43 protein-coding genes (2 of these 43 cut by a window edge) are annotated in these 57,671 nt (G+C 52.2%); 14 read left to right on the top strand and 29 right to left on the bottom strand.

What is annotated here, in order from left to right; genetic code table 11:
- The 8 genes in view from gspL to gspE are tightly spaced (at most 36 nt apart) and all read right to left on the bottom strand, a layout consistent with a single transcriptional unit that may run on beyond the window.
- Positions 1–908, bottom strand: partial view of a type II secretion system protein GspL gene (gene gspL / locus KO508_RS09510; RefSeq protein WP_216008089.1) — the 5' portion only. 397 nt of this gene lie to the left of the window's left edge; the window shows 908 of its 1,305 coding nt (coding positions 1–908); the start codon lies at positions 906–908; its stop codon lies off the left edge, out of view.
- Between the two features lie 2 nt (positions 909–910).
- On the bottom strand, positions 911–1,921 hold the full coding sequence (gspK, locus tag KO508_RS09505; protein WP_252738032.1) for a type II secretion system minor pseudopilin GspK: 1,011 nt from the start codon (positions 1,919–1,921) through the stop codon (positions 911–913).
- Positions 1,922–1,927: 6 nt separating this feature from the next.
- Complete coding sequence (gspJ, locus tag KO508_RS09500; protein WP_354668020.1) at positions 1,928–2,659, bottom strand: type II secretion system minor pseudopilin GspJ; 732 nt, start codon at positions 2,657–2,659, stop codon at positions 1,928–1,930.
- A gap of 5 nt (positions 2,660–2,664) precedes the next feature.
- Positions 2,665–3,066 carry a type II secretion system minor pseudopilin GspI gene (gspI, locus tag KO508_RS09495; protein WP_354668019.1) on the bottom strand — a complete coding sequence of 134 codons (402 nt, stop codon included), beginning with the start codon at positions 3,064–3,066 and terminating at the stop codon, positions 2,665–2,667.
- Positions 3,063–3,599: a type II secretion system minor pseudopilin GspH gene (gspH, locus tag KO508_RS09490; protein ID WP_216008087.1), complete on the bottom strand. Its 537-nt coding sequence runs from the start codon at positions 3,597–3,599 to the stop codon at positions 3,063–3,065. Before gspH ends, gspI begins: the two co-directional genes overlap by 4 nt.
- A gap of 3 nt (positions 3,600–3,602) precedes the next feature.
- Positions 3,603–4,055 carry a type II secretion system major pseudopilin GspG gene (gene gspG, locus KO508_RS09485; RefSeq protein ID WP_216008086.1) on the bottom strand — a complete coding sequence of 151 codons (453 nt, stop codon included), beginning with the start codon at positions 4,053–4,055 and terminating at the stop codon, positions 3,603–3,605.
- A gap of 36 nt (positions 4,056–4,091) precedes the next feature.
- Positions 4,092–5,303 (bottom strand): type II secretion system inner membrane protein GspF, encoded by a 1,212-nt coding sequence (gene gspF / locus KO508_RS09480; RefSeq protein WP_216008085.1) that lies wholly within the window; start codon positions 5,301–5,303, stop codon positions 4,092–4,094.
- A gap of 3 nt (positions 5,304–5,306) precedes the next feature.
- Positions 5,307–6,815, bottom strand: a complete 1,509-nt coding sequence (gene gspE, locus KO508_RS09475; protein ID WP_216008084.1) for a type II secretion system ATPase GspE — start codon at positions 6,813–6,815, stop codon at positions 5,307–5,309.
- 231 nt (positions 6,816–7,046) lie between these two features.
- On the opposite strand from gspE, the gene KO508_RS09470 reads away from it, so the two are divergent.
- The 4 genes from KO508_RS09470 to KO508_RS09455 all read left to right on the top strand — a co-directional run bounded on the left by KO508_RS09470 (position 7,047) and on the right by KO508_RS09455 (position 12,608).
- The gene (locus KO508_RS09470) at positions 7,047–7,703 is read left to right on the top strand and encodes a type II secretion system protein N (RefSeq protein WP_216008083.1); all 657 of its coding nucleotides are present in this window, start codon (positions 7,047–7,049) and stop codon (positions 7,701–7,703) included.
- 99 nt (positions 7,704–7,802) lie between these two features.
- Positions 7,803–9,419 (top strand): FAD-binding oxidoreductase, encoded by a 1,617-nt coding sequence (locus KO508_RS09465; RefSeq protein ID WP_216008082.1) that lies wholly within the window; start codon positions 7,803–7,805, stop codon positions 9,417–9,419.
- Between the two features lie 14 nt (positions 9,420–9,433).
- Positions 9,434–11,059, top strand: coding sequence for a glycerol-3-phosphate dehydrogenase/oxidase (locus KO508_RS09460; RefSeq protein WP_216008081.1), 1,626 nt, complete (start codon positions 9,434–9,436; stop codon positions 11,057–11,059).
- Positions 11,049–12,608 carry an FGGY-family carbohydrate kinase gene (locus tag KO508_RS09455; protein WP_216008080.1) on the top strand — a complete coding sequence of 520 codons (1,560 nt, stop codon included), beginning with the start codon at positions 11,049–11,051 and terminating at the stop codon, positions 12,606–12,608. The genes KO508_RS09460 and KO508_RS09455 overlap by 11 nt, the downstream gene beginning before the upstream one ends.
- 45 nt (positions 12,609–12,653) lie before the next feature.
- Here the strand turns inward: KO508_RS09455 and KO508_RS09450 are convergent, their stop codons facing one another.
- A complete protein-coding gene (locus KO508_RS09450) occupies positions 12,654–14,219 on the bottom strand; it encodes a DUF4139 domain-containing protein (protein ID WP_216008079.1) in 1,566 nt (521 codons plus the stop codon).
- An 18-nt stretch (positions 14,220–14,237) separates the two neighbouring features.
- Positions 14,238–15,323, bottom strand: coding sequence for an endonuclease/exonuclease/phosphatase family protein (locus tag KO508_RS09445; RefSeq protein ID WP_216008078.1), 1,086 nt, complete (start codon positions 15,321–15,323; stop codon positions 14,238–14,240).
- Positions 15,324–15,527: 204 nt separating this feature from the next.
- Between KO508_RS09445 and KO508_RS09440 the strand changes: the two genes are divergently transcribed.
- The 6 genes from KO508_RS09440 (at position 15,528) to KO508_RS09415 (ending at position 23,348) form a co-directional block, all read left to right on the top strand.
- Complete coding sequence (locus KO508_RS09440) at positions 15,528–16,169, top strand: c-type cytochrome (RefSeq protein ID WP_216008077.1); 642 nt, start codon at positions 15,528–15,530, stop codon at positions 16,167–16,169.
- Between the two features lie 15 nt (positions 16,170–16,184).
- The gene (locus KO508_RS09435; RefSeq protein WP_216008076.1) at positions 16,185–17,198 is read left to right on the top strand and encodes a c-type cytochrome; all 1,014 of its coding nucleotides are present in this window, start codon (positions 16,185–16,187) and stop codon (positions 17,196–17,198) included.
- A 214-nt stretch (positions 17,199–17,412) separates the two neighbouring features.
- A complete protein-coding gene (locus KO508_RS09430; RefSeq protein ID WP_216008075.1) occupies positions 17,413–19,590 on the top strand; it encodes a TonB-dependent receptor in 2,178 nt (725 codons plus the stop codon).
- Between the two features lie 4 nt (positions 19,591–19,594).
- Positions 19,595–20,530, top strand: a complete 936-nt coding sequence (locus KO508_RS09425) for an iron-siderophore ABC transporter substrate-binding protein (RefSeq protein WP_216008074.1) — start codon at positions 19,595–19,597, stop codon at positions 20,528–20,530.
- On the top strand, positions 20,527–22,530 hold the full coding sequence (gene fhuB / locus KO508_RS09420; protein WP_216008073.1) for a Fe(3+)-hydroxamate ABC transporter permease FhuB: 2,004 nt from the start codon (positions 20,527–20,529) through the stop codon (positions 22,528–22,530). Before KO508_RS09425 ends, fhuB begins: the two co-directional genes overlap by 4 nt.
- A 50-nt stretch (positions 22,531–22,580) precedes the next feature.
- Positions 22,581–23,348, top strand: coding sequence for an ABC transporter ATP-binding protein (locus KO508_RS09415; RefSeq protein ID WP_216008072.1), 768 nt, complete (start codon positions 22,581–22,583; stop codon positions 23,346–23,348).
- Positions 23,349–23,360: 12 nt separating this feature from the next.
- On the opposite strand, the gene fhuF is transcribed toward KO508_RS09415, so the two are convergent.
- On the bottom strand, positions 23,361–24,122 hold the full coding sequence (gene fhuF / locus KO508_RS09410) for a siderophore-iron reductase FhuF (RefSeq protein ID WP_252738031.1): 762 nt from the start codon (positions 24,120–24,122) through the stop codon (positions 23,361–23,363).
- A gap of 231 nt (positions 24,123–24,353) precedes the next feature.
- Here fhuF and KO508_RS09405 point away from each other — a divergent pair, with 231 nt between their 5' ends.
- Positions 24,354–26,306, top strand: coding sequence for an autotransporter domain-containing protein (locus KO508_RS09405; protein ID WP_216008071.1), 1,953 nt, complete (start codon positions 24,354–24,356; stop codon positions 26,304–26,306).
- 47 nt (positions 26,307–26,353) lie between these two features.
- On the opposite strand, the gene KO508_RS09400 is transcribed toward KO508_RS09405, so the two are convergent.
- From KO508_RS09400 to KO508_RS09350, 11 genes are all read right to left on the bottom strand, one after another.
- A complete protein-coding gene (locus tag KO508_RS09400) occupies positions 26,354–27,397 on the bottom strand; it encodes an FHA domain-containing protein (protein WP_216008070.1) in 1,044 nt (347 codons plus the stop codon).
- A 45-nt stretch (positions 27,398–27,442) separates the two neighbouring features.
- Positions 27,443–28,291 carry a PP2C family protein-serine/threonine phosphatase gene (locus KO508_RS09395; protein WP_216008069.1) on the bottom strand — a complete coding sequence of 283 codons (849 nt, stop codon included), beginning with the start codon at positions 28,289–28,291 and terminating at the stop codon, positions 27,443–27,445.
- 43 nt (positions 28,292–28,334) lie between these two features.
- Positions 28,335–29,618: a cytochrome c family protein gene (locus KO508_RS09390; RefSeq protein WP_216008068.1), complete on the bottom strand. Its 1,284-nt coding sequence runs from the start codon at positions 29,616–29,618 to the stop codon at positions 28,335–28,337.
- Between the two features lie 85 nt (positions 29,619–29,703).
- The gene (locus KO508_RS09385; RefSeq protein WP_216008067.1) at positions 29,704–33,453 is read right to left on the bottom strand and encodes a multiheme c-type cytochrome; all 3,750 of its coding nucleotides are present in this window, start codon (positions 33,451–33,453) and stop codon (positions 29,704–29,706) included.
- A gap of 29 nt (positions 33,454–33,482) precedes the next feature.
- A complete protein-coding gene (locus tag KO508_RS09380; RefSeq protein ID WP_216008066.1) occupies positions 33,483–35,330 on the bottom strand; it encodes a hypothetical protein in 1,848 nt (615 codons plus the stop codon).
- Between the two features lie 2 nt (positions 35,331–35,332).
- The gene (locus tag KO508_RS09375; protein WP_216008065.1) at positions 35,333–37,399 is read right to left on the bottom strand and encodes a heme-binding protein; all 2,067 of its coding nucleotides are present in this window, start codon (positions 37,397–37,399) and stop codon (positions 35,333–35,335) included.
- Positions 37,386–39,155, bottom strand: a complete 1,770-nt coding sequence (locus KO508_RS09370) for a cytochrome c3 family protein (RefSeq protein WP_216008064.1) — start codon at positions 39,153–39,155, stop codon at positions 37,386–37,388. Before KO508_RS09370 ends, KO508_RS09375 begins: the two co-directional genes overlap by 14 nt.
- 4 nt (positions 39,156–39,159) lie before the next feature.
- The gene (locus KO508_RS09365) at positions 39,160–40,053 is read right to left on the bottom strand and encodes a hypothetical protein (RefSeq protein ID WP_216008063.1); all 894 of its coding nucleotides are present in this window, start codon (positions 40,051–40,053) and stop codon (positions 39,160–39,162) included.
- Positions 40,050–42,596 carry a cyclic nucleotide-binding domain-containing protein gene (locus KO508_RS09360; protein ID WP_216008062.1) on the bottom strand — a complete coding sequence of 849 codons (2,547 nt, stop codon included), beginning with the start codon at positions 42,594–42,596 and terminating at the stop codon, positions 40,050–40,052. Before KO508_RS09360 ends, KO508_RS09365 begins: the two co-directional genes overlap by 4 nt.
- Positions 42,597–42,610: 14 nt before the next feature.
- Positions 42,611–44,041, bottom strand: coding sequence for a serine/threonine protein kinase (locus KO508_RS09355; protein ID WP_216008061.1), 1,431 nt, complete (start codon positions 44,039–44,041; stop codon positions 42,611–42,613).
- A gap of 14 nt (positions 44,042–44,055) precedes the next feature.
- Positions 44,056–46,062: a caspase family protein gene (locus KO508_RS09350; RefSeq protein WP_216008060.1), complete on the bottom strand. Its 2,007-nt coding sequence runs from the start codon at positions 46,060–46,062 to the stop codon at positions 44,056–44,058.
- Between the two features lie 451 nt (positions 46,063–46,513).
- Between KO508_RS09350 and KO508_RS09345 the strand changes: the two genes are divergently transcribed.
- Positions 46,514–47,065 carry a hypothetical protein gene (locus KO508_RS09345; RefSeq protein ID WP_216008059.1) on the top strand — a complete coding sequence of 184 codons (552 nt, stop codon included), beginning with the start codon at positions 46,514–46,516 and terminating at the stop codon, positions 47,063–47,065.
- Here the strand turns inward: KO508_RS09345 and KO508_RS09340 are convergent.
- From KO508_RS09340 to pedF, 7 genes are all read right to left on the bottom strand, one after another.
- Positions 47,062–47,952, bottom strand: a complete 891-nt coding sequence (locus tag KO508_RS09340; RefSeq protein WP_216008058.1) for a DMT family transporter — start codon at positions 47,950–47,952, stop codon at positions 47,062–47,064. The two genes, KO508_RS09345 and KO508_RS09340, sit on opposite strands and share 4 nt — an antisense overlap.
- A 26-nt stretch (positions 47,953–47,978) precedes the next feature.
- Positions 47,979–49,736 (bottom strand): PAS domain-containing hybrid sensor histidine kinase/response regulator, encoded by a 1,758-nt coding sequence (locus KO508_RS09335; RefSeq protein WP_216008057.1) that lies wholly within the window; start codon positions 49,734–49,736, stop codon positions 47,979–47,981.
- Positions 49,720–50,883, bottom strand: coding sequence for an alcohol dehydrogenase-like regulatory protein ErcA (gene ercA, locus KO508_RS09330; protein WP_216008056.1), 1,164 nt, complete (start codon positions 50,881–50,883; stop codon positions 49,720–49,722). Before ercA ends, KO508_RS09335 begins: the two co-directional genes overlap by 17 nt.
- A 245-nt stretch (positions 50,884–51,128) precedes the next feature.
- Complete coding sequence (gene exaC / locus KO508_RS09325) at positions 51,129–52,649, bottom strand: acetaldehyde dehydrogenase ExaC (RefSeq protein ID WP_216008055.1); 1,521 nt, start codon at positions 52,647–52,649, stop codon at positions 51,129–51,131.
- A 123-nt stretch (positions 52,650–52,772) separates the two neighbouring features.
- Positions 52,773–53,678, bottom strand: coding sequence for a quinoprotein relay system zinc metallohydrolase 1 (locus tag KO508_RS09320; protein ID WP_436836618.1), 906 nt, complete (start codon positions 53,676–53,678; stop codon positions 52,773–52,775).
- Positions 53,679–53,725: 47 nt separating this feature from the next.
- Complete coding sequence (locus KO508_RS09315; RefSeq protein ID WP_216008053.1) at positions 53,726–54,496, bottom strand: quinoprotein dehydrogenase-associated SoxYZ-like carrier; 771 nt, start codon at positions 54,494–54,496, stop codon at positions 53,726–53,728.
- Positions 54,497–54,540: 44 nt separating this feature from the next.
- A complete protein-coding gene (gene pedF / locus KO508_RS09310; RefSeq protein ID WP_216008052.1) occupies positions 54,541–54,966 on the bottom strand; it encodes a cytochrome c-550 PedF in 426 nt (141 codons plus the stop codon).
- 369 nt (positions 54,967–55,335) lie between these two features.
- Here pedF and KO508_RS09305 point away from each other — a divergent pair, with 369 nt between their 5' ends.
- Complete coding sequence (locus tag KO508_RS09305) at positions 55,336–57,186, top strand: methanol/ethanol family PQQ-dependent dehydrogenase (RefSeq protein ID WP_216008051.1); 1,851 nt, start codon at positions 55,336–55,338, stop codon at positions 57,184–57,186.
- Positions 57,187–57,258: 72 nt separating this feature from the next.
- Positions 57,259–57,671: the 5' portion of a pentapeptide repeat-containing protein gene (locus KO508_RS09300; protein WP_216008050.1), read on the top strand. 238 nt of this gene lie beyond the right edge of the window; 413 of the gene's 651 nt are visible here — the first part of the coding sequence; the start codon lies at positions 57,259–57,261; the stop codon falls past the right edge of the window.

Here is a 57,671-nt window from a genome sequence, read left to right as displayed (position 1 = left end):
TAATAAAAGCCCATTCCAGCTTCTAGCGCCACCTGTACCACAAACCAAACTGCGGCTACGGCGATTAACGGCTTCCAAGGCTTTAGCGGACTTTCCTTACCTCCTTTGATGGAAAAATCCCGTTGGCAAAGATTGATGGGCCGACATAAGTGGTGGTGATGGGCATGTGCCAGCAATTCAAGCGGCATTAACTCCAGCGACTCCCGGCGCACGGAAAGTCGTCCCGGCGCCATGAGTTCACCTAACACGGCTTGTTGCTCTTCAAATTCGGCTTCAGTGCCGTAGATCACCACAGGGACTTCCGCTACGACATCTTCGGATGGTGGCATCGCCAAGGTATGTGCAAACATACCGAGGTTGGCAGACTGCATACTAAGCCATTCGCCACGGTCGCTCGCCATCATCGCAGATTCGCCATCCAAACAAATAGACCAGCCGCCATCTGTGAGCGGGAGCAATGCGGCATCCGGATATATGGCTTCCAGTCTTGCATGAGACCAACCACTAAACAGCTCTAGCCATTGAGCCATGCGATCACGATCAACGGCAGCTACGCGAAATCCCTCTTGAGTATGAAGGCCAAGCGCTAGATGAACACTGTCAATATCTTGGGCTATTTGCTCTTCAACAGCATAAGGCAAAGCCTGATTGATGAACCGGCTTTGCTTTGCCGGAATATCGGCCACACAAAACATGGCTTCATCACCCGGGATCAGGCCCGCTAGAAGAACATCATCAAGCCCGTTTTGGCTTAGTGTCTGTTCAATTGTATTGCGAAAATCGCTGCTACCCTGAGCCTGAGCGTCTCCGCCCGCATCATAAAGCACCCAGTTAAACAGCCGATCCTCCGAGTTTTCTCCGAGGTCCGTAAAAGGTGGCAAGGGTCGCACGTAAAGGCGATATGACATGGTTATCCTTCCGAAATTGTATAGGGCTCTTTGGTAATGCGATTCTTTTGCCCGGTATCCCTGTGAACCGTCCGGACACTACCGTCCTGATCGCGAAAAACCGTGCTCACCATGTTTACAACACGGTTATCGTAGGTAATCCGCGAAACAACCTCAAAAAAACGAGTCTGCAACAGTAGGCCTGCTTCCCTTGGGCCGGCAGAGCGAAATTCAGGGAGGTTTATAAACGCCTGAAGATTTTCAAACCGTTCCTGAGCACGCTTTTCAATAATAGACTCAGCTTGAGCCGCGGTCAGTTCTTCATTTAGCGACATCAATACTTCAGCCGTTGCTGTATTTACATTGATGCCTAGGCCACTGACAGGCAAGGTGGACACGTGAGGCCGCAGCGCTACGTATACTTCCTCAGTCATGCCTTCAATCAACCTAAGCTCAGACACGCTGACAAACGGTTGATTTGCTGCTCGAAAACCGGGTTCTGCCATAAGGTATTGGCCATCTTCCGCTCCGTAGGCACTGACTGTTTGATCATCCGGATCAATCCAATCGACCAAGGCGTCAACTGATATTTCGGTAATGCCCAAAGCCATCAGCAAGCGTGCTACACGTTCTTTGGTCATGGGATCTACCTGACCGTTGACTGTTACTAAATCATTCAGGTTTATCCGCCCGCCAAGATCATCTATCTGAACCTCGGCGACGCCGTTATCGTCCAAAGGCAGAATAGCTGCGCGCATTGCCCAGAACTCGTCCAAGCTATCAATCATTTGGCCGTTTTCTTTATCGTCTTCGAAGTCTTTTATAAGGATTTGACGGGCAAAGGCCTCTGCACCGAGTGCGATACTCTGGCCTTGTTGCTGGGCCAAATAATGTCCGGCTTTGAAGACCCTTATATTTTGTTGCTGGGTCATACCCGACGCCAGCATAACAACCAGAGCCATGGCGAGTAGAACCATGATCAATGCAACACCCTGCTGTGTTCTTGGGCCAGTTTCTGGGGGGCGTGTCATCATAATGTCTTAACTTCCCTGCCCCTGAACACCAGCGTTTGCAGATTCCTCGTCATCGTCTTCATCCGCTTTTTCGCGGGCTTCATTTAGCTGGGTCAGCAAGCCCTGCGCGCTTACGGCGTCAAAGTCTGGCAATACAAAAGTTCGGACAATCTCGCCGAAACGTTCGTGCTCCAGCGTAATTTCTACCGCCAAGGGAAAAGGTACTTCCGGCCGACTGTTAGGCGTTAACGCCGACATGGCTTCGTCAGTCGGCCATTGCTGCTGCCAGGTATTCTGGTCATCCAAAAACCGTAGGTCGAAGGCCATGACACCTTCAAGTAACAAAAGGTCCTGACTGTTATCCTCTTGGCCCTGATCAACCGTTGGCCAATACCTGCGCCTAAGTTCGCTACCGGTATACTCCCAGCCGACCCGCTGTAGGCTGCTGCGGCGAATACCGAGCGGGTTGCGCCAGCCTTGGCGGGTTAGCAACAACGTAAAGTCATCCTCGCGGCTGGTGAACGCTGGCTTGAAATCGCCGTAAAGATCTCTGGCTGGCCGGTTGACTATCTGGGTGATGTCTCGTTCAAGAAGCAACATGGCGCGTTGCAAACCATCAAAGCGTTCTGCAAGTTCATCCACACGGTCGCGGGAGAGAATGACACCGCTCAAAACTTGCCACACCCCAATGCCGATAACCGCAGTGATGGTGATAGCAACTAGAACTTCCAGAAGCGTGAAGCCTCGTTGGAGATTCACGTCCCTCATTTCTCACCTATAAAGGCGGAAAGCGTGTGTACTGAGTAAGGATCTGATCGGCCATCCGGGTAACGGGCAACCTCAACCTCCACCCGCCGCATTTTGGGTTCGGGGGTGGCAATAATTTTTGTTGTCACCTGCCAGTTGTAAGTGCCGTACTCTTTGTCTTCCGAGTTTTCAGAGATACCGGGAAGGCTTTGCTCCAACCGGATTTCATTAATGCGATTGTCGGCAAGCCAGGCCGCAAGCGTTTTGTCGCGAATTCGTTCATAGCTGGAAATGTATTGGCTGCCTACTTCCGCTGAGGCGGTTGCTATCAGGCCAAATACCAGCAGGGCTATCATCACTTCTATAAGCGTGAAGCCTCTGACGGATTTCGAGAGCTTTGCGGGTTTCTGAGGCCTCACCAGTTGTCTTCCTCAACGCCGGGACGGCGCCATTCGATGGGAGAGATTCCGTCGGATGTCAGAATGTGGGTGTAATCTGTCTCGCTGCCGACGGTAAACTCCAACTCAAAGGGTGTGGTCTCGCCACTGGAGAAAAACACCACATCCGGCCTTAGTTTGTCTTCCGCCGACGCTAATCGAGGCGCATCGCTTTCAACGAACCGCGTAGCTACTAACCAATCCGGGAAATTTCTGGCTCGAAATATGCGTTCTCCAGAAGCTTTCCAGTCACCGGTTTCGTCTTCGTAGGTAACAAACTGGTAGCCGTTTTCTTCAAACAGCAAACCAAGTTCCCGGTTATTGAGCACTGCTTGATCTGATGCGGTCTGCATTAACAGGTACAGCTCCCGCACCTCGTTCTGTAGTTCTCGCTGCTGCGAGTTTCCACCCATTGTAAAAACTGCCAGAGCTGCAAGCAGCCCCACTAGAACCAGGACAACCATTATCTCAATGAGCGTAAAGCCGCTGTTGTTTCCAGGTTCCACATACCGCATGAATTAGCCGCCGATGTTCCAGATACTGATATCAGCAGCGTCACCTTCACCACCTTCCTGGCCATCGGAGCCAAAGGAGTATAGATCGTATGCGCCTTCACGCCCGGGGCTTACGTACTGGAAATCATTGCCCCAGGGGTCTTGCGGGATACTTTTCATGTAACCGTCGGGGTTCCAGTTTTTAGGCTCTGGGCTGCCGCTTGGTCGTGATTTTAGAGCTTCTAGGCCCTGCTGAGTTGAAGGGTAATGGCTGTTATCTAATCGATAAATATCCAGTGCTTTAGAAATATTGGTGAGCTGGGTTTCTGCGACGGTGACCTTCGCCTGATCACTCCGGCCCATAATGTTTGGTGCTACTACGGCGACCAAAAGGCCAAGGATTACCATCACAACCATGATTTCGATAAGGGTAAAACCCCGGTTGGACTGCGGCATGCTTACATTTTTCATCGTCATTAGATCACTCGTTGTTGGCTTGAAATGTTAAAAATACTAACCGACCAGATTACTCATGTTCAGTATGGGGAGCATGATAGCCATCACAATAATCAGAACAACCACCCCCATTATCAACAGCATCATGGGCTCAAATAGGCCAACAATGGCAGCTATCTTGGATTGCAGTGTGTTCTCCTGCATGTTGGCGGTGCGTTCTAGCATGCTATCCAACTCCCCGCTGGCCTCCCCGCTGGCAATCATGTGCAACATCATGGGCGGGAAGTAGCCAGACTGATCCAGTGCTCGGTGCAGAGACCCTCCCTCACTCACTTTACGTGCGGCATCCCGAAGTTCCTGACGCAAGTAGTCGTTGGACAGCACCTCTCCGGCGATTCGCATAGCGTCAACCAAGGGCACGCCACTGGTTGTCAATATACTAAGGGTACTGGCATAACGTGCGGTATTAACGCCCCGAACCATCCCGGCAAACAAAGGTAAATGCAGCAGGCGCTTGTGAAAGCGCATGCGAAAGGCCGGTTTCGTGAGTGCATAGCGAAACGCCATAAAGGCCGCAGCCAATAAAATTAAGAGGTAGACACCGAAACTGGAAAGAAATTCCGACATGGCCAGCATAGCTTGGGTCAACGCTGGTAGTTCCTGCCCCTGCTTAAGGAAAACATCAATAATGTCCGGTACCACATAAGTCAGCAAGAACACCACAATGGCTATGGCTACAAAGCTCAGAATAATGGGATAAATAGCTGCTAGCTGGATTTTCTGGCGCGCTTCCTGCCGATTCTCTGTGTAATCAGCTAGCCGATTCAGAACCAAGTCTAGGTGCCCAGCGTGCTCGCCCGCAGCAACTGTTGATCGGTATAAGCGTGGAAAGGCTTTGGGAAATTCGCCAAGGCTATCCGCCAGCGTATAACCTTCCATCACTTTGGCACGAATGGCGATCAGCATGCTTCTGATACGTGGCTTGGCTGTTTGCTGGGCCGTTGCAGATAGTGCTTGCTCAATCGGAATGCCCGACTGGATCAAGGTTGCCAGTTGGCGAGTTACCAGCGCAAGGTCAGCCGCAGCCAGAGAGCCTCCGCTGCTCAGAGGGTTACTGGGTGTGCGCTTCTGAACCGCCGGTTCAACCGTCAGTGGCGTGAGACCTTTTTCCCTGAGCTGTTGGCGCACTGCGCGGGGAGCATCAGCTTCAACTACGCCCTGCTTCTGTTTTCCCCGGGCATCTAAGGCCTTGTATTCGTAGGCTGGCATAGTTTACTGGCCTCGGTGCGTTACGCGGAGCACCTCTTCCACCGTGGTAACACCCTCTAGTATCTTGCGAACACCGTCTGAGTGGATGCTCGGGCCTTTCAGCCGCGCTTCTTTCTCTAATTCCAACTCACCTGCACGCTTGTGAATCAATGCACTGATGTCTTCTGTTACCTCAACCACTTCATAAATACCTATTCGACCTCGGTAACCCAGCTGGTTGCAGTGCTCACAGCCTTTTGCCCGATAAATAGTTGGCGGCGTTGCAAAGTCCTGCTGCAGAAATTCACAGTGTTCTTCTGTGGGCGTATAAGGTTCACGGCATTCTTTGCACAACACTCTCACAAGTCGCTGGGCAACAATGCCGACCAGACTTGATGAGATGAGGAAGGGCTCGATGCCCATATCCATAAGCCGGGTGATGGCGCCAACGGCAGTATTGGTGTGCAGTGTGGAGAGAACAAGGTGGCCCGTGAGACTGGCCTGAACGGCAATTTCTGCGGTTTCTAGGTCCCGAATTTCACCAATCATCACCACGTCAGGGTCTTGACGCAGTATGGCACGCAAGCCCCTCGCAAAGGTCATCTCAACCTTCGGGTTAACTTGAGTCTGGCCAATACCCGGCAGGTTGTACTCGATAGGATCTTCGACCGTGAGGATGTTGCGGGTACGATCGTTTATTTCCTGAAGTGAGGCGTACAGAGTTGTGGATTTACCAGAGCCGGTCGGCCCGGTTACGAGCAAGATGCCGTATGGGCGATGTATTAGCCGACGCAATATTTTTAGGTCGTCTGGCGCCATGCCCAGTGATTCCAGACGTATAGCTCCGGCCTGCTTGTCCAGCAATCGCAGTACAACGCGCTCGCCACTGGATGACGGCATGGTGGACACCCGGATATCCACTTCACGTCCCGCTACTCTTAGTGCAATCCGGCCATCCTGAGGTACCCGTTTTTCCGCGATATCGAGCTTTGCCATAACCTTTATCCGCGAAACCAGCAGCGGCGCCAGCGCTCGTTTGGGCTGCACCACTTCCCTCAATACGCCATCAACTCTAAACCGCACAACTAGGCGCTTTTCGTAGGTTTCAATATGCACGTCGGAGGCGCTGCTCTTTACCGCCTCGGTGAGAATAGCATTAATAAGACGGATGATCGGCGCATCGTCTTCCTGCTCTAACAGGTCTTCTGTTTCCGGAACCGAGTCAGCCAGCGAGGCCAAATCCATGTCATCGCCAATGCCTTCAACCATCTGCATGGCTTCAGCCGAGTCGTTCTGGTAGGCCGCATTTAACGCTTGATCAAAATGGTCCGGGTCGATCGTGGTGAATCGTGCACGGCCACCACTGATGCGGTTGGCTTCCGCCAGGGCAGAATGAGGTGCGCCGGGCCTGACCAAAATAACCGGGGTGCCCTCTTCTGAACGAGTCAGAATAACGCCATTGCGCTTTGCAAAGGTAAAGGGAAGACGACCCAGCGGAGCATCCTGCGGCTGAAGTTCGGTTTCTGTGGTCAAGGGTTTCCTCGTTTAATTCTCTGGCTATCAGGGTTTTGTGCGCGTCCGCACACTCTGCAACCCTTTCTGTTTCATGGAGTTCAGGAAGGCTACCACAGGATATAGGCCTGCTGAATAACCCTGTACACTATACTCTCAATAAAAGACGCTATTCTGATAACCTGTGGTGCTTTCAGTGTTTTTCTAGGTTATCGGTTTTGGCAGTTTGCGAACTTGCATTCAGGATTATCAATGCTCTCTATCAATCCTAAGATTCCACTCGCGCTGGCTCTTGTTGCCGGGTTGGCCATGGTGGGTGTTACTGCATGGCAGGGCTATAGTTTTTGGCAAACGCAAAGCCAACAAACGGCGCATAGCCAAAAGGCAATTACACAACCTTTAACCGAAAAACGCAGTGCGCCAAACGTTGCACTGTCATCGTTAGAGTTTTTTGGCACAGCACAACTCGATGGAACTGACTTAGAGGAAGACACCGAGGACCTTCCGGAAACCAACCTCAGGATTTTTCTGCGTGGCGTCTTAGCAGCTGACGGCGATTTCCCCGGCAGCGCGCTGATTGAAGATGATAAAAGCAAAACAGACGTTTTCCTTGTAGGTGACGAACTTCCCGGCGATGCAAAACTCCGCTCTGTGCACGCTAACCGCGTTATTCTTGACCGTGGAGGAAAATTGGAAAACCTGTATTTCCCGGAATCCGATGACAACTCCGGTGTCAGCTTTTCTGCTAACGTTGGCAGCAGGTCGCAATCTGAAGAGCCTCGCGATACCAGTAACTTCTCTACCCAACCCCCGCCCTCAGCCCCACCTGCAGCAAACAATCAGCCCCGCCGTGAAGAAATCCGCAAGCGCTTGGAACAGCTCCGGGAACGCCTGCGCAGCAACGGCTAATGTCGGCAAATGACACCTGCAATGTCGCCATGGGACATGTGTTAGCGCTGGCTATACCGATAGAATGCAATCCATTCAATTAGAAGGGAGTGTATTTTGATGCGACGTTGGAACGGTTGGGGCGATGAGACATTCAATCTGGAACTCCCGCCACAGGGGCAGAGTTTTCTTGCAGAGCGTGTAGGTGCAAGCCACGCTCTTGAGGATGTCTCTCTGGAGTCTGTCTGCGCTAAAGTTCCTGAGTCACGCCTACCGGCCGACGACACGGTTGCCAAGCTTATCGACACCAGTCCAGAAGCTCGCGTGCGCCACGCTCGTGGCCAAAGTTTGTCAGACTGGTTGGCCATGCGCAGTGGCGAGTTCGGTGTTTTCCCAGATGGCGTTGCCCGTCCTGAAACCAGCGTCGACGTACAGAACCTACTGCACTATGCACAGGCGCGTAACATCGAGCTGATTCCATACGGCGGTGGCACCAGCGTAGCTGGGCATATCAACCCGCTGGCAGGCGAAAAGCCTGTGCTTACAGTGGATATGTGCGGCATGAACCGCCTGATCGACCTAGACAGAGAAAGCCAAATCGCGACCTTTGGTGCGGGTACTCCGGGGCCTCTTGTTGAATCCCAGTTGCGGGCTCATGGCTACACACTCGGGCACTTTCCCCAATCCTTTGAACTCTCAACCATTGGTGGGTGGGTGGCCTCGCGGTCTAGCGGCCAGCAATCCTTGCGCTACGGGCGAATTGAGCAATTGTTCGCCGGCGGCCAGATCGAAACACTCAAAGGCACTTTGAATTTGCCCACCATTCCGGCATCCAGCGCTGGGCCTGACATTCGCGAAATGATACTAGGCTCGGAGGGCCGCATTGGCCTGATCACAGAAGTGAAGGTTCGTGTCACCCGCCTGCCAGAACAAGAAAGCTTTCACGTTGTTTTTTTCCCGGATTGGGATAAAGCGCGCACAGCCTGCCGAAAACTGGTTCAAAACCGAACCCAGCTTTCCATGCTGCGCCTTAGCAATGCTATAGAAACCGAAACCCAGCTGGCCTTGGCCGGACATCCGCAGCTTATTGGCATGCTTGAAAAAGTGCTTTCCCTGCGCGGTGCAGATGAAGGCAAGTGTATGATGACGTTCGGTTTGACTGGCAGTAAACACCAGTGCGTCAGCGCCAGGCAGGAAGCTAAGCGTATCTGTTCAGAATATAAGGGTGTTTACACCGGCACACGGCTTGGAAAGAAATGGGCGGAAAAACGGTTCACCATGCCATACCTCAGAGAAGCGTTATGGCAGATGGGCTACGCCGTGGATACGTTAGAAACAGCTACCGACTGGGACAACGTAGACACATTGTTGGGCCTTATGGAAAACAATCTGCGCAACGGTCTTCAAGACAGAGACGAAAGCAAAAACGAGCGCACCCATGTATTTACCCATCTGTCCCACTTCTACGGACAGGGCTGTAGCATCTACACAACCTATGTTTTCCGCGTTGCAGACAGTTACGAGGAGACTTTGGCCCGCTGGAAACACCTGAAAAATACCACTTCAGAACTGATCGTCCGAAACCGCGGCACCATTAGCCACCAGCACGGTGTCGGCAAAGATCATGCGCCCTTCTTGCCGGTGGAAAAAGGTGAGTTAGGAATGCTCGCAATCCATTCCCTGTGCCGAACCTTCGATCCGGAAGGCATTCTCAACCCCAAAACTTTGTTGGGGTGATCGGAGTGACCCAGATGAAGCGTCGAGACGTACTGCTCAAAGAGCTTCAATGCGAGCGCCATACCTTTGATGTTGTGGTAGTGGGAGGTGGCATTACCGGTGCGGGTATAGCTCGGGAAGCGGCCGGTAGCGGCTTGAAAACGCTGTTGGTAGAGCAAAAGGATTTTGCCTGGGGAACCTCCAGCCGCTCCTCGAAAATGGTACATGGAGGCCTTCGGTATCTGGGCAGCGGCCAATACCGGCTTACTAGAGATGCGGTTACCGAGCGGCAGAGGTTAATGGCTGAGGCGCCCGGGCTTATAGAGCCCCTGCGCTTCATTATGCCGCACTTTCAAGGCCAATTTCCCGGGCCAAAACTGTTTCAGATACTGCTCCGGATTTACGATAGAATCTCCCATTCTACGTCCCGTCACTTTCTGACTCCGGGTGAAACCCTGCAATGGGTACCCGGCCTCAATACCGAGAAAATGACAGGCGCTAGCGGCTTTACCGACGCTGTAACCGATGATGCTCGTTTGGTGCAAAGGGTTATCGCAGAAGCTGGCCACGACGGCGCCTGGTGCTTGAACTACGTTAAAGCCGCCCGAGTAATCCGTACCGATGGACAAGTGAGCGGCATTGAGCTTCAGGCTGAAGGCTATGGCCAACCGTTTACTGTTGATTCGACGCTGGTTATCAACGCCACCGGGGTTTGGGCCGACCGGCTCCAGCAACCGGAGAACGACGAACAACCCATGACCATAAGACCACTGCGCGGCAGTCATCTGGTTTTTCCGTGGCAGACGTTGCCGGTTTCTTGCTCTGTTTCCCTGTTCCACCCGGACGACAAACGCCCGGTTTTCGCCTTTCCTTGGGCCGGCACAACCGTATTAGGGACAACGGATCTTGATCATAAAGAAGATCTGGATATAGAGCCGCGGATCAGCAGTGAAGAAGTCGATTACCTCCTGCGTATATCAAGCAGATTATTCCCCAGTGCCGCAGTCACCAAACGCGATGTTCTCTCAACTTGGGCAGGCGTTCGGCCGGTTGTTACCTCTGCACAAAAGACGGCGGAATCCAAGGCGCCGTCCAAAGAAAGCCGCGAACATGAATTCCGGGAAGACAAAGGCTTAATCAGCATCGCAGGTGGCAAACTCACTACCTTTCGCCTCATCGCACGAGAAGCCCTTACCCGAGGCATGGGCACTAAGGACAGGCTGCGGCCAGAGCGTGACCCGGTATTCCGTCCCACTCCTTCGCCTCGAAAGCCTAGCAATATAAGCCATCAGAATTGGCAGCGGCTCATCGGGTTTTATGGTTCTGATCTCCCCTCCGTGCTAAAGGCTGGTCCATTGGAGCCTGTTCAATCAGATACGGCTTCCGGACTTATACCGGGCGAATTGCTTTGGGCAGAAGTCGTTTGGGCCTGCGAACAGGAGAGCGTAACGCACCTGGATGATCTGATGCTACGCCGTACCCGACTTGGCTTAATCCTTCCCAAGGGTGGGAAGCTGATACTTCCAAAGTTAAAGCAATACTGCCAAAGCGCCTTGAACTGGGACGATGAACAATGGCACGAGGAAGAAACCCGGTACCTCGCTTTGTGGCGAGACGCCTACTCTCTCCCGCTCCAGCCGGGGTCGTCGCATGCCCTCTGATCCACTGATTCTGGCTATCGATAATGGCACCCAAAGCGTACGCGCCCTGCTCTTCGATACCCATGGCGATCTTATTGCCAAAGGCAGGCAGGAGATTCAACCCTATTTTTCAGAGCAGCCGGGCTGGGCGGAACAGCACCCGGAGTATTTCTGGGAAAACTTGGGCAAGGCTTGTGATCAGCTTTGGGAGTCTACAGACGTCACGCCAGACAGAGTCGCGGGCGTAACCCTCACAACCCAGCGCGGCACCGTGATTAACCTAGACGAACATGGCAAGCCCCTACGCCCAGCGATTATCTGGCTCGACCAGCGCCACGCTAAAGCCGATGGGCCAGTTAAAGGGCCTTGGGGTTGGCTCTTCAAACTGGCACGACTTGAAGACACCATTAACCGCTTTCGAGAAAACACTCAGGCCAATTGGATTGCGCAAAACCAGCCGGAAATATGGAAAAAAACCCGGCATTTTGTCTTGTTGTCAGGCTACCTAAACTATCGGTTGACCGGCGAATTCCGCGACTCTACGGGCAGCCAAGTGGGCTATCTACCGTTCGACTACAAACGACATCGCTGGGCTGGCAAGCGGGATTTCAAATGGAATCTCATGCCAATTAAAAAAAACATGCTGCCTACGCTGGTTAGTCCTGGCTCTACCCTCGGCCACTTAACCGAAGAGGCCGCTAAACACCTTGGCCTACCAGAAGGCCTAGCAGTGATTGCGGCAGCTTCTGATAAAGCCTGTGAAATACTAGGCTCGGGTGGCTTAACGCCGGATATCGGCTGTATGAGCTACGGCACAACCGCCACGATAAACGCCACCAACAAGCGCTATGTGGAACCCGTTCGATTGATGCCTCCCTACCCTTCCGCTTTGCCCGGTCATTACTCCACGGAAGTGATGATCTATCGTGGGTTCTGGATGGTGAGTTGGTTCAAGCGGGAATTTGGTTTACGGGAGCGCGAACTTGCACAGAAGCGGGGAATCGAGCCAGAAGAGCTGTTCGATGAACTCGTGCAGGCCGTACCTGCTGGCTCCATGGGCTTGATGTTGCAACCCTACTGGTCACCCGGCGTGCGCCAACCTGGGCCGGAGGCCAAAGGTTCGATTATCGGTTTTGGCGATGTACACACCCGTTCGCACATTTACCGGGCAATTCTGGAGGGGCTAGCTTACGCGCTTCGGGAAGGTAAAGAGAAAATTGAAAAACGCAGTGGTGTTAAAATTCAAAAACTCCGGGTAGCTGGCGGTGGCTCCCAAAGCGACGCGGCCATGCAGTTAACGGCAGACGTATTCGGCCTACCCGCTGAGCGTCCCCATACTTATGAAACCTCTGGACTGGGCGCAGCCATCGATGCAGCGGTGGGGCTTGGCCTGCACCCGGATTTCGAAACAGCTGTGGCGGAAATGACCCGAGTTGGTGATGTGTTTCAACCCAACCCGGAGGCCCGGAAGCTTTACGAAAGGCTCTACTCAGAAGTTTACCTACGCATGTACCCGCAGTTGCAGCCCCTGTATCAAAAAATCCGGGATATCACTGGCTACCCGAAGTGATGTCACTGAATGTGTGGAATGCACTTCCGTGCCCCGAGGCGAAAATTAAAGCCGTGGAAGTGAAGTGCCTTCGGGAACTCGAATTTCAAAGCCGGATTTTAAAGTGAGCGTCTCTCCCACAGGTATTTGTCGGTCCCAGGCCAAAACACCCTTTTTATCGTCAATATCTCGCTTAACCGGCTCGCTGATTTCCAACGGTTTAACGGTCAGAATATCTTTTTGAGAGACGGGAAGCCTATCAAAAACTCGCACCTGCATTGCCTGTGAATGATGGTTTGTAATCTCGAAACGGTTTTGTCGACGCTGCACGTTCTCACTTTTCCATACGCCCTCCTCTCCAGTACGTTCAAGCTCATTCACTACCGCTACCCGAACACCCTCATCCACCCCAAATCCGAGGGTGAGCTCTTCGCCGTTCGTTAACGCTTGTAGCTGGGTTTCACCTACGCTCTGGCCATCCCGGTACAAGGTAAGCCGCCCGGCCGGTATGGGTGTTTCTGACCGGAAATTACCCGTTGCATGGAGGTAGCCGGTTGTATCCATTACTGGCGCAGTCCAAGTAGCAACCTTAACCGGGATTGTATGCTCCGCAACCGTTAATCGTTGGCCCGAATTGCCGCTTGGAACATCCACTGGCTGTGACAAACGGTAGCTTTGAGTGAATGTGCTCTGCCTTTCAACAACCGCTGCACTCTCTACCCCCATAAGCGACTCTGCCTGCATATCAGCCATGGGCGCGGACGCCTTTGAACGGAATGCCTGCGGCTGCTCGGGGCTGACTACCCACGAATACAGAGGTGGCATTGCAGTTCCCCGGTGGGCACTTGCAGTTGCAAGGCGCAGGTCCACGTCATGCCAATCCATTCCCGTGGACTGCTGAACAACGGCCAAGTGCTCTAGCACCACTTCACCACCAGATTGATTCTTGAGTTCAGTTTTAAGGCGGGCACTGTATTCGCTCCGCCACCGAGCTTCCGGAGTTTGAAACTTGAGGGTTACTTGCAGCTCACCGGATGTCGGGGTCTGATAGCGTACACGTACCTGCTTAGTTGCCTTTGCACCTTGCTTCACTTGGGACAGCTCCCGAGTTAAGCGGTCTCTCAGCGCAATATCATCCGCCACTCGCGCGCGGATAGCTCTTATCTCCCCGAGCGCACTCTGTGTTGTATTTTTCAAAGCGGCGGCCATATCATTCAACTCTGAAGCCGAGAGCTCATGGGGCGATTCAGCAGCTTTACTCATAAGTGTTACCTGCTGGTTCCACGCTTGAATCGAGTCCTCTTTTTCCTGAATGTGCAAGGTAACCTCTGCCAGTTCCTTGCGGATTCGCCGGGCTTCATCCGCAACGAACTCTGCCTGCTCCATTCGACTGACCTGAACCTGCTGGATTTTCAACCCGTTAATGCCGCTTAGTTGCACTTGCAAACTCTGACCCTGAAGACTGACTGGCAAGCCCTCAATATCAAGGATTCCAGCGCCGGAACTTACCTGCTCACGTTCCTCCCAAGTCAGTTCAGCATGCGAAGGGTATAAGGTGGCAGAGGTAATCTCTGCCAAAGCCAGCATGGGCGTCATCGCAATGGTAATCGCAAATAGGCTGTGTTTAGTCATCGAAAATATCCTTTATATTTACTCACCCGGCTCTGGCACATCGTGTTTGCTCGCACCTTGTTCCCTTGCGAGCGCGCGCGCGCGGTTACGGTCGTCACCATCTTCGGCCAAAGGTTCTTGATCTTGCCCTCTAGCCGGAGCGAGTGCTACTTGAGTCAATAACGGAAAGTGATCCGAACCGATGGAAGGAAGCCGAGTAATGGACGAGAGTGTAAAATGATGGCTATGGAATAAATGATCAAGAGGCCACCGCAACAACCGATAATCTGCGTGGAAGGTGCTGTAAAATCCTCGCCCTACCCTTGGGTCCAGTAAGCCGCTCACTTTCCTAAACAAGCGGGTTGTTGGCGACCAAGCTACATCATTAAGGTCGCCCGTGACGATAATCGGCTCTTCGCTATCGGCCACACTCCGTCCGACAATAACCAGTTCAGCATCACGCTCCTTCGATTCGTCATTTTCTGTGGGGCTCGGCGGCGCCGGATGCACAAAATGGATTCGGACCTTGTCGCCGGTTGATAGCTCAACCAATGCGTGCATCGAAGGCACCTTCTCTTCAATGAGAAAGCACACTTCGGTTTCGCTTAATGGCAGCCGGGAAAAAACGTGCATACCATAGAGATTATCCAATGGGCACTTGATGGTGTAAGGCATATCGCCTTCCAACACCGCCAGTTGATTTTCCCACCACTGATCCGATTCCAGCGTTACCAATACATCCGGCTTATGTGTCTCGACCAGCGCAAGCAAGGCTTCTGCGTTGCGATTAGGGGTAAGCACGTTGGACGTAAGTATGGTCAAAGTGCGCTCGGGGTGCCTGTTGCGAGCATCTTTGACTTCTTTCCGCCATATTGCCGTGTACGGCAGAATCCACCAAAGCTGAGCGAGCAACGAACTCCCCGCGACAACTACCAGCGTCTTGCTTAGAGGCTGTGTCAGGTCCAAAAAAACCAGTTGAGCGATGAGCAATAACGCTGCCAAAACCGCCAACTGCAGGCGTGGAAAATCAAAAACCCGAATGCTCCAGTGGGAATTGCGCCAGAGGGGCAAGAAGGTCGCTACGGCAATGACCGTTGTGAATAGAGTGAAAATGATGGATAGCATCGAACCAGTGTAGCGCAACGCCGGGAACATTCGCACTAGGACGTTGCGGGCGAAAACCCTGCTAGGCCTAAGAAGGCTTAGGGCTTGGTAACGTTACTAATTGATCTTTATCAAGTATTCATTTTTCGAAACAGGCACCTTGGCCAAAACTGCAGAAATAGACCATTCTTAAATGGCGTCCGTTGATCGAGAGGGAAATCATCTATGAAGAAAATACCAATAATGTTAACGGTCTTGGGACTCGCCACCTGCTCCGGTTTCGCGCTTGCCGAGGCAGATGCAACAAGGGGCGCTGCGACCGCCGCCGTGTGTATGGCTTGCCATCAGGCAGATGGTAGCGGCATGAATATCCCCGGTGGTGAGTCCTGGCCTAGGTTGGCAGGGCTGGACGCAGCCTATATCAGCAAACAACTACACGACTACAAATCCGGTGAGCGCAGCAGTGCCAGCATGATGCCTTTTGTGAGTATGTTGGACGATCAGAAAATTGCAGATGTCGCTGCTTATTATGCTGGTCTGCCTGCAACCAAAGGTAAAGGCAGTGGAAGTGCTGACGAGGCGACACTCAAGCGCGGGCAACAATTGGCGGAGCGTGGCGACTGGTCCCGTTACGTTGTTTCATGCAAAAGCTGCCATGGTCCCGGTAACCAAGGCGCTGGTGCCGTTTTCCCGGGCATTGCCGGTCAACACGCCGGCTACATCAAAACCCAGCTGCAAGCTTGGAAGGCAGGTACCCGAAAGAACGATACGCAAGACCTGATGGGTTCCATTGCTCGCCGGCTTAGCGATGACGATATCCATGCAGTCGCGGCTTGGCTTGCCAGCCAGAGCGCTTCGGCCAACTAAGAGGGTTTTCACATAATGATTCGCACTTTAAGCTACGTTGCGCTGTCGGGAACCCTATTGTTTTCCTCCATTGCCGCAGCGACCGACGAAACGACCCAACAGTACATCAATACTCTGACAGAACTAGGCTACCCGGCTCCCAAAGCAAACGAGTTGGTGCATATCCCACCTACCATGGAAGATTTGGAGAACGCCAAACTTCACCCTGAGCTGAAACGCGTCATTAGACGGGGCTACGATCTTTTCACCAACACCCAACAATTAAGGGGCGAGAATGTTTTCAACAACATGAACTGCTCCAGCTGTCACATGGGTGAAGGCCGCATGCCCTTTAGTGCTCCGGTTTGGCCAGCGGCAGTGACTCTTCCCAACTTTCGCGGAAAGAACGACCACGTGAACAACCTCGAAGAACGCATTGCCGGCTGCTTTACCTACTCCATGAACGGAAAGCCTCCGGAGTACGGCAGCGACAACATGCTTGCAATATCTGCCTACCATCAGTGGTTGGCAAAGGGTGTCGCTATGTACCCAGAACAACCCATCTACGGCAGGGGCTTTCCCGCGCCGGATCGCCCTAAAGAACTGCGCTATGCTCGCGGAGAAGCCGCATTTGAGGAGAACTGTTCAGTTTGCCACGGCGAAGATGGCGAGGGCTTGCGCGTAGGTAACCAGACAGTTTTCCCTGCAGTCTGGGGAGATATGTCGAACAACTGGGGTGCGGGGATCGTGCGGGTATTTACGGCAGCGGGCTTTATTAAAAACAACATGCCATTGGGTCAACCTAACAGCCTGAGTGATCAGGAGGCTTGGGACATTGCCTACTACATTAGTAATCAGGAACGACCACAAGATCCACGTTATACCGGGGATGTAAAAGACACCTTGGAAAAGACGCAGGAGCGATTCCACAAACACTCTATGTATGGACAAGTCCGGGAAACCGACGGCCATATTCTTGGGGATCATAACAACACGGGAGAGAAGCCATTCCTCAAACCAGACTCGGTTCGCCCAAGAACCTTTGAATAGATGCTAGATGGGCGCTGTCCAACCCTTATGCAGCGCCTTAAAGCAGGCTATTAAATTACGACTTTAACTACTTGTTTTAAAATGTCATTTCCAAAAAACTAGCTCCTCATTCCGTTCATTGAAAGGCTCACCAATCTATTCAACTCACTGCACACCATTGAATCAATCTGATAATCATTTACAATCGCGCTTTAATTTTATCAGGAGACTTACAATGGCTGCACGGCACACTGCTTCTCGAACCCTTTTATCTCTGGCCTTTTTTGCGCCATTTGCAGTGCATGCCGCGCCAACCTCTCTAAATGAACTGGTTGTGGTTGGCAGCCGCGCACCTGCGCAAATAAGCCAGATCCCCGGTTCGGTTTGGGTTCTTGAGGATGAGGAACTGGAAGAGCAGTTCCGCGCTGGTCAGGACCTGAAAACGGTCATCGGAAAACTGGTGCCCAGTATGGATTTGGCACCTGAGACCCGAACTAATTATGGCCAAAATATGCGTGGTCGAAGTGTGCTGGTAATGATTGATGGCGTGTCTCTCAATGGCTCCCGCGGGCTCAGCCGGCAATTCGATTCTATCGATCCATTCAACGTCGAGCGCATCGAAGTGCTTTCCGGTGCTACGGCAGTCTACGGTGGTGGTAGCACAGGTGGCATCGTGAACATCATTACGAAGAAAGGTCGGGAGGGAGATGCTCAGTTCAGCACGGAAATAGGCGTTTCTAGTGGTTTCAATAGTTCTGAGGACCGCCAATACCGCTTCGGCCAATCCATCGCCGGAGGTAACGACAGGCTAAAAGGCCGACTCGCCATTGCTACGGAAGACAATGGCGCAATGTACGATGGTAATGGCGATGCCATCATGCCAGATATTTCCCAAACAGATCTGCAGTACAATCGCAGCCTTGACGTAATGGGCAGCACCGAGATTCGAATCAATGAGAACCAGAAACTCGACCTGACAGCCCAGCTATACAATTCCGGCTACCGTGGAAATCAAGGGGCGTGGCTGGGACCTTACCTTGCCGAGATAAATAACCCCGAAATCCGTAATGGTTTCTCCAGCGACCGGGATCCCCAAACTGACCGGCACATGTTCAATTTGGCATGGCAACATCTGGATTTTCTGGGTCACACAGCCTACTTACAAGCTTCGATGCGTAATGAGGAGTCCAGCTTCCACCCCTACCCTTATCAGCGCGCAACTTTGCCCCAAAGCTACTTCGGCGCATCACAACAGAACACCCGTCAGTACCTAATAAAGGGGCTTCTGGCTAAAGACTTTGGCAACGTTCGGCTCAATTACGGCATAGATCTTGATCGCGAAGACTTCTCCGCTAACCAAATGATTTTCGACAACGCAACCGCGTTTCCCAGCGGCGGTATGACATTTGATGAAGAATTCACGATCGATCGCTATCCGGACTATCGTGTGGAAGGTATCGCTGCCTATTTTCAGGCTGAATGGCAGGCTACCGAACGGCTCCAGCTGAATGCCGGAATTCGGCAGAGGCATGCCCGGCTTGAGATGGAAGACTTTATAGGCACACAACAAGCAGTCGAGGTTGAGCGTGGGTTGGTAACGAGTGCAGATACGATTCCGGGCGGCGAGAACGACTACGATGTCACCCTGTTAAACGCCGGTGGTATCTATAACTTAAATGACGACCAACAAGTTTGGGCCAATGTGAGTCAGGGTTTCGAGATCCCGGATCCCGGCAAGGTGGCTGGTCGCGGGAACTATAGCCTGAGTGACGGCCACTATGTCCTCACCGACTCTCTGAATATTAATGACAACACGGTACCTGGGTTGAAAACCAATCAGGTGGAGCTTGGTTGGCGTACTTATCAGGTGCAATGGGATGTGCAGGTAGCCGCCTACTACACTTGGTCGGACAAAGAAGCAGTCACCAACCGAACTACACTTACAGTGGATGTGGTTGATAACAAAACCCGGGATTACGGTCTGGAAGGTGCTCTTACCTGGCGCGCAAACCGGCAATGGTCTTTTGGCGGAACAGCCCACTATGCGCGCTCCGAAGTGGAAGGTGCGAACGGCGACTGGAAAAAGAACCTCGTAACCGCCGCGAGCCTTCCTAATGCAACCGCTTTTGTTCAGTGGAGAGATAGCCAGAACTCTGCCCGTCTTCAAGGCTCTCGTGCGTTTGGTATTAAAGACGATGCTGGCGATGAAATAAACGGGTTTACTACATTCGATTTACTAACGTCGCGTGAGCTGCCTTTGGGTCGTGTCAATTTCTCCATCACCAACTTGTTGGATAAGCAGTACAACACTGTGTGGGGGCAGCGGGCTCAGCTGTTCTACGGCTTTGAAGATCTCTTCGATTTCAAAGGTCAAGGTCGAGCCTATACCCTATCCTACTCCGTGGACTATTGATGGCATGTTGATTGGCAAGCGCTTAGGGCTCGTGGTTCGAGCCCTCGCTTTTCTGCTGCTGAGCTTCACTGTTAGTGCGGATGGTCTGGAGCTGCACAAGGCTGGCGACTTGAAACAGGGTGTCGCTCCCAAGCGAATTGTGGCTTTGAATTGGTGGTTGGCCGAGCACTTGCTGGCGCTGGGCGTTACCCCCGTGGGGGTGGCCGAAATCGAGCGTTACCGACAATGGGTAGTGGAGCCGCAGGCGCCGGAGTCTATAAAATCTGTGGGTCGCCGTCAGGCGCCGAATCTAGAAGCTATCCGATCTCTCAAACCGGACCTGATCTTGGTGACCGGCCACTTAGAAGCCGCGGTGCCTGCTTTGCGAGCCATCGCACCAACGTTGGTCCAAACGACTTATGAATCCGATTCTAATCCCTGGGTTAAGGCTCGCGAACACCTGCTTGCATTAGGAAAAATACTTGACCTTGAAGATAAGGCTCGAGCTGTTATTGCGCAGGCTGAACAGGACCTTGCAGCCACCCGAGATCAGCTTTTAAAGGCTGGATTAGCTGGAAATACAGCCTTTATCGTCCGCTTTCTAGACGACAGACGTGTGCGTGTCCACGGCGCCAACTCCATGCTGAATCAAGCACTGGAACAGGCTGGTCTCACCAACTCTTGGCACCGACCTACCAATCTCTGGGGTTTCACTCCTGGGACCATTGCCGACTTGGGCGGCCAGCCCGATGCTTGGTTAATCTATATACGGCCGTGGCCGGAGGCAGACAGGGAGCGTCTACAGGAAAGCGGCCTCTGGCCTTATCTGCCCATGGCACGCAGTGGTCGAATAATTGGTGTTGGGCCGGTTTGGACGTTCGGCGGCGTGGTGAGCGTACCCCGTATGGCTCGCATGCTTGCGGATCAGCTGCTGCAAGGTGCTCAGGAGCAAAAACCATGAAGCAACTTGTTCTACAGCGCCAGTCTCAGCTTTGGCTGCCGCTTTTGGTGGTGTTATCGCTGTTGGCGGGTGTGTTCTTATCTCCTGCCACTAGTTTCGAAAATTTGTTGCGCTTACCCGGGGCTCTTGTACTTAGCCAATCTGCAACTTTCGAACAAGCCGTGCTGCATTACACCTTGCTACCACGGTTAACCATTGCCCTGCTAACCGGTGCTGCCCTTGGCTTTGCAGGCACACTTGTGCAGCAAGTCTTGCGCAACCCTTTGGCAGCTCCAACTACGTTAGGTGTCGCCGCTGGTGCTCAGCTAACGTTGGGGCTTATCATGCTGATGGCACCTTCGCTTCTAGTTTGGCGCGAAATATGGGCCATGGTCGGTGGGCTCGCAGCCCTTGGTCTGGTCTTGTTGATGGGGGCTCGGCGCGGATTCGATCCGCTAACGCTTACCCTTTGCGGGCTGATTGTAAGTCTGTATCTAGGGGCCATAAACACGGTGATTTTGTTGTTCAATCAGGAGCAACTTGCCGGTTTGTTTATATGGGGAGCCGGTGAACTCAGCCAAAACGATTGGAACAGCACTCTCGCATTGCTGCCCCGCTTGCTGATTGCAGCTGGGTTGGCACTGGTTCTTCTGCGCCCGCTGCAAGCGCTGGACCTAGGAACTGAGGGAGCAAAATCGTTAGGGTTGTCGCCAAACATCATCCGCATTCTAGCGTTGACTCTGGCAGTCTATCTTACAGCTCTTACCGTAAGCCATGTGGGCGTGGTTGGGTTCATTGGTCTGGCGGCGCCGGCTATTGCTCGATTACTGGGCGCACGAACGCTGCGCCAACGCATGCTTACCAGCGCCCTTACCGGCGCGCTCATTTGTTTGATCGCTGACGGTATTGCCCAACAACTAACGTTTGCGTTCGGGCACATGTTGTTCCCCACCGGCGCAGCCACAGCATTGATTGGCGGTCCAGTATTGTTATGGGTATTGACCCGCAATCGGTTAATGTCGGCTCGCCCCACTCAGCCTACATCCATGGCCACAGCTAGGCGTGAGTTCTCGAAAACAGGCTTGCTGTTGTTGTGCTTAATCACTCTGGGCAGTTTGGCAGTTACATTGTCGCTCGGCCCCACATGGGAAGGCTGGCGCTGGACCAGTTTCGACGGAGAGACAGCACTCCTAGCCATGCGCCTACCGCGAATGACCACAGCGCTAATGGCCGGCGGACTACTTGCCGGTGCTGGCGTCATTGTTCAAAGGTTGACCCGAAACCCCATGGCTAGTCCAGAGCTACTAGGCATTAGCACAGGTGCGGCGTTAGGCATGGTGCTATTAATTCTTACAGTCGGCACCGGTAGCCGCACTTTGCAGATTCTGGCTGGAGGTGCAGGCGGAACTTTGGTTCTACTGATGCTGCTATTACTGAGTCGACGAAGCGGTTTTTCTCCACAGCGTTTGCTCTTGGGTGGTATTGCTCTGTCAGCCCTTTTAGATGCAGGTATTCGCATGATCTTGGCCATGGGCGACGCCCAATCAATCGTGCTGCTTAACTGGTTGGCGGGTTCTACTTGGCTGTCTGGACAATCTGATGCCTGGACCCTTGCCATAGCCGCACCTATCCTTGCGCTGATGGCTGTTCTAACAGGCCGATGGCTTGACCTTCTGCCTTTGGGCGACACGGCTGCCAGTTCGCTGGGCTTACCACTGGCACCGGCTCGACTGCTACTTCTATTGCTTGCGGCGCTCATGACCGCTGCTGCAACTCTGGTTGTTGGTCCCTTGTCGTTTGTGGGTTTGATGGCACCGCATTTGGCACGGCTGTTAGGTTACCAACGCGCCTTACCTCAACTTCTAAGCGCCTTTGTTATTGGCAGTTTGCTGATGCTGTGGGCTGACTGGCTTGCGCGCTCACTGGTGTATCCCCATGAGTTGCCCGCGGGCTTGGTAGCCACTCTGATTGGCGGTGGCTATTTTCTGGTACGGATGTACCGAATGCCAAGTCGCCACTAATGCCAGTACTTTGATCCTGACCCCTCGACACTACAAAGAGAGATCGAGCCATGTTCGCACTGAGTGCCGCCAGCTTTAGCTTGGCAGAGAAAACACTGCTTCACCCTATCGATCTCAATGTTGCCCCCGGGCAAATGGTAGGGTTGATAGGTCACAATGGATCTGGCAAATCAACACTATTGAAACTTCTGGCTCGCCAGCTAACTCCCACCTCTGGCCAGATCACTCTGGAAGGAAAGGAATTGCACCGTTGGGGTGACCGTGCGCTCGCCCAGAAGGTCGCTTATCTGCCGCAGCAACCACCCGCAACGGATGGTTTAACCGTTAAAGAACTGGTTCGTTTTGGTCGTTATCCTTGGCATGGCGCATTGGGGCGATTTTCACCGGAAGACGCAAAACAGGTAGAAAGAGCGTTAGCACTCACAGATACTGAGAGCTTTGCGAACCGTAGCGTTGATGAACTGTCTGGAGGAGAACGCCAGCGAGTTTGGCTAGCTATGCTGCTAGCTCAAAATGCCCGTTTCTTGTTGTTGGATGAGCCTACCTCTGCTTTGGATGTAGCTCACCAAATTGAAGTGCTTTCTTTGGTGCGTAAATTGGGAAAGGAATTGGATATAGGTGTTGTAGTCGTGCTCCATGACATCAACATGGCAGCCGGATTTTGTGATCACTTGGTAGCCTTGCACGGAGGGCGATTGTTAACGGAGGGCACACCGGATGAGTTAATGAACCAACAAACTCTGAAAGATATCTACGGGGTAACTATGTCCATACTACCGCACCCTCATCGAGAAGGTGCACGAATCGCGGTAGCATAATGTTCTAACAAGTCATCCAGTTCCGGGTAAAAGCGCACCCTTTGGTGGCCGGTCAATCAGTGGGCAGTTTTGGCACAGAGGTAGGGTCGGCAATCGATAGCGTAGGCAACACTGTTGCCGCTGACGCTGTGGCTCAATCCCCTCTCCCCGCTCTACGTATCGAACGGGATTTGCCATAGGGTTCGAGAGCCCATTAGGTCGCTTGCCCAACTTTACAAGTTGTTGACCATCCCAAAGAAGGCTATCTGGTAACCCTGCTGACTCCAAAGTGCGAATAAGCCATTCGAAATAATTGGCCGCATTGTTCCAGAGTACACGGCGCGAGATCTTTATGTGGGCACACCAGCCCTCGATAAGAGGCGCGAAATTTAGATCCAACAAGGCTCTGAAACGCTCAAAAGAATCCAAAGGAGTTGTTTGAAAAGGCCCTCCTCCATGAGGTAAACGGAATGCCTCGGGCAACCCGCTTTCATCTAGAATGACTTCTACCTGATCAAGAGCAACGGGCAAATCATGCCCAGACATTAAGTTGGCGACCACCACGGGAACAGTAAGTTTTGCGAAATAGTGCTTGGACCATAACGAGATCAGCGCGCGTTGGTCATCACCCGATTGCGACTTCCGGTATTGAGAAAGCAGCCGAGCAACCCCCTCTTCTGAGGCCAGATCACTGGCAGGTACACCCACTCGTTGATCCTGACCCTTCACAACTAGTGCATCTCGGTAGCGCTCCAAGTTACCCGTAAACAAATGATCGAGAGCAGGAATGGCCATGGCGTATCTAAGTGATCCTTTGACGTTACCTCTTTAAGAGGCAAGGTGATCTGGCAACCAATGATAATACGAACGTTTATCATTATACATACAAAGACCCTGTTGATGAACTCATTTCCAGTGGGTGGCATTCATGTTTTGGCCGTTAAAGAGTGAGATTTTAAGGTCAATATCCCGCAATAGTTCAGCAGTGTCTTATACTGACCCTAATTCACTGCTTATGGCCTGATTATGGAAAATCGAAATAAAATTGTTACAAGCACTTTGTTGTTGTTATCCAGCCCTTACGCCTTCGGGGCAGTCGCCATCGATGACTATTACACGCTCAATGTCCAACAGCCTGGTGTGACGACCTTTATCGCACCGGCTCTCAACGATATATTCGACGATGGCTTCACAGGCTTCACCCTTGCAGATTTTGAGCTCGTTCAAGGTCAGGGCATTATTCGAACCAACTCTGACGGTTCCTCATTCGAGCCTGCTCAGGGTTTTATAGGGACAGCGGAGATTCGTTACACCCTAGAGGATAACTCTGGCTCGGATCAGGCCTCGGTTTATATTGAGGTGACCAATGACGGTGCCCTTATTCAAGCTGTACGAGATACTTTCTATCTGCCAGAAAATACTGGTGCCGTTACCCTGCCCGTTAGAGAAAACGATTGGTTTGAGTTTGTCACCGGGTCTCCAACCTTTATAGCGAGCGCGAGTAGCAATACCGCACAAGGTGGAACAGTCACTACCAGTCCCAACAGTTTATCCACTGTTGAATACACTCCCCCGGATAACTTCATTGGTGTAGACACTTTCAACTACACGTTAGAGGGCCCTGGCGGAACCTCCCAAACGACAGTGACTGTCAACGTTGGCGTAGAGCCAGGACAAAATGGCGTTTCCATGCCAGACAACCTGACAGCCGAAGAAGCCAGCACCTTCGCTGTTGTTGTGGAGGCGTGCGAACAAGAGAACACCGGCATACCCTGTGAAGACATAGCAGACCTCACTCCTGAAGAACAAAAACAGCTGGCGCAACAGCTTTCAGGACAGCACGCTAAGTTACAAGTGCGAGCGATGCGGCAGCTGCAAAGACAGCAGTCCAGTAACATAAACGCGAGGCTTAAAGAGATTCGCGCTGCCCGAAACCCCATCAGCATCGACGGCTTAAACTTGGCGGTAATGGGGAGAAGCCTACCCTTAGCTCAGGCAATGCAGGGTGGCCTAAGCGGTGGTGCGGCTGGCGATAGCGTTGTTGATAGCGATGACGCTGTTGATGGCGAGGTTGTTGCGGGTGATACAGGTGTAGATGATGCCAAAGGTGCAGGTGATGGAGGGGGCAGCAGTGAATGGATAAGCCCTTGGGGTGCCTTTATTAATGGCAAAATCAGCGTTGGTGAAAGCAATGAAACCGTTGATCGCCCAAGCTACGACCAAGATGGCTATAGTGTGACACTCGGACTCGACTACCGCTTCAGTGACACCATAGTAGTCGGTGCCGCTGCAGGGCTTGGTGAATCTAATACGGACTTTACTTCGATGCAGGGGCGTCAAAATGTCCAGTCGTTTTCTCTCGTTTCTTTCGGCAACTACTATCCCATCCCGAATCTGTATATAGATGGTTTGGCTATGTGGACACAGGGCGACTTGGATGTGAAGCGTGAAGTCAACGTCGCCAGTATCCAGCAACAGCTGACCTCAGATACAAGTAGCCGAAGCCTGACTGCGGCTACAAGTATCGGTTACGAATTTAACTACCAGCGCTGGCAAAATAGCCTTTACGGTCGTCTGGAGTATTCCGACTTGAACATTGACGGTTATACCGAAACAGGCGGCAGTCTTGGGTTGACCTTAGGTAAGCAAAAAACCGATAGCTTAATCAGTGCGTTGGGCACCCGGGTTGGGTATGCGTTTAGTTGGAGTCGAGGCGTTTTAATCCCCTCCGTCGAGTTGGAATACATCAAAGAAAACAGCGACGACGTTAATATCAGGAATGAGTTCACTCAGGCAGTCACAGCGGGCAGTTTCAATATCAATGCCGATGAGCCAGACACTGAATACATGAGCCTGAGCACCTCGGTATCCGCTGTATTTAGTGGCGGGCGCTCGGCGTTCATTCGCTATGAGACTCTGCTGTTACAGGACAGCTACGACTTTAGCTCATACTCAGTGGGGTTCCGTGCCGAATTCTAACGGCCAAAACTAAGGGAAGATCGCTCACTTTTATTGTGAGCGATCGATTAAAAAAAGTTCGTCACAATGAGTAAGACAATGCCGGCCACGGCAGCAGTCGCTATAAATGCAATAGCGGCGGTTTTAATGTCGGTGCCAGACACTTTCGTCGGGCTGCGATACTCGGCCATAGGTTCGGGCAGTTGTTCACCTTCCGGCAGCATAAAGGCACACTCCACGCTGCCGAAGCAAACAAGATCACCACTGGACAGATAGCCTGTTAGGCACTTTTTACCGTTGGCATATGTGCCATTAGCCGACATGAGGTCCACGACTTTCCAGCGACCTGCGTCGTTGATGATCTGTGCATGGGCGCCAGACACGCTCTCATGGTTCAGCATCACATCTGAATTCGGTGACCGACCGATTTCCCATTGGTTTCTACCCTCCCCAATGAGCTGAAAGCGCAATCCCACCACCGGATCGCTGGTGCCAATCAGTGTGGGCTCTTCCACTGCTTGTTGAGGGATCTTTTTGTCATCGCTATTAGGCTGTAACCCCGGCAACGAATCCTTGGAAAAAAAAGCAGTGCCATCAACGCTTTGCTGGTTATTAAGAACCCAAGAGGGCGGCGCTTTGGAATCACCTGCTTCTGGCTTAGAGTCATCAGCGGCCACTTCTTCTGCAGGAGGCGCCTCCTCGGGTGCCTGAGCTTCTTCCTCATCCAAGTCACCATGCAGCAAAGTAGCATCGGGATCGGCGCTGGCACCGTACAGCAAGGTCGCATCTGGATCTTGTTCCACCACAGGGGCTTTGATTAAGAGCGTGAATATCGATTGGCCAACCTGCAGTTGGTCACCTTCTTTGAGCAAGCATGCTTGCTCAATGCGTTCACCGTTCACAAATGTACCGTTGGTGGACCCGCTATCCTCGACCCAAACCCCTTCTGGGTCTGGAGTTAAAACGGCATGCTGGCGGGATGCACCTCCTTGGTCCAACACGATATCGCACTCAGCGCTGCGCCCCATTTTCAGCTCCTTCGCAACCGGCAGCTGTTGCTCACCGTTCACAGACCGGAGAAGAAATATCAGGCTATTTTGTTGTGTTGTCATGGCTCGCCTAACTCACTGACTATGAAAAAGAGGTTGCTGGCTACTCTACCCGCTAAAGTGCCAGAGTAAGCCAATCGTTAGCACCAAAACAGCAGCGCCTGCCCCCAATAGAATGGGTACTAAGGAATGCCGTTGTGTCGCAGCTGGTGTCTCAATCTTTGGCTTATCAAGCATATCATCGGCCACATGCCGATTCTCTGCTATCAATACTGTAATGTTATCCTTGCCGCCCGCCGCAAGCGCCGCTGCAATCAATTCATCCACTGCCACCGCGCTGAAATCGTCAGCGCTAAGAGCTTCATTCAGCGTGTTTTCAATAGCGCGGTCATCCAGCTCATCTGTCAAACCGTCTGAACAGAGCAGCAAACTATCCCCCCGTTTCCATGCCACAGTGGTCAGTTCTGGCTGCGGGGCACTGAGCCCCAAACACTGGGTAACCAAGTTGCGTTTGGGATGGTTGCGAGCTTCATCCTCAGTAATCTTGCCTTGAGAAAACAGCCAATGTACATAGGAATGATCTCTGGAAACCTGCCTCAGGCCAGTTTCTCGGTTGAACAAATAGGCTCTTGAATCGCCAGCCCAGCAAACGCTCAGCTGTTTGGGCTCCAATTTGGCCACAACAACCGCTGCACCCATGCCCTTGCTCTCCGGGTGAGCTTTGGAGTGCTGAAGAATGCGTGTATGGCACTCCATTAAGGCGGCCACAAGTCCTCCAGACGCGGGGTTCAGCTCACCGAGAGATTTTACAATAATAGCGCTGGCCACTTCGCCCGCGGCGTACCCCCCCATACCATCAACCACAGCTGCCAACCCAGTTGAGTCATTGCGGTAAAATGCATCTTCGTTCTGTTCACGCACAGCCCCCGGATGTGTTTTGCCCAATAATCGAAACATGGCTGTGGTCTCTTGTGGTCTTTTATGGTGTTCAAGCAGGCAGCTAAGGCAAAACTCTCGCTAATGCAGCACAGGCCGTGGCAAAACTCTTCGGCTTAAACTCGGTTTCGTCACCCAAGCTGGCAAACACTTTATCTAATTGAGTTGTTATCTTTTTCCGATCTCCTAAGGAGTAGGACAAAGATTCCAAAGCGAGAAATGCTTGCTCCGCGCTACTGTAATCGGCGTAACGGTCCCGTGCGCCGTTATCGGCAATGCTCTGGCGCAGCGCCTTTATGGTCTTGGGGCTTGGTGGCTTACGTTTAAGGTTAGCGGCCAACTCAACAAGCTGTAATCGCAAGGTTTCTGTTGCGGTACCTACCGCTTTGGGTTGGTTGTGCGCTCTGTGTAGATCCCGCATTGCACTGGCATATTTTTCGTAGCCAGCCGGTGCTGTAGCTTTAATAATTGCGGCCACCATATCAAAGCTGTGATCCATCAACCTTAGGCTACCCGTAGGCAGTTGGGAACTGAAATCATCAGGCCTGCCACGGCGGGGGCTCATACCTTGATGGCAACTATGGCAGTCGTATATAGACAGCTCTATCATGCCTCTACCCAAGCTTTTGCCAAGGTTATGGGTGTCGATCAGAGCGAGTTGCCGTGTGGCCATTTCCACTTGCCCTACAGCCCATAAATAGCCCACCGGGTGATCGCCTTTGCGGGCAATATAGTCTTCGTCTACTTGATAATGTGCGGGCTGATTAGCTGTAAATGTATCCAGCTCGAAGCTTAGACGCGGATGACCAGCTGCCATAATGGCGTGGGTGGCGAACTTGTCTTTGGTGCCCATATGACAAGATAGGCACAAGTCCGCGCGGGCTATCGGGTCGGACAAAGGGTAAAGCCCATTATCAAGATTATCTTGATGCGTAACATTCGGTTCGGTGTGGCTCCTTAGCCAATTTTCCGCACCTCCGTGGCAGCCTTCGCAGCCAACCCCATCGGTCAGCTGGAATTTAGGGCCACGCCTACCGCTAGGTACGTGGTCTGTGTGGCAATCGAGGCAGATAGTCGCATTCTGGGCGTTGGCTAACCCCAGTGCTTTCGCCATTGCTTTGGATTCGGGATTACTCAGTACACGGTAGGCTCGTGAGTGAAAATCCGTGGTAGACCAGAGTCGGTACTCATTAAGTTGCACATTACTGTTTGCCTGCGCGGACGTTTTACCGTGGCAAATAGAGGATGCACAGGTTGCGACACCCATATGCTTGTAGTCGTCGTTCTGAGGCAATGGTGCGGCGGTTGCCGGCGCCGCACTGAGCATCGCGCTCATGATCAACAACATCAATATTCTTGTTATTCGAATAAACCCGGCCATTGTTTGCTCTCAGTGGCGATAAAACTGCGAACGCAAAGTAAGGAGCCCTGCCCTAATCCTTTACGAACCACGGCTCTCCATTTTCATCGAGATAAAGCTTTTCCATCTCTTCCTTATTCAAGGGCCTTGAGCCTTTACGGCCAAACACCGCAATCTGGCCGCCGGTTTCATCCACTCCCCTATCCCGATCAAGACCTCGCGACAAACTCAGGGCTGGCGACGCTGTGGGGTAGCTGGCGATAAATTTCGGCACTGGTTCCGGGCTGAAGCCATAGAAGTTCGGCTGCAGCTCGGGCGAAGTGAGCTGAACAATCTGTAAGCCGTTTTTGCCATCGGCAACATAGGCAAACAGTGAAGCATTAGTAGCGCCAACAACCACATCCCGGCTGTCGCCCAAACGCCCGTCTGCATCATACTGCACGTGCAACTTGGGCTCCTCAGGGGATTCAATATCCACAATCAGCAAACCTTCTTTACCAGCGGCAATGTAAGCGTAGGTGCGAGACAGGTAGAGCTTTTGAGCATCTTTGATCGCAAGCCTTGCTTCAGAAACAAGTTTTGGCTTGTCTGGATGAGTTACATCAATTACCTGCAAGCCCTCCGCATTGGTGACAAACAGGTAGCGGAACTGCAAGGCACTGGCACGCACATCCTGCATGGGCACCACGGCGGCAACTGTGGGTTTGAGCGGGTCGTTTAGATCCAATATAACCATGCCTACATCAGCGGCCACATAAACATAGTTTCCGCCAATGGTGAGATGTTTTGCGCCCTTGAGCACATCGTTTTCATTCCACGTAAGTGCGCGCTTTAGCTGATTATTGGTGGGCTCTCCATCCATGAGCGTGTCAATATCCACCAGAATCAGACCTTCTTCTGTATCGGTGATCAGCGCGTAATTATAAATAGGAGCGAAAGGCTGCTCCTGATTGGTCTTTCGCATTAGCTCGCCAGTGTTTAATGACGGACGAATGGGTTGATTACTAGGCAGAGCCACGCAGCTCGCGTTTGCACTAGAGATTTGGGTGTCGTGACCGAGAGGGCTAGCTGGTGCGGTAATAATGCGCTGGGAGACACCTTTGTTGGCAATAGAGGCAATATCGTAAACACGGAAGCCGCTCTTGCCTTCGGCAACATAGAGATACTCGCCTCGCATTTGCACACACTGAGCCTTGCCCGAGCTGCGCGTATAGGCTGTTTTCAGGCGCTCATTATTGTCTTGGTGATCTTTAAACCAGTCCGGGTAGGCATAGCGGTGCAGATAGCTGCCAATCACCGCTTGCGGCTCATCCCACTCAGTGACTTCTACACCGGTAACATTGGATTCGGTGCCAAGCCAAGCGTAATAGCCAATGAAGTTAATGGAGTTAGTACCCATCACCAGCAGTTGCGACATGATGGCATTGTTGTCGTTGGCCTCAGCCAAATGGCAATTCGAACAGGTTTTGGTTTCCGTTTTGCGCGTGGTGTGGGGGAAATGAGGGTTAAATGCCTGTGAGCTGAAACCACTTGCCGCAATAGGTGGCTGCTGTATATAAATTTTTTCACGGTTGGCGTTTTCGGATGAAAGCACAAGGGCAGAAGATGAGCGCACGGGTGCGTATTTTCCGCCTTTGCCCGGAGAGTGCTTGCCCAACAAAAACATCTGGTCGCCAGCGACTTGCGGGTTATAGCTGGCAAAGTTGCGTGTTTCACCGCCCTCATAATGATGCCGCTCGGTCTTTTCGTTGGCTTTTATGGGTAGGTGGCAACCGCCGCAGGTGTTGGTCCACGAGGTATGGCACGCAAAACATTCCATCTTGTCGTTGGAATGGGCCAGATCTTCCATGGGTACGTCAACGCCGAAGTGCTGCACGGTTACGTCGTTACTCATGAGTTTGGCCCGAGCAGCCTTCTCGTTGTAGTCGGCGCTGCTTTTGCTAACGCTCTTTTTCACCAGACTAACTTTCCATTCCTTGTCTGGGTACATTATTGAGCGTTGGTACAGGTCGTTATTGATCCACTCAAACCGTCGCCGACCATCAGGTGTTCGCATCAACGACATATCGGTGCCACCTTCGAGCGCGGCTGGCCCCGAGGTAAACAGATTGGGGAGTTCCTGTGCAGTGCCGTGACAGTCTTTGCACCCGACTTCTACAGCCATAGCCACTTCACCATATAGGTATCCGTTTCCATGGTTGTCCTGTGAGAAGTGGCAGTCCGCGCAATGCATACCCGCGTCTAGGTGCGTAGACGTAAGATGAACCGCCTTTTTGAATTTTTCCGGGTCGTCATTGGTAACGATCTCACCGTTTTCATCCAGTAAATGCCCTTTTCGATCACGTTTGAATACAGCTCGGAAGTTCCAGCCATGGCCGTGGTAATCGGCAAACTGGGTATCCTGATATTGGTCATTGTTTTCCCAAACCTTCTTTAGGAAATCCAGATCCGCCCACTTCCCTCTTGGCGCTGCACCTTCGGGGTTGCGCTCCAGAACTTTTCTGCGTTCTTCAGCCGTTGGATATTGCTGTTTTTCCGGCCACATAAAAGGTGCGTCAGACTCGTAGTCCCACATGGTGTAGCCCAAAAAGGTGTTCATAAACATATTGGGCTGATGCATGTGGCAACTCATACACTGGCTGCTGGGTACGGCCCGGGTAAATTTGTGTTCCAAAGGATGGCCAGACTCGGCTTTGTTGATGGTGGGGTCTTTAGTGGCAGTTTTGCCATCGTGCCCGAACTGCGCGTACGGCCCCGAGTGAGCAACTTCACGATCGTTGGCGTATACCACATGGCAGGATGCGCACCCGGAGTGACGGTAGTCACCGGGCTGGTCATTCGTACCAATGAACCAGGTAAGTGGGTCATTCAGGCGGGTCTTGGTGATGTTCAGCAAAGGCACCGCAATCCTCTGCCCTGTTCCCGGCCCGCGGTTAGACTGTTTGAAATCTGGACGACCCGGCTCTTCCAAACGTTGAATCAATCCAGCCGCATTGGGTAACCCTGTTTCGGGAAACAGGGTTCCGATATTACGACCGCCATCCTCGAACACCCTGAATATATCGCCCGGTTTAACCGTTTCCCAAGCAGCCAGTGGCAGTAATTGCGGCACTATTCCCATCGCTGCCGCTTCATCTTTCAGGTCTTCGGGTATCTTTGGACCTTTCAGAACCGTTCCTACACCGTCACGGTTATAGGACTCGCCCATAATGGGATCTTTGTAGGGCAGAATACCGTTATTGTAGGAAGCCGCCGACCAAAACATTGCTGTGGTGCTGTGCAAACTGCGGGTTGACGCTTCAACAATCTCCTGATGGCAAGCTCCACAGGATTCATTAGCAACACGTAAATCCGAAGGGTTAATAAAGCGCACAAATTCCGGGCTTTCTTTATTTAATAGCGTGTAAGTACGCTCGGGATTTCGACTGGTGGGCCAAGCATCCGGATAGCGAGGTAAAACGTGAGCTTTTTGCATCGTGGATTTGTAGGTCAGGTTGCTCAGGTTGGCACCCTGAACTCCAGAGAATGTGACCTCTGGATTGCCTCCGTGGCAATCAACGCAGCCCAGCTTCACCGACTCGCTAACATGCATGTTCTTGGCATCGGAGTCTGTATGGCAACTTACGCATCCCGCGCTTTTAAGCTCCACATCATTATCACTTTGGGTAGCTGGTGCATGGGCCGCAGTTACGTACTGTCGATCAACTTTCTCATACTGGCTTGAACCATAAACCAGAGTACTCGCAGCCCCCAGCCCGAGCAGAACTGCCCCCATCACGAGCATGTTGCGAACAGCATCTAATCGCCAGAATCCATTTTGCATAAGAGCCGCCATTATTTTAGTTATTTGATTCAATAGGTTAAAACCAGGTTAAAAAGGAAGTAGTCAGGGCTTTCGTCCTCAAACAAAGACTTGAAGCCATCACCCGGTAGCAAACGGGAGTATGAGCCCCGCAGGATAATGTTCTGGCTATTGAGTGGCCGGTAAATTGCCGACAGTGATATGTCCTGCCCCAATGTCCGGTCAACCCCACCCTGATTGCGGGCGGTTTCCAAAACGGTGGTATCGTCAAACTGCAAGAGATTCCAATTGCCGCTAACGCGCAGCGTCGGTAGAACATCCGCATCAAAACCCAGCCCTGCCATACGCAAACCCGGGTTCGCAAAGTTGGCCTGACCCTGCTCTTTCGATGAGCGCAGTGAGGGTAAAATACCATTGCGCCCTGATAGAGCCACACGCCCACCGCCAATCAAGGGGACGGCTTGGCGAATCCAATAGCTGCTGTCTGATCCGGCAATCAACGGATTCTCAAATACAGCATCAAAACCCGTTGACTTGTCATCAAAAGGATCGTTGTCGCCGGAGGCATAGACAAAGGATGATCTCAGCCGAAACCAGTCGAAATCGATTGAAGGCTCCATTGCGAAAAAGAAAGCTTGAATATCTGTGCTGGCATCGCGAAAGGTGCCTACAGATTCATCGCCAAACGCATAATAGGCTTGGGCCGACAAATTAAGCCTGCCGATATGCCCATCAACCGCGTAGCCCAAATAAGTCACCTGATAACTGCGTGGTTTTTCCAAACCTATAGACGCGGGGCGGGCTACAAAGTCGTTATTATCGTAATAAAAGGCATCCTCATTGTTGCGGTTGTGCAGCACACTGAACTGAGAGATTAGACCTTTCTTGAACAAGTCCTGCCAATAGAGATTGGCGACGAAGATGTCGTCATCCCGTAGCGATTGGTCAACATCGTTCAGGCCGCTGTTGGTGTCTTTTTCCAGACGCCGGAACCAGCCTAAGTTGTACTGGAATATGTTATTACTTCGCGTTCCAAAGAGGCGAACCCCCACAGGGCTGTCGTTGAACAGAAAGCCACGGAAATCGTTAGTGAATGGCTGAATGCCCACTCGCACGCTGTCAAAATCATAGTTTGCCGACACATTCCGCAGGTGGTAATCCACGAAAGCACCCTGAATACCAATATGGCTGTCGCTGCGTGTTTTACCATCGTTGGGATTGGCATTTACCCCCTGCACTTCTTGCAGTTCTAGACGGTTGTAATTAACAACAGGAAGGAACCGAAATTCTAAATCGGGCGGCTTAAACGTCGTGTTGCCTTTGTAATAGACAAACTCCATCAGCAGGTTCTGATTATAGAACTGCTGCTCGCCGTCGCCGATCAAATCCAGTTTGCCGCCGTTTCCGGTACTGCTGCTACCTACTGGGGTTGGAACAGTGCGACTTTCGTAAACCGTATCCCAGATTCCTGTGAAGCTGAAAAACCAATCATCGTGTAGAGGCTTATCACCCTTAAGCAGGTTGCGGTTGTAGGGGTCCCACCAGCGCTCCTCATATAAGGAATCGACGATACGCCAACGATCGGGTACGGGAACCGAGGCTTGATAATCGCGCAACTGAGGGCGTGGTATGGGTGAAACTGGATTGGTGCGACGTTGCTGCGCTTGCCTGCGGATGATCGGGTCTTGTTGGCCATTGGACGTCGGGGCTTTGCCAGTTTTGGTCTGCTGAGAGTCGACACTCGGTGAACCAACTGTAGGAAGGCATTCTATTGCAGCCTGACCAGGCCGCCGGCGACGACCATCATTTTCTTCACAGTTCTGCGCGGCAGCCAGATCTGAAACCAGCATCAGCGTACCCAGCACGGTTAGCGAAGCGAAAAGCGAGTTAGGCTTCATGATCATTTACCTTTGCAGGGCTGTTGTTCGTCACTGCCCAGAAAAGGGGCCTGCGGACACTGGATGTAACGCAGCCGTGTTCCCTGCGGTGTTAGCGTATCGGCACGCATGTGCTCGGGCGCGTTGTTTATTGGATTTACACTTAACCGCGCATTGGCACGGTCGATGGCTAAAAACGCGATCATATCGTCTTGTTCTATGCCATCTCCGCTGACCCCGATGCCTCCTACGAGTACATTGCCGCGATAAATCGGCGCACTACCGGGAAAGATCTGAATGCCATTGGCCAACCGTTTGTGGGTGAAGCCAACTGTAGAAAAGGTACCCAAGCTTGCATGAGTAACGCCTCCACAGCTTTGCGGGGTGTCCGTAACAATGGCGCCAGCAGCAAAAAGCACATGCTGGATGACGCCGTTAATGACCAGATCTAACTGTAAACCCGTAGAAAACGGGCTCCACTTACCTGAAGGTTTGCTGAACGGGCCGGGGTCTGCGGTATCTATGCCATCCGGGAAGAAGGGGCGAGACAAATTACCACCAGCCCGATCGGAAAACGCCACGGCGCCATCGGTTAATGCTGTAGGTAAGCCAAGAAAACTTTGCACGGAGGTTACATAATCGCCTAGGTCGATGGTGTCGACCGTATTCAGCCCGCCAACCAAACTGATATACCGGGCATCCATTCCGGGTGTAGCAAGCGTGTTAGCCGCGGCACCGGATGAAAACAGAGCTGCTGTCCGGGCTTTTTGGAGGGATACATCGGAACCAAATACGGGCGCATCTCGGCTGCGCAGCATGCCCAATATGTTTCCATCAGTGTCTACCACGCTAATGGTGACCCGCGCTTGGCTGCCATGGGGCCGGCGTATTTGGGCGCGGGCTTGATTGGCCACCCGCAACGCCTCCTGCATTAACACTTCCACCTCGCTCGCCAGAAGTCTATCGGCCACAGGCTGCGCGCCTGCAGTGGCCGGATAACGATTGTTATTGGCCGCATCTACAAACACATAACCGTCGTCACCCACATAAGGCGCTTCATCCGATTTGGCACTATCTGCGGCACGAATGCCGGAAGCAGGTGAACCAAACACCAAGCCGGGTTGAATGGTGGCACCGGTGTATCCTGTTACCGCAACTAACTGCCCGTTGGCTGGTGGAAAAGAGGGAGCACTGCCGGGGTTACTCTGCAACTCGCTGGCATCTCCATCAAGGAAGCGGAGGGTTTTGCCCTCAATAGCAATCCGGTTGGCTCGCCGCTCGACGGGCGCAACAAAACCAAAGCTTGCAGCCAGAGCAATCAGCTCGTCCACATTAGCGTTTTGGTTACTCCGGTCATTATCAATAACATTGCGATCAAAGCTATAGAGATCATCGGCGATCACGCCAACACCGCCAATGACCGTTCCATTTTTATAAAGGGGCAATCCACCGGGATCTGCAGACAAACCAAGGGGCGAACGATGAGGGCCGATGGACGGGCCAAAACTGTTGAACCGCTGGCTAAAGTCCGAGCATGCAAGCTGGCTGAATTGCACACCAAATAGCGGGCCTGCAGGTTGAAAGAACTCGCCGGGATTAAAATGCTCTTGAACAATTTGGCTGGCAGTGCGGGTAGAGAAGGCATTACCTTCGGAGGACAAATAAGCACCAGTGATGGCTTTCGCAATGGCTGCAAGACCGTCTATTCCAGCCTCGATTCCTTCCAGTCCGCCCATGATCTCGGAGCCGCCAGAACCATCCGGAGAACTGGCGATCAATACGTCACGTGGCATTCCGGTAGTGCCGGTGCGCCAAACCCCTAGAACGTTGCCAACACGGTCAACCACCGCCAGAGTAGCATCGGTGCCGCGCGCATCGGCTTCAGCTACGCCCTGAGCGATCACAGTTTCCACGTCGTTAATAGTTAGGCGGACATTGTCGGGATTGCCACCTCGCTCGGTGTTAACGCAGGATCCGTCGCAACCTCCAAGCGGCACAGCCCCTGCTGCCGGATCAAGTTCACCGGAGCCACCGCCACATGCGGTAAGCAGGAAGGACAGTAAAACACTTAAGCGCTTAAGGCTGGTCATGAATTGCTCCTTGCATTAATTCACCTATGCCTCCAATACCCTCAGGGGCACTGTGTCTATGATAAGCGTGGCACGAAATACAGGTTAGCGCCACTCGACCTGCCTGAGCACGGCTATCATGACAGTCGACGCACTGCGCTATGTTAGGCATAAGAATATCGCTGCTCTCGGCGGAGGTCGTTGCACTGTGACAGCTTGAGCAAACCTCATCGCCGGATTGATCCCATTGTGTTAGATGACTTTGATGATCAAAGCGCGCATCGGCATACCAATCGTGGTTGATCTTCACCGGCAACACCTCCCAACGTTCGGAGCCTTCAGCATTTTCTTGTTCGGAGATTTCATGGCAAGTAACGCAGCCACGTTGAGAAAACTGCCTACCGGTTTCACGCAGGGCCTGCTGTTTGGCACATTGGTAATCCTGATCGCAGTCCTCTTCCGTAAACGTACGCCCTGGAACGCGCCTCCGCTCGAATCCGACGAGTGTGTCCGGGCTAAATGCGAGCTTTACGAAATGCGCCTCCAGCGCATCGTATACCTCCTCGGGCGCACCGTGGGGCAGCTGTTTTTGGGGAGTGCGCGGATCAAAGCTCAAGTCGTGGCAGCTGGCGCAGCTTGCTTCCATGCTGATTGGCTCAAAGTGTTCCCGGTCCGAACTCAGCGTGTGGCAATCCATGCACTGCAGAGCATCGCCGCGGCGAGCGTGTTTCACCGACTCCACATCGAGATGAGTATTATGGGGGAATTTCAGATGGCTTGTTTCTTTAACGGCTGCTATCCGGGATTCAGGGCCGTCACTCGCCTGAGGTCTTAATTTCTCAAGTTGCCAATCAATTGCCAGAAGACCGTTTTGACGTGTCACCTCAGGACGTAAAAGACTAAGGGCAAACTCCGGATGAGAATCCTGATTGAAGCCCTTTACCGACGGTTTCATCTGTTGATGACAGTCCAAACACAAACCTTCATTGCGGGCCACTAGGCTTGCTGGCTCGTTGTGCTCTTTGTGGCAATTTTGGCAAGCAAACTCATCAAGAGCGGCCACCCATCCAGCGGTCTCGGCCGGATGCTCTGCGGGCATCACATGATCCCCCAACTCAACGTGGCATTGCTGGCAAGCGTTGTCTTTTACTTGGACAAAAGGCGTTTGATGGCATGCGGCGCAGTTGTTGCCGGTAGTTAGCTCATGCGCCGACAATAGCGGCCCCGAAAGCCATAATTTATGGAAAGCCATGTTATCGTTAGCCAGTTCATTGGCGGCTTGAACAGCGGGCTTATCCGCCTGCCAAATATCGCTTAACAATGGCGACAGCCCCACCAACAACACCAGCACAAACAATACCCAGGATGCTATGCGCGGGCTAAATCCGAGTTGTGATACGGAGGTGCGATAAGCGTCGGAAAGAGCCCCCTCTGGCATTTCAACAAACTGCCACTCCAACGCAAGATCAAACCCCGCTGGGGCTTCAGCGCAGACAAATGTCTGTGCGCCAATACGAATCTCATCCCCGGGCTTTAACTCGGCCTGTTTCTGAATTTTACCGTTAATGATAAAGGACTGGCCCTTTGCGGCCACTAGGCGCAACTTATCGCCGCTTTTGGTCAAGCGGGCGTGTTCGGGTGCAATTCCTTTGTCCAAGAGCTGAATGTCACTCTTTTGCGAGCGACCGATCACAATGCTGTCCCGCGTCAGCTCGCTATCAGCATACTCTGGTAAGCCGCTGCTATCGTAGGTGATTTGTCTCAAAAGCAGTTGCATGGGGTTACCAGTAATAGAAAACAGACAGGATGTGAATGGCCAACGCAGCTAGAAGTGCAATGGTGAACGGGACATGAACCCACAACCAAACCTTTAGACGTGCGTCGAATTTAATATCTTGTCGCAATTGCCGGGATAGGGTCTGGCGTCGGCAAACCACTTCCAGCAGGCTTTGTATATTCTCGGCTTCACCCTGCTTGCGTGCACGGGGAATGCATTTGGCGACATAATCGATAATGGCTTGTTGGTCCCGATTTGATACCGGCTTGCGCTGAACACCGCCTTTTTTATCTTCTTCGATCAACACAACGGTTGAGCCATCACGGCCTAGTAGTTGGTCCAGAAAACCACCGCCTATAGCCGTTCGGTCGATAGCAGTATCAACGGCGCTGGCCAAATTGGGATGGCAGCGTTTGGCCAAGGCCCGGCCTTTTTGGTTCAAGTCGTTAAGCTCTGAAAAGAGTTGGCGCTGCGACTGGTTACGACGGTTTCTCGCCATAAGGTGCGGGTAACGCCGATAGAAATATAAGCCTATGAAACCCGAGAAAATCACCACACACATCAACACATAGGCAAGGCTATGAACGTTCAATCCAATCTGCAGTGCTGAATGCAAACTCACAACAATCAACAAAGACGCGCCCAGGTAAACATGGGCAGAGGTCCATGCCTGTACGTTACTTTTTCCGTAACGCCGCTTAACAATGCCCAATGCGGTTAACCAGACAATCAACGCCAAACCAATACTCCCCAATACATACCCTTGCCACGTACCTCCATTGGGGGGCTGGAAATCGCTATGCGAGGCAAAGAGCACAATCGCAGCAAGAATTAACAGTAGCGCCCACCAGCCATAGCGCCCTTTGCGATATTCCAGTATGGATTGATGCAGATTCATTGTTTTGCCACCAGTTTAACCAGATGCTCTGGAGCCAGCCGCGCTGCCGCGCCGGTGGGACACGCATTGACACAAGCCGGACCATTGGCGAAGTTCATGCAGGCATCGCACTTCACTGCTTTTTTGCCTGAACCTGAAGCCCCCTGATCTGCGACCTCCCGATCGATACTCAACGTGTCGGGTGCCCCCTTGAGCAGCCAACTAAATAGCGATTGTCTTGGCTGGGGCGTGTGGGCAAGCTGAATGGCATCATAGGGGCAATGGGTGACGCAGTTGCCGCAACCGATGCAGCTGTCATCAATAAACACCTCACCGGATTCAGCCCGATGAATGGCATCCGGTGGGCAGTCCTTCATGCAATGAGGGTGCTCACAGTGCCTACAGGAGATGGCAAGGTGCATCTGCGCAAACGATGGTCCTTCCGAGCGATTCAAGCGGGAAATGCCGTCATGGGTGTCGGCGCAGGCCTTCTCGCAATGGTCGCAGCCGATGCAAAGGCTCTCATCAATCACCATGGCGTTGGTGGCCTCGCCCATGCCCTCGTCCATCATAAATCCGATTAACGAGCCCTTATCTGCCTGAGCTTGCATGGTGGTGTAGGTTCTAGCGTGCTTGCTGGCGCGCGCTTGTAATTGGGAGATACTGCTGGAATCAAGATTAACCAGCTTCATAAAACTGTCGCGATGCAACACGATGGTTTCTGTCAACACAGACGCTATTGCTGTGTGCCTGCGCACGGGCTCGCCCATCAGGGCCATCTCCCCTACCAGCTCATCCGCCTGTAGCTGCGCAACCACCAGATCACCCTCGTCACTGCTGCGCTGAAGCGTTACGGCGCCCCGGCGAATAACATGCAGGCAGTCGCCTTGTTCGTCTTGACGAAAAAGCGGCTCGCCCGCTTGGTAAGTGTTCAATTGAGTGGTTTGGGCTATCTCCCGCAATTCACCGGGGGAAAGCTCCGGCGCAAAATGTTTCTGCAGCGCACGTACGGTGAAAATCCAGTCAATGCCGCAGCGCACCTGATCGTTGCTGTTCAACAGCTTGATCATGGTCCTGCGCGGGGTCTCCACCAACACACAATCACTGCCGGCAACCGCGGTGTATTCTCGGGGACGACCGGATACAAGGCTGTCTTCACCAAAAAACTGACCGCGCTCCAAACGTACCGGGGTTGCACTTTGCTCATGACGCTCAAGAATGACTTCGCCATCAACAATCATAAAGAAGGTGTTGGTATAGTCACCACGTCGAAAGATGGACTCTCCCGCGCGAATGAGCTTACCGGTCTTAGGTGATGGTTGACGCTGCGCTGCAGCTTCAGCCAACTGCGCGGCCTGTTGTTTTGTGCTCTCGAATGATGGCCCTTCAAGCGCCACCCATATACTGCTTTCGATAATCAGTTGGCGAAATACCAATACATTCAACTGACTGAACATAGGAATTCGTTGCTGAAACAGATCCAACAACTCATTAGGTGGGCGGCGGTATGGCAAAAGGCCAAACTGGAATTCGAGCAGTTCGTGATCAGCGGGTTTTATATCGTTACCGTGGATGTACTCCACCACATCGTAGCCTTGATTCATGGCCTGTTTGATCAGCGGGTAACCAGCCAGAGAACCAACCACGTAAATGCCGGGTACAGACGACTCATACTGTCCATTCAGAGTTGGCGCAGCGTCAACCGCCTCACTGCTGAACTCAATTCCGATGCTTTCAATAAATTTACGCGGCGGGAAGCCACCTAAGCGGGCAATAATGCGATCACAGGCGAGCACTTTACGGCCCGTTGGCGTTTCCACTGCGAAATTTACACCGTTGTCTCCAGCTTCCAGAGCGGCCGGGTTGGTTTCGTAAAGGCAGTCCAGAGTTGTGCGTCGGTCATTTATCGCTTGTAGGATAGCGTTAAGGTTTGCTTCTTTGGCCCGGGAAAATTCAGCGCGGCGGTTTATGACGGTGACATGATTTCTTTTGCTCAATGCCAGAGCATTTTCCAATGCCGAATCACCAGCACCCACTACCACAATTCGCTCGCCGTCGAATTCCTCAGGGTCATCCAACGTGTATTGAACGCGGTCGGCCAACGCGGAATCGCCTTCGCCTGATATGTTGAGTTTGCGTGGATTACCTTCCAAACCAATGGCTAGGATAACAACGTCTGCCGTAACAACATCTCCATTGGCTAATGCCAGACTGAAGTTACCCCGCTCACCGGTAATGGCTTGAACTTCGGCCTGATACCTTACATTGATACCGTTACGTGCTATGTCCTTTTGCCACTGTGCAAGGATTGCTTCGCGTGAGCCTGCACCAAATTCGCAATCGCTACGCAGGTGCAAAAACCCAGGTTCAGCCATTACAAACTTACCTTTCTGGTAGCGTTGAATGGTTTTTGCGGGCTGACTAAAACTTTCCAGCAAGATATGCGTCGGCTCGGAGATTTCTCCAGCTTCCATCCGGATACGGTCGCGCTGAGCGGCCCGCGCAGCCGCACTCAAGCCCGCTGGCCCCGAACCAATAACGGCTATATGAACATGTTGCGCCATCGCGCATGTCCTCGCTAGTTGTTATTATTTTCCAATACTTCGTTGCCTAAACGGTCAAGCTCATCCCTCAATGCGCGAAACTGAGCGTTGTCAGGAAAAGCCTCCAAGCCTGCTTTCAGATGAGCGTCGAGCGTTTTAAAATCCTTCTGGCGATAGTAAGCCTGCGCTTGCTTTTCAAGCTTGTCTTCCATCTTAAGCAACCCGGCCCGGGCGCGCGGATTGCCCGGATCCAACTCGAATACCGTGTTGTAGACGTAATAGGCACTGCTACCGGATGGGAAAACCAGCCTGTTCGCGCTTTCGTGCATGTTGGCCACCCTAAGTAGCTTTTCCACTTTTTCCTGTGTTGCAGGGGAAAGATCAGTGGCAAAGGGCTGAACGTTTACCCGTTGGGCAGGCGCCACTTCATCCTTACCGGAGAGGGTGTAAAAGCCAATACCGCCAGTGAGCAAAAGGGCCGCGGCAACCCCGCTTAAGAGCGCCATGGGTGGTCGGCGTTTCCCTTTTGCGTTTAGCTTTGTATCCTTGCCGCTTAGTTCCGGTTGCGTAACCAGAAGAGTTTCTTCACCAGAGGCCACCTCACTCCCTTGAGGTGCACTCTTGCTCCCCTGCTTGAAAGGCTCCAAAGCCCGCGCGAATTCCGCAGCACTTTGAAACCGATCGTCAGGTGACTTGGCTAGGGCCTTTGCCATTACGGCATCTAGAGATTTAGGCAAGGAGGGATTAAATACAGAAGGCGGCTCAGGATTACTCTGAACCAGCTTCATCATGGTGGCATGGACGCTGTTGCCGCTAAAGGCTTTTTCGCCCGTCAGTAACTCATAAAGCACCACCGCAATCGAAAACAAATCGCTGCGAGAATCCATAACCTGCCCGGAACACTGCTCGGGTGACATGTAATTTGGCGTACCCATTACAGCGCCGGTTTGTGTCAGACTACTGTTATCGACCCTAGCAATGCCGAAATCGGCGATTTTTATATGTCCGTCTTCGGTTAAAAAGATATTGGCGGGTTTGACATCTCGATGAATAATACCGAGCTTATGGGTGTACTCGAACGCATCCAGAACTTGACAAGCGATATCGATGGTTTTGGTTAGTGGGAAACGTGTCCCACTCGCCAGATAGGCTTGTAAGTCCTGCCCATCTACAAACTCCATCACGAAATAGGGTTCGATTGCACCCTTGTCATCCGTTGCTTCGTCGGTGTCGAATATCCCTACAATGTTGGGGTGGCTAAGCTTGCCAACCGCGCGAATTTCCCGACTAAAGCGCTGCCGCAACTCTTCGCCTTCTGCGCCCTGCAGCAAGTGTGCGTGAATAGTTTTGATAGCCACCCGACGGCCGATGGCGGAGTCGTAACAAGCGTAAACAACGCCCATTGCTCCCTCGCCTAAAACCTCTTCAACTTTATACTTGGCGAAGCTTTCTCGCACTTGTGTCATAACAAAAAGACCGATTAGATGGAGTCAACTGGCTTTAGAAAAAACTCACCACCTTCATGGCCTGCATGTTTAATGGGTGCATATTCCGGCACCTGGGCCTGATTGATACGCGCCATCGAAACCCGCATCTGACGCATTACCTGCCGGTAGAGGCTATGCCCCTCAAGCAAAGTATTATTCTCGTTCAGTACTGATAAAAAGGCTTTGGCAAACACCGAATGTTCCCCTCCGCCAATATCCAATACCGGACGTACCCCCCCGGAAGTTAGCACTGTACGGGCGTTTACTTCACTCATAGCAGCCACCCACTCCGCACTGGGCTGGATTTGTCCTTCAGCGCCGCCCGCCGCTAGATTGGTCTGCCCTAGAGTGCCGGAATAGCAAGAGTCTGCAATCACCATGATATGACGCGCCGGGATGGCGTTAATGATATCCGTAATGGCAATGTTGGAAATCCAGTTGGTGCGGCGCTCCGGATCAGCATCAACAGGCAGCCAATAGCCACGATCATTCACCCTGTCGATCTCGCCATGACCTGCGTAGTAAATCAGCAAATTATCATCGGCCGTCATGGTTCGGCGCATTTCATCAAGACTGCTCAAAATCTCGTAACGGTTGGCATTGAGCAGCACAGTGGTTTGGAAGCCATAGCGCTCGCGCAGAACTCGGTCAGTTGCTTGGGCATCGGCTACGGCAGTGCTTAGGCTCGGAATGCCTTGATAACTGTTGTTGCCAATGATTAGCGCCCTGTAGCGACCCACTTTGAGATCAGTACTCTGGATGAGCGCTGCCTCCTTGTTAGGCGTTTGGTCGGAAAATATCGTGAACGAATAGTCAACTTTCTGACCCAGCTTATCGATGGCAACGATATCTACGGGCGTAATGCTTCCCTGAAGCGGAACATTGGCCCAAAACATACTAAATTCGTCCAGCTCGTGGAGTGAGTTATTGATAAGCAGTTCTTCAAGGCCTCCCGGCACATTAATTTTGCCAAAGATTTCCTTCTCTTTTACGGACTCCTCAACCACCGCACCACGCACGCCGCGGGTAATACTCATGGGCGGGTCGATGAGCTGAATGCTCATGCGGCCCTGATTCAGCTCAGCAGAGGCCAGCTGCAGGGTGTTGTCTTCTATCTCTTTTTCGAGACTTTTTTCCTTCGACTGAAAGTCTCGCAGAGCTTTTTCTCCAGCTGAAAGCTGTTGTTCGTAATCCGTGATCTCCGCTTGCAGTTGTTGTTCCATGGCCGGATCTACGCCATCGCTTTGCTCGGATTGGGCTAAACGCAGCTCCAGTTCTTTGCTGCGTTTTTGAGCACGTGCCAGTGCTAGCTCTTGATCAAGGTTATTCATCTGGTCGCGAACTGAGGCCATTTCTTCTTGTAAACGCAGGTTTTTCTGCTGCTCGGCTTCAAGTTCGCGTTGCAGTTTGGCGAGCTGATCCTGAGAGACACGAGCCACTTCAATGGTTGAAGCGAATTCCAAGTTATCGTTCTCGATGCCCGAAGCGTTGCGATATAGGTTCAGCGCCTTGGCAGAATCTTGTGCCACCCCCAAGCCTTTCTCATACAAATAGCCTAGGTTAATTTGCGCCTCTGAAAAGCCCTGCTCGGCGGACTTCTCATACCAATAGGCCGCAGTTTTGTAATCTTCTTTAAGGCCTAAACCTTTTTCATAAATCTGGCCAACATAGTTCTGGGCCTCGGGATCGCCAGCTTCGGCCTGAGGCAACCACACCTTGAGTGCTGTTCGGTAGTCAGCCCTATCGTAGGCTACGTATTCACCACCACGGATTTCGCAGTCAACTGCACTGGTTTTTACAGGGCGTCGTGCGGCAGCATAGGCAAAGCTACTGCCTAATTTTCGTACTTGAGGTGGTAGAAGACAATCGACAATCAGCAGTTTGTCGGCATCGTCTGGCACTGCGACAGTGTGATCCACATGTGCACAAGAGCTGAGGAATATGGCGCTGGTTATACTTGCAACCACTGCTGTGACAGACAATTTTTTGTTGATAGGCATTCTAATCTCCGTTGTCCCTAACTTGGCGCCAATACAGTGTATGTGTACTCTGCTGGAATGCTGGTAGTCGTGTCGTGAAGCTCTTTCCACTTTCACATTGCCGATTCAACTAACTGGCATTCACTTGGCTCGTTTTTAGTATAGTCACCAAATGCATTTACGACACTTCCTCACTATAACTTGCTTGTGCTCCATACTTGGCTGCACGTCCTTTACTTACGAGCGCTTGCTGCGTGAGGGAAAAATCACCGACACTCGTATTCACTCCGGTCATTTTGAGCACCGTGTATTTAAGTCTACGCTATTTGTTCCAGAAAGGATCAAAACTCCACTATATCTCTATATAGGCGGCGACGGGCGACCGTGGCGAACATTCAGAGAAGTGGCTAGCAACCCCACATCAGAACATTCAATTGTGCTTAAAAGCATGTTGCAGACTGAGCCAAATTCTATGTATATCGGCCGTCCCTGCTACTACCAAGTGGCGGATGCGCGGTGTCAGGGCTCTTGGTGGACACATGATCGCTACCACCCGGATGTTGTTAATAGCTTGTTGAAGGTAGTCGAGCAGTTGTCAGAAAGCCATAAAGAACTTTGGCTTATAGGATACAGCGGGGGCGGCGCTCTAGCTGTTTTGGTGGGGCGCAGGCTGAACCGACCTGTGAATGTGGTTACAGTGAACGCCAATTTGGACCATCAGGCTTGGACCGTTCATCATCAATATTCTCCCCTGACTGGCTCGCTCAATCCCATTCGCGATCTAAAGCGCAATCCAGACATGCGAGAGCTGCATTGGCATGCCAACCACGATCGAACCATTTTGCCGGAATGGATAGTCGCTTATTGCGAGAAGACACATACCCTCTGCTTGCCTTTCGAGGGCAACCATACGAGCTGGCCTTCTCTATGGCCATCGATGCTGCACTGCAGTCAGAACGTTTTCAGGCAAAGTAAAAACAGTGTTCAGACTTTACCAGTGCCAGAGAACTGCCTCAGGCCTTAACCTGCTTCTGCGGCCAGCCGCGCAGACCAACGTGATGCCCGCTCAGACAACACAGCCTGAGCCACTCCAGAAACGATAATCAACCCACAGCCAGACAATTGCAAAGCATTCAGACTTTGACCAAATAGAACCCACCCCAATGCAACAACCGTAATAGGCTCCAAATAAGCCAGAGTGCCATAGGTGGCTGCCGGGAGAGCTTTTAACGCAACCACTGCAAGCATTATGGCGAGAAACCCAGGGATAACGCCTGCTGTAACCAACCAGCCCCACTGTGCCCCACCAATACTGTCATTTTGTTGTAGCATAAAAGGCAACATACATAGGGCACCGACTAACATTTGAAAGCCGCTACGGGTCAATACGTGTACCCGCTCATGAATTAACCGGTTAGTCACGATGAATGCTGCATAACAAAGCATGGCACACAGCGCGTAAAAGAGGCCGACAACCTCCTCCCCTCGCCCTGAAAGATTAAAGTTGAATTCCATCATCATGGCGAAACCAAACAAGGCCGCAACTATCAGGGCCGCACTACTTCCCGAGAGGCGCTCTCCCATACAGAAGTGGGCAATAATAGATGCGGTTACAGGTGCCAAATACAGCAACATTACAGCATTCGCCATGCTGGTATAGTTCATGGCGACGATATAAAAAACCACGAATCCAGCTAAAAATGCGCCGGTAATCAAAACTTTTATTCCGGGCCAAACACATATTTTTGCCTTTTGGCCTGTCGCAAGAAGGAAGCTACCCATTAAAACCGCCCCTATGAAAAGACGATAAAAGGTTACCGTTTCGGCGCTAACATCGGCGTAGATAGAAATTGCACCAATGGTGCCCATGAAAACTGCCGCAAAAATGGCAGCCAGAACATGTAAATTCATTCGTTTGAAGGTCCTTAGACAGTGTGCTAGCCAGACGCTAACAAGCTCGACAACAGTGCTCGCAAACGATTGGGCTTCACCGGCTTATTGAGAATAGGCAGTTCCTGAAGCCGCATCATTTGTCGCGTTTCTACACTGTGGTCGGCGGTGATCAAAGCTGCGGGTATTTTCTGCCCCAACATGTTGCGGATGGCGTGAATTGCATCAGAGCCCAGTTGCTCATGATCAAGATGATAGTCGGCCAGAATGGCTACCGGATTCTCGTTTGTGGTGTCCAAATATGCAAGAGCAGCGTCGCTATTTGGAGCTGTAATAACCGAACAACTCCAACGCTCAAGTAATAGCTTCATGCTTTCCAGTACGGAAAGATCATTATCGATAACTAGAATTTTTGCGCCAGAGAACCCTTTGGCGAAAATTTGTGCAGTATTAATCGTCGGTTTCGACTCTTGCGGCTCTCGGTTCCCTTCCATCGGAAGCGTCAACGCAAATCGAGAGCCTCGCCCCAGGCGGGAAACCACATCCATTTCGCATTCAAGCACTCGAACCATTCGATCCACTATGGCCAGCCCAAGCCCTGCGCCCTGCCGGCCACCGGTGCCCTGTGGTAAAAGCTGGTGAAATTCAGTGAAGATCTCTTCCAGCTTACTTTCCTCGATGCCCACTCCGGTATCCCACACTTCAATTCGAAGGGTATTGGACCTTGATCTCAGTGCAAGCAAAATCCGACCTCTCGGCGTATACCGAAAGGCATTGCTGAGCAGGTTTCGTATCACTCTGGTCAGCATTCTCTGATCGGTTTTAACCATGGCTGGTATCGTACGAATGCGAAACTTCAGCCCGGCATTGGCTGCAATTGCCTCGAACTCTTCTCCCAACCCCTCAACCAGCGCCGCAACATCGGTCATAACCCAATCAGGCACCATGGCTTGCTGATCAAGCTTCGATATATCCAGCAGGTCTGCCAGCAAGTCCTCTGCCCCTTCGAGAGCCCGGTGAACTTGTTGGACCATTCGGGTCTCTTCAGAAGGCAACTGGCTTTCCTGAAGAGCAGAGATCATAAGGCGGGCGGCATTCAGCGGTTGCAGCAAATCATGGCTGGCTGCGGCCAGATACTTGTCTTTGCTGCGGTTCGCATCCTGGGCAGCCTTTACTGCAACCACCAGCCCGCGCTCTGCCTTTTCCCGCTCTTCAATTTGATAGTGCAAGCCATCATTGGCCTGCTGCAAGGCTGCCGTGCGCTCATCCACTCTGCGCTCAAGGTCTGCATTCAACTGCACAAGTTTTGCGCGGGACTGTACTCGCTCACTGATATCGGCAACAAAGGCTTCAACCACTTCCGGCCCCAAGTCAGGCTGCCGAAGCAAAGTAATTGCCACATGCACCGGGGTTGAATCTGCTCGCATTAATCGGGTTTCCCGTGCACTCAGGCTGCCATGGTCAAGCAATTCCTGCCGGAGGGTGTCGAACTCACTGGCGCTGCAGAAAAGTTGCTCCCTAAGGCGTATTACGCGCTGCTGCAGGTCCTCCGGGTTATCATAGCCACAAATTTTTGCCATAGCCGGATTACAGGCCAGAAACCCTGCCCTCAAGTTGCCCTGAAACACACCGTGCAAGGCGTTTTCAAACAACCACTTATACCGGTTTCGCTCCTGTTCAAGTTCTTCAATACGATCCTGAAGCGCCGGGTAATAGTTCTTTCTGACGGATTGGCTGCCAAACCCCAGCAACTCCCCAATACCGTATCCGCCAGCTTGCGAATGCTCGTCAGAGGGCTTCTTCATAAACCACCTGAACATCTCTCAAGGATGACTTACGGGGGTTGGTTAGTATGCAAGGGTCCTGAAGAGCAAATCCGGAAAGGTGTGGTATGTCAGATACGCTAACGCCAAAATTAGCCAGACTTTCATGCAGGCCAACTTTGTGTTTGAGCTGGATAATACGATTCATCAGGTGTTTTTGGATTTCCGGTTTGCCCATTCCTCGGGTATCAATATCCATAGCCTCAGCGACACGTTTGAATCTGTCTTCCGCAGATCGATAGTTGTAAGCCACCACGTGTTCAAGCAGCAACGCATTGCAAAGGCCGTGGGGCAAATCAAGAAAGCCACCCAGACTGTGAGACATGGCGTGAACGGCGCCGAGTATTGCGTTGGAAAACGCCAGCCCTGCTTGCATGGATGCCAGCATAATCTGCTCACGCAAGAATGGATCAGCTGTGTTCTCAACCAAGGGTTCGAGGTTACGGTTGATCAACCGAATAGCTTCCAGTGCATGGGAGTCTGTTAAAGGGCCGCTACCCGTGGATACAAACGCTTCAATTGCATGTACCAGTGCGTCCACACCGGTGCAGGCTGTCAGGTATCCGTTCATGGTTTCAGTGACTTCCGGGTCAATCAATGACACGTCCGGCACCACGGCTTTGCTGATTATCGAGAATTTAAAACGGCGGTTAGGATCAGAAATGATGGCAAATTGAGATACATCAGCTGACGTGCCAGCAGTCGTCGGAATAAGGATTAGCGGCGGAGGCGGGTTAGAAATAGTGTCTACGCCCTCAAAATCGAGAATATGCCCACCATTGCTGGCAATAATCCCGATTCCTTTCGCGCAATCCATCGGGCTGCCGCCGCCAATGGCAACGATGACATCACAGTCGGAAGATTTGTAAAGCTCGGCACCGGCCATCACCTCATCTACTCGAGGGTTGGCAGACACCCCGGTGAACACCGTTGTGCGCAAGCCTGCATCGGTTAATAAGGTGGCAATTTCACCCACCCAACCTGCACCAGCAACACCGGGATCTGAAACAAGAAATACGTGCTTTGCCCCAAGATTGCTTGCAAAGTTCGCAACAGACTTGCGAGCTCCTGCGCCGAATACAATTTCAGGCGAAACGAATTTTCTCAAAACGGATATGTCGTGGCTCATAGGTTTGCTCACTATTATGTTTTTTCTTATTGAAGTGAGCGAGAGTTTAACCCAGTTTGCCTAATGCTTCATGGGCTTTAAGGGAGCCGCTTGCACGCTGAAACATTACCGGCTGAAAAGGATAAAAAGGGCCCATTAAAGGGCCAAAAGTGCAGGACACAATAGTGAACATCTTCAGAGAAAACACTGGAGAGGTATTGCAGTCGCCCCTCGTTCCAACAAGAGACGACTTATTTAGCTATACGTCAGAAAAAGCCCAGCGGATTAACGTCATAACTGGTCAGCATGCACTTGGTCTGCTGGTAATGATCCAGCGCGAGTTTGTGCGTTTCACGACCAATACCGGATTTCTTATAGCCACCAAACGCTGCATGGGCAGGGTACGCGTGGTAGCAATTCATCCAAACCCGACCGGCTTGAATGCTTCGGCCCATGCGGTAGGCCAGGTTAGTGTCCCGTGTCCAAACGCCGGCACCCAGACCAAACTCTGTATCATTGGCAATCGCCAGAGCTTCTTCTTCGGTTTTGAAGGTTGTAACACCCACAACAGGGCCAAAGATTTCTTCCTGGAACACCCGCATGCTGTTTTCACCCTTGAAAAGAGTGGGTTGAATGTAAAACCCATTATTGAATTCGCCTTCCATGTTCTCACGATCACCGCCAGTGAGAACAACCGCGCCTTCCTGCTTACCTATCTCAAGGTAAGACATGATTTTGTCGAACTGTTCCTTACTGGCTTGCGCACCTACCTGAACGTCAGTGTCCAATGGATTGCCGCGCTTGATCGATTTGGTGCGTTCCACAACCTTCTGCATGAACTCCTCATACATGTCTTCCTGAACCAAAGCACGCGATGGGCACGTGCAGATTTCACCCTGGTTGAAGAAAGCCAGAACCAGACCTTCCACACACTTATCGACAAACTCGGGCTCCGCATTCATAACATCCGAGAAGTAGATGTTGGGAGACTTACCACCCAGCTCAACCGTTGAGGGGATGATGTTTTCGGCAGCACATTTTAGAATGTGGGAGCCAACCGGAGTTGATCCTGTAAACGCTATCTTGGCAATCCGCGTGCTGGTAGCCAAAGCCTGCCCGGCTTCAATACCGTAGCCATTGACGATGTTAAGCACACCCGGTGGCAACAGATCGCCGATGACTTCCATCAGCACCAAAATGCTCACTGGCGTTTGCTCTGCTGGCTTAAGCACAGTGCAGTTACCTGCAGCCAGACAAGGCCCTAACTTCCAGGCTGCCATCAAAATCGGAAAGTTCCAGGGAATGATCTGGCCCACAACGCCTAAAGGCTCATGAAAATGATAGGCCACGGTATTTTGGTCTATTTCACCCATGTGCCCTTCTTGAGCCCGGATGCAGCCTGCAAAATAACGGAAGTGGTCAGCCGCCAACGGAATATCCGCATTCAGGGTTTCACGAACGGCTTTGCCGTTATCCCAGGTTTCTGCAACCGCCAGCTTTTCGAGGTTGGCCTCAATACGATCTGCAATTTTCAAAAGAATATTGGAGCGCTCCGCTGCAGAGGTTTTCCCCCAGGCCGGTGCAGCCTTGTGTGCAGCATCAAGTGCCAGATCAATATCTTCAGCCGTTGAACGGGGAATCTCACAAATGACGTCGCCGGTCACTGGTGTAATGTTTTCAAAATACTGCCCTTTAACCGGGGCAACCCACTCACCGCCAATATAATTTCCGTAGCGTGACTTGAAAGAAACAACGGAGCCTTCTTGTCCTGGTTGTGCGTAGATCATGGTATGAACCTCTTGTTGTGTTTTATGCTGAACAACGCTGTTTTTGCGCTTACGTATCTAATCTAAATTCACTAAAGGGTTTACAAAATGAGTCGTTCGGGGCGAATAACTCCTCCCTTAGTACTAGTGTCTGCTCAGAGCATCCTTTTCGTAATCTGAATACAGGTGGCTCACGGTACGAACCAGTTCGTACCTCGCCCCTTCCACTTCTGAAAAACGCTCAGGAATTGCGGTTTCAATCACCTCTGAAGCACTCAAACCCCGCGCGGCAGAATCAACCAAAACATCGTCCAACCAGGTCAAGTAATCGATCATTTGGATAAATGCTCGGTCATCTTTAATTAACGGCCCGTGACCTGGCACCACAACGGAGAACGGCAGCTGCGCAAGCTGGCGTATTTCGGCGCGCCATAGGGCTAGCCCGGGTGTTTGAGGTGTGGTTAATGCCCTGTTGAAAAACACCATATCTGAAGCAAACAACACCCCGGAGGTTTCGTCCAGCACAACCAGGTCTGCACCGGTATGCCCTTGCATGGCGATCAACCGTAGGCGCCGATTCCCCAGGTTGAGCAAGCCTGGCTGTACCCTGTTCATAGGCACAGTTACCTCGGTGCCACGCATCCAGTCGCCGATCATCCGATACATGTTGTCTGAAAAAGCTTCTCCGTCCTGCTCAAGCAGGCTGGCCGATTCATCAAGCATGTAGAGTGTTTCTTGCTCAAAGGCCTGACTACCAAAGGCGTGGTCCGGGTGATGATGGGTGACCAGCACTTTTACGATTGGCTTACTGGTGTGACTCTCAATCAGCGCACGAAATTCTTCGCCGTACCTGCGGGAAGGCCCAGTATCAATCACTACAACGCCCTCACCGGTTTCAATAAAGCCGGTATTGAGAATGTTGCCGCCATTGGTTTTCGAGAAGTTGTCAGTACTTCCGACAACTACCCACACACCATCCGCAACCAGAGTCGCTTCTAGCTCATAAGATTTGGCACTGGCGCCCGGCGAATGGGCAAAAACCCAAAACATCGCAGCGACCAGCCATCCGATATGCCTTCGAAGGAACAGGAGCCTGCTCATGGCGCAACCTCCCCAATGGCAGTTTCAAATTGGTAGCCGTTGTTGTCTTTCATGTGGATAGACAGATGAGGAACGCCGCCTTCGAATTCAAAAACAAACATCGGGTTTTCAGCGGCAGATTCGGACAGGGTCATTGTCAACAGTAGGTTATCCGAGGTCTCATTCCGAACTTCAACATCACCCACAAAAAAAGCCGGTACATTCCCAACCATTCCTGAGTCCATAGGGTGCAACAAACTGGCTTTAATTCGCGTATTCCCACGACGGGAGAACAAGCCGGTTTTCAGGGTGCCGAACTCACTCTCCCAGTCTGAGTTGGTTAGAATTTCCCGGGGCGCAGTACAGCCGCCGCCAGCTGCATCCACATAACCGCTATCAATGTGCCAAACACCGTGTTCATCCAGTACAGCTGCTCGAACACTGCTGGCCTGCTGCACTCGAAAGTTAAGGGACACCAACTTGAGCTGACCGTCTGTGCTATTAGCCGTGAAGAGGTGGGGAACGGGATTCATATCTACCCATGTCACCACCTTATTCACCTTGTGTGGAAATTCACGCAAGTTAACAGCCAGTGGAACCTGAGTACTGTCCTCAGCGAAGCCAGGAACCGACAAACCCACGCGCTCGTCCAATACTACCGTCACGTCTTGCCCGAGGTAGCGCTCAATGTTGTAGGCCCATAAAGGCGAGCCCAGCGGGTCAGACGGAAGATCTGCCCAGGAAGCACTCGCAAACAGAGTAAAAGCATATAGCCAATATCGCCTCATACCTCACCTCCTGGTCAGGGTCTCGAGTATTTATGCGAAAGCTGTTATTGCCCGGATACCGATTCCACATAGGTCCGTATTGACCAGATGGCTGTTTGCCCGAGATTGCTTTTAAAGGAAGGCATCCCCCGGTCGGTTCCATTCATTACCCGCCCGATAAAGTACTCATCGTCCCATTCTGTAAGCTCACGTAAATCTGGTGTTAAACCACCGGATTGGGCCTCAATTCCGTGGCAACCGGCACAATTTCCGGCGTAAGCACTCATACCAACTTCAACGGCTTCTGCATTCAACTTGCTTAGCTCATTTCCGTCGCGAAACGGGTTTTCGTTCAGAGCTTCACGGCCCAGATCCGGCAGGTCACCCGTATCAACTGGCTGTGGCGTCACGTTACCGTGCCCGGTGGCGGCTGCAGCCCATACCAAGGCTCCAGCACAAAGGATCTTTTGAATCGACTTGGAGTACGACATAGCCTCATACCTCTTTTTGTTTTGTCTGCCATTGTTTTCCCAAGTAGCCGTGCGGCGTATCGGGCTGTATCCAAGTCTAAGAAATGCCTTACTTGCCGGTGTACTCCACTTTGGCTGCTGCGCCTTAGATCTTTGGTAGTAGACCTATCGACCAGAGGCCAAAGCATGAGCCCTCTGCCCGGAGAAACGGAAAAACAGAACATTCAGCGTGTTGCACACCTGTCAGGAATATTTCCCGGATTGCACTACCCCAGATCCCGATCACCTCGTGGATTTCTCCGTCGCCTGTTTGTGCACTCCATGCCAATACTCATGGCGTCAACGCACACAACGAATGCGTTTGTCACAACAACAATTAAGGGGAAAGTCATGAAAACAATGTTTACCAAGCGCCCCCTGATGCGCGGTATCAGTCTTGCGCTAACCATCGGCGCAGCTGGATTGGCGGCTCAGGCACATGCTGCGGGCGTTACATGGAATGACATCGTTAACGATGCTGAAACCACTCAGGACGTACTCGGATACGGGATTGGTCCAAAAGCCCAACGCTATAGCCCAATGACCATGATCAACAAAGACAACGTTGAACGCATGGTTCCCGCCTGGTCGTTTTCGTTCGGGGATGAAAAGCAGCGAGGTCAGGAATCTCAGGCTCTGGTACACGATGGCATTATCTATGTAACCGGCTCCTATTCACGTTTGTACGCCCTGGATGCAAAAAGTGGTGAGCGGCTTTGGGAATACAGCCATCGTTTGCCGGAAGGCATTCGCCCCTGCTGTGATGTGGTAAACCGGGGCGCAGCGATTTTCGGCGACAAGGTTTTCTTTGGCACCCTTGATGCAGGCATTGTTGCTCTCAACAAAAAAACCGGAAAAGTCGCCTGGCGCGTAAAGTTTGGCGATCACGAAGCGGGCTATACCATGACCGGCGCTCCAACACTGATCAAAGATCAGAAAACCGGCAAGGTTATGCTTATTCACGGCTCATCGGGTGATGAATTCGGCGTTGTCGGCAAACTCTACGCCCGGGATCCCGAGACGGGTAAAGAGATATGGATGCGCCCATTTGTTGAAGGGCACTATGGCCGTTTGAATGGTGAAAAGAGCACACCCTCTGGCGATCCACGTGCTCCCAGTTGGCCAGATGACCCCAATACCGAGACTGGAAAAGTTGAAGCCTGGAGCCAAGGCGGCGGTGCGCCATGGCAAAGTGCAAGCTTTGATGTTGAAACCAACACGATCATTGTTGGCGCAGGCAACCCTGCCCCTTGGAATACCTGGAAGCGCACATCTCCCGGTGGTGATCCGGCAGACTATGACAACCTGTATACCTCTGGTCAGGTAGCTGTGGACCCAACCACTGGTGAAGTGAAATGGTTCTATCAGCACACGCCAAACGATGCTTGGGATTTCTCCGGCAACAACGAGTTGGTTCTTTTTGAATACACCAAAGACGGCAAAAACGTAAAAGCGACCGCTCACGCTGATAGAAACGGCTATTTCTATCTGGTTGATCGCACCAATGGTGAATTCCAGAATGCCTTCCCGTTCGTGGATAACATCACCTGGGCCACCAGCATTGGTTCCGACGGCCGCCCAGTGGAAGGCAAAGGCCAGCGTCCACCACCGGTTCCCGAAGGAAAAACCCGCGGCGAGTCCATCGAAGTCTCACCACCTTTCCTTGGTGGTAAAAACTGGAACCCCATGGCTTACAGTCAGGATACCGGGTTGTTCTACATCCCAGCTAACCACTGGAAAGAAGACTACTGGACAGAAGAAGTCACCTACAAAAAAGGTGCGGCCTACCTTGGCCAGGGCTTCCGTATCAAGCGCATGTACGACGACCACGTAGGCATACTTCGGGCGATGGACCCTCTAAGTGGCAAGGTTAAATGGGAGCATAAAGAGCCCATGCCTCTATGGGCCGGCGTGCTGGCTACCAAAGGTGGCCTGGTATTCACCGGTACGGGCGATGGCTACTTCAAGGCATTTGACGCAGATACTGGCGAAGAGCTTTGGAAGTTCCAGACGGGCTCGGGAATCATTTCCCCACCCATCACCTGGGAAATGGATGGCGAGCAGTACGTAGGTGTTACCTCAGGCTATGGCGGGGCAGTACCTCTCTGGGGTGGCGATATGGCTGAGCTGACTAAACCAATTTCTCAAGGTGGTTCTTTCTGGGTGTTCAAAATCCCCTCTTGGGCAACAGCGGCCAAGTGATCCACTAACCTAGTCCATCTACGAAGGGAGCCGCCGATACACGGCGGCTCCCGACTTGTTCGGGAGTACACCATGAAGACAATAATAAAGCTGGCTCTACTTACCTTCATCACGCCTGCTTTAGCAGAGGACTATCTGGCGGATGTGCGCCCACCGGAGTTTAATGGGTGCATATTGGAGCAACACTCTGTGTGTTCGGGTGCCGACCTTCGGGGTGCAGATATGTCGAATCTGGATTTGAAATCGGTCGACTTTAGCGGCGCCGATCTGACCGGAGCTATTCTGAATCACACCAGTTTGAGGGGCGCCAATCTCAAAGGGGCCACGTTGGACAAGGTAACCGCCTATCGCGTCAACTTGTATAGAGCAGATGTGCGCGGGGCAAGCATTCGCGGGGCGGAACTTCAGGGCGCTACCGGGCAGTACCTGTTCGCTCAAGGCTCAGATTTTACTGGCTCCAATATGACTGGGGCGAACTTCGATTT

It is taken from the genome of Marinobacter salexigens, from assembly GCF_018860765.1.
Taxonomy (GTDB): domain Bacteria; phylum Pseudomonadota; class Gammaproteobacteria; order Pseudomonadales; family Oleiphilaceae; genus Marinobacter; species Marinobacter salexigens_A.
The sequence above is the reverse complement of the archived record's forward strand: the minus strand, read 5'-3'. Positions and strand labels throughout refer to the sequence as shown.

Bases quoted from the DNA above. Each gene is read 5' to 3' on its own strand.
- gspK (WP_252738032.1), bottom strand. From the start codon at position 1,921: ATGATGACACGCCCCCCAGAAACTGGCCCAAGAACACAGCAGGGTGTT.
- gspH (WP_216008087.1), bottom strand. From the start codon at position 3,599: ATGCGGTATGTGGAACCTGGAAACAACAGCGGCTTTACGCTCATTGAG.
- gspG (WP_216008086.1), bottom strand. From the start codon at position 4,055: ATGACGATGAAAAATGTAAGCATGCCGCAGTCCAACCGGGGTTTTACC.
- gspF (WP_216008085.1), bottom strand. From the start codon at position 5,303: ATGCCAGCCTACGAATACAAGGCCTTAGATGCCCGGGGAAAACAGAAG.
- KO508_RS09470 (WP_216008083.1), top strand. From the start codon at position 7,047: ATGCTCTCTATCAATCCTAAGATTCCACTCGCGCTGGCTCTTGTTGCC.
- KO508_RS09465 (WP_216008082.1), top strand. From the start codon at position 7,803: ATGCGACGTTGGAACGGTTGGGGCGATGAGACATTCAATCTGGAACTC.
- KO508_RS09460 (WP_216008081.1), top strand. From the start codon at position 9,434: ATGAAGCGTCGAGACGTACTGCTCAAAGAGCTTCAATGCGAGCGCCAT.
- KO508_RS09455 (WP_216008080.1), top strand. From the start codon at position 11,049: ATGCCCTCTGATCCACTGATTCTGGCTATCGATAATGGCACCCAAAGC.
- KO508_RS09450 (WP_216008079.1), bottom strand. From the start codon at position 14,219: ATGACTAAACACAGCCTATTTGCGATTACCATTGCGATGACGCCCATG.
- KO508_RS09445 (WP_216008078.1), bottom strand. From the start codon at position 15,323: ATGCTATCCATCATTTTCACTCTATTCACAACGGTCATTGCCGTAGCG.
- KO508_RS09440 (WP_216008077.1), top strand. From the start codon at position 15,528: ATGAAGAAAATACCAATAATGTTAACGGTCTTGGGACTCGCCACCTGC.
- KO508_RS09435 (WP_216008076.1), top strand. From the start codon at position 16,185: ATGATTCGCACTTTAAGCTACGTTGCGCTGTCGGGAACCCTATTGTTT.
- KO508_RS09430 (WP_216008075.1), top strand. From the start codon at position 17,413: ATGGCTGCACGGCACACTGCTTCTCGAACCCTTTTATCTCTGGCCTTT.
- KO508_RS09425 (WP_216008074.1), top strand. From the start codon at position 19,595: ATGTTGATTGGCAAGCGCTTAGGGCTCGTGGTTCGAGCCCTCGCTTTT.
- fhuB (WP_216008073.1), top strand. From the start codon at position 20,527: ATGAAGCAACTTGTTCTACAGCGCCAGTCTCAGCTTTGGCTGCCGCTT.
- KO508_RS09415 (WP_216008072.1), top strand. From the start codon at position 22,581: ATGTTCGCACTGAGTGCCGCCAGCTTTAGCTTGGCAGAGAAAACACTG.
- fhuF (WP_252738031.1), bottom strand. From the start codon at position 24,122: ATGGCCATTCCTGCTCTCGATCATTTGTTTACGGGTAACTTGGAGCGC.
- KO508_RS09405 (WP_216008071.1), top strand. From the start codon at position 24,354: ATGGAAAATCGAAATAAAATTGTTACAAGCACTTTGTTGTTGTTATCC.
- KO508_RS09400 (WP_216008070.1), bottom strand. From the start codon at position 27,397: ATGACAACACAACAAAATAGCCTGATATTTCTTCTCCGGTCTGTGAAC.
- KO508_RS09395 (WP_216008069.1), bottom strand. From the start codon at position 28,291: ATGTTTCGATTATTGGGCAAAACACATCCGGGGGCTGTGCGTGAACAG.
- KO508_RS09390 (WP_216008068.1), bottom strand. From the start codon at position 29,618: ATGTTGTTGATCATGAGCGCGATGCTCAGTGCGGCGCCGGCAACCGCC.
- KO508_RS09385 (WP_216008067.1), bottom strand. From the start codon at position 33,453: ATGCAAAATGGATTCTGGCGATTAGATGCTGTTCGCAACATGCTCGTG.
- KO508_RS09380 (WP_216008066.1), bottom strand. From the start codon at position 35,330: ATGAAGCCTAACTCGCTTTTCGCTTCGCTAACCGTGCTGGGTACGCTG.
- KO508_RS09375 (WP_216008065.1), bottom strand. From the start codon at position 37,399: ATGACCAGCCTTAAGCGCTTAAGTGTTTTACTGTCCTTCCTGCTTACC.
- KO508_RS09370 (WP_216008064.1), bottom strand. From the start codon at position 39,155: ATGCAACTGCTTTTGAGACAAATCACCTACGATAGCAGCGGCTTACCA.
- KO508_RS09365 (WP_216008063.1), bottom strand. From the start codon at position 40,053: ATGAATCTGCATCAATCCATACTGGAATATCGCAAAGGGCGCTATGGC.
- KO508_RS09360 (WP_216008062.1), bottom strand. From the start codon at position 42,596: ATGGCGCAACATGTTCATATAGCCGTTATTGGTTCGGGGCCAGCGGGC.
- KO508_RS09355 (WP_216008061.1), bottom strand. From the start codon at position 44,041: ATGACACAAGTGCGAGAAAGCTTCGCCAAGTATAAAGTTGAAGAGGTT.
- KO508_RS09350 (WP_216008060.1), bottom strand. From the start codon at position 46,062: ATGCCTATCAACAAAAAATTGTCTGTCACAGCAGTGGTTGCAAGTATA.
- KO508_RS09345 (WP_216008059.1), top strand. From the start codon at position 46,514: ATGTATATCGGCCGTCCCTGCTACTACCAAGTGGCGGATGCGCGGTGT.
- KO508_RS09340 (WP_216008058.1), bottom strand. From the start codon at position 47,952: ATGAATTTACATGTTCTGGCTGCCATTTTTGCGGCAGTTTTCATGGGC.
- KO508_RS09335 (WP_216008057.1), bottom strand. From the start codon at position 49,736: ATGAAGAAGCCCTCTGACGAGCATTCGCAAGCTGGCGGATACGGTATT.
- ercA (WP_216008056.1), bottom strand. From the start codon at position 50,883: ATGAGCCACGACATATCCGTTTTGAGAAAATTCGTTTCGCCTGAAATT.
- exaC (WP_216008055.1), bottom strand. From the start codon at position 52,649: ATGATCTACGCACAACCAGGACAAGAAGGCTCCGTTGTTTCTTTCAAG.
- KO508_RS09320 (WP_436836618.1), bottom strand. From the start codon at position 53,678: ATGTTTTGGGTTTTTGCCCATTCGCCGGGCGCCAGTGCCAAATCTTAT.
- KO508_RS09315 (WP_216008053.1), bottom strand. From the start codon at position 54,496: ATGAGGCGATATTGGCTATATGCTTTTACTCTGTTTGCGAGTGCTTCC.
- pedF (WP_216008052.1), bottom strand. From the start codon at position 54,966: ATGTCGTACTCCAAGTCGATTCAAAAGATCCTTTGTGCTGGAGCCTTG.
- KO508_RS09305 (WP_216008051.1), top strand. From the start codon at position 55,336: ATGAAAACAATGTTTACCAAGCGCCCCCTGATGCGCGGTATCAGTCTT.